58 protein-coding genes, 2 pseudogenes and 1 riboswitch (2 of these 61 cut by a window edge) are annotated in these 57,671 nt (G+C 42.9%); of the genes and pseudogenes, 44 read left to right on the top strand and 16 right to left on the bottom strand.

Annotated features, from left to right (window positions below; translation table 11 throughout):
• Positions 1–251 (bottom strand): annotated as a pseudogene (locus L3V23_RS18090) (IS110 family transposase); it reaches 686 nt to the left of the window's first position.
• 1,433 nt (positions 252–1,684) lie between these two features.
• Here L3V23_RS18090 and L3V23_RS21435 point away from each other — a divergent pair.
• From L3V23_RS21435 to L3V23_RS18065, 3 genes and pseudogenes are all read left to right on the top strand, one after another.
• Positions 1,685–2,606 (top strand): annotated as a pseudogene (locus tag L3V23_RS21435) (hypothetical protein).
• Positions 2,593–3,021: a hypothetical protein gene (locus L3V23_RS18070; protein ID WP_102966515.1), complete on the top strand. Its 429-nt coding sequence runs from the start codon at positions 2,593–2,595 to the stop codon at positions 3,019–3,021. The pseudogene L3V23_RS21435 and the gene L3V23_RS18070 overlap by 14 nt, the downstream one beginning before the upstream one ends.
• Positions 3,022–3,246: 225 nt before the next feature.
• Entirely contained in the window at positions 3,247–3,597 is a 351-nt protein-coding gene (locus tag L3V23_RS18065) for a hypothetical protein (RefSeq protein WP_042482225.1), read from the top strand.
• Positions 3,598–3,814: 217 nt separating this feature from the next.
• Here L3V23_RS18065 and L3V23_RS18060 read toward each other — a convergent pair whose 3' ends face one another.
• Positions 3,815–4,147, bottom strand: a complete 333-nt coding sequence (locus tag L3V23_RS18060; protein WP_102966516.1) for a PBPRA1643 family SWIM/SEC-C metal-binding motif protein — start codon at positions 4,145–4,147, stop codon at positions 3,815–3,817.
• A gap of 133 nt (positions 4,148–4,280) precedes the next feature.
• On the opposite strand from L3V23_RS18060, the gene L3V23_RS18055 reads away from it, so the two are divergent.
• From L3V23_RS18055 to L3V23_RS18000, 12 genes are all read left to right on the top strand, one after another.
• The gene (locus tag L3V23_RS18055; protein ID WP_102966517.1) at positions 4,281–4,571 is read left to right on the top strand and encodes a YkgJ family cysteine cluster protein; all 291 of its coding nucleotides are present in this window, start codon (positions 4,281–4,283) and stop codon (positions 4,569–4,571) included.
• A 219-nt stretch (positions 4,572–4,790) separates the two neighbouring features.
• Positions 4,791–5,309, top strand: coding sequence for a phosphoribosyltransferase family protein (locus tag L3V23_RS18050; RefSeq protein WP_102966518.1), 519 nt, complete (start codon positions 4,791–4,793; stop codon positions 5,307–5,309).
• 102 nt (positions 5,310–5,411) lie between these two features.
• Positions 5,412–5,891, top strand: a complete 480-nt coding sequence (locus L3V23_RS18045; RefSeq protein WP_102966519.1) for a GNAT family N-acetyltransferase — start codon at positions 5,412–5,414, stop codon at positions 5,889–5,891.
• Between the two features lie 106 nt (positions 5,892–5,997).
• Complete coding sequence (locus L3V23_RS18040) at positions 5,998–6,615, top strand: HAD family phosphatase (RefSeq protein ID WP_102966520.1); 618 nt, start codon at positions 5,998–6,000, stop codon at positions 6,613–6,615.
• 189 nt (positions 6,616–6,804) lie between these two features.
• Positions 6,805–7,200 (top strand): GFA family protein, encoded by a 396-nt coding sequence (locus L3V23_RS18035; RefSeq protein ID WP_102966521.1) that lies wholly within the window; start codon positions 6,805–6,807, stop codon positions 7,198–7,200.
• 122 nt (positions 7,201–7,322) lie between these two features.
• On the top strand, positions 7,323–7,682 hold the full coding sequence (locus tag L3V23_RS18030) for a MerR family transcriptional regulator (RefSeq protein WP_102966522.1): 360 nt from the start codon (positions 7,323–7,325) through the stop codon (positions 7,680–7,682).
• A gap of 48 nt (positions 7,683–7,730) precedes the next feature.
• Positions 7,731–8,306: an NAD(P)H-dependent oxidoreductase gene (locus L3V23_RS18025; RefSeq protein ID WP_102966627.1), complete on the top strand. Its 576-nt coding sequence runs from the start codon at positions 7,731–7,733 to the stop codon at positions 8,304–8,306.
• Between the two features lie 234 nt (positions 8,307–8,540).
• Complete coding sequence (locus L3V23_RS18020) at positions 8,541–9,080, top strand: hydrolase (RefSeq protein WP_102966523.1); 540 nt, start codon at positions 8,541–8,543, stop codon at positions 9,078–9,080.
• Positions 9,081–9,166: 86 nt separating this feature from the next.
• On the top strand, positions 9,167–9,682 hold the full coding sequence (locus tag L3V23_RS18015) for a lipocalin family protein (RefSeq protein WP_102966524.1): 516 nt from the start codon (positions 9,167–9,169) through the stop codon (positions 9,680–9,682).
• A 65-nt stretch (positions 9,683–9,747) separates the two neighbouring features.
• Positions 9,748–10,173 carry an N-acetyltransferase gene (locus L3V23_RS18010; protein WP_102966525.1) on the top strand — a complete coding sequence of 142 codons (426 nt, stop codon included), beginning with the start codon at positions 9,748–9,750 and terminating at the stop codon, positions 10,171–10,173.
• A gap of 150 nt (positions 10,174–10,323) precedes the next feature.
• The gene (locus L3V23_RS18005; RefSeq protein WP_102966526.1) at positions 10,324–10,782 is read left to right on the top strand and encodes an exoribonuclease R; all 459 of its coding nucleotides are present in this window, start codon (positions 10,324–10,326) and stop codon (positions 10,780–10,782) included.
• Between the two features lie 38 nt (positions 10,783–10,820).
• The gene (locus L3V23_RS18000; protein ID WP_102966527.1) at positions 10,821–11,621 is read left to right on the top strand and encodes a PhzF family phenazine biosynthesis protein; all 801 of its coding nucleotides are present in this window, start codon (positions 10,821–10,823) and stop codon (positions 11,619–11,621) included.
• A 7-nt stretch (positions 11,622–11,628) separates the two neighbouring features.
• On the opposite strand, the gene L3V23_RS17995 is transcribed toward L3V23_RS18000, so the two are convergent.
• Both L3V23_RS17995 and cobD read right to left on the bottom strand, forming a co-directional pair.
• Complete coding sequence (locus L3V23_RS17995; RefSeq protein ID WP_102966528.1) at positions 11,629–12,492, bottom strand: GHMP kinase; 864 nt, start codon at positions 12,490–12,492, stop codon at positions 11,629–11,631.
• Positions 12,485–13,564, bottom strand: coding sequence for a threonine-phosphate decarboxylase CobD (gene cobD / locus L3V23_RS17990; RefSeq protein ID WP_102966529.1), 1,080 nt, complete (start codon positions 13,562–13,564; stop codon positions 12,485–12,487). Before cobD ends, L3V23_RS17995 begins: the two co-directional genes overlap by 8 nt.
• A gap of 348 nt (positions 13,565–13,912) precedes the next feature.
• A riboswitch (cobalamin riboswitch) is annotated at positions 13,913–14,114 on the top strand.
• A gap of 106 nt (positions 14,115–14,220) precedes the next feature.
• On the opposite strand from cobD, the gene L3V23_RS17985 reads away from it, so the two are divergent.
• The 15 genes from L3V23_RS17985 to L3V23_RS17915 all read left to right on the top strand — a co-directional run bounded on the left by L3V23_RS17985 (position 14,221) and on the right by L3V23_RS17915 (position 33,587).
• Positions 14,221–15,588 (top strand): cobyrinate a,c-diamide synthase, encoded by a 1,368-nt coding sequence (locus L3V23_RS17985; protein ID WP_042482242.1) that lies wholly within the window; start codon positions 14,221–14,223, stop codon positions 15,586–15,588.
• Complete coding sequence (cbiB, locus tag L3V23_RS17980) at positions 15,588–16,538, top strand: adenosylcobinamide-phosphate synthase CbiB (protein WP_102966530.1); 951 nt, start codon at positions 15,588–15,590, stop codon at positions 16,536–16,538. Before L3V23_RS17985 ends, cbiB begins: the two co-directional genes overlap by 1 nt.
• Before the next feature lie 220 nt (positions 16,539–16,758).
• On the top strand, positions 16,759–17,688 hold the full coding sequence (locus tag L3V23_RS17975; protein ID WP_219725635.1) for a homocysteine S-methyltransferase family protein: 930 nt from the start codon (positions 16,759–16,761) through the stop codon (positions 17,686–17,688).
• Between the two features lie 369 nt (positions 17,689–18,057).
• Positions 18,058–18,795 (top strand): EAL domain-containing protein, encoded by a 738-nt coding sequence (locus L3V23_RS17970; protein WP_237292689.1) that lies wholly within the window; start codon positions 18,058–18,060, stop codon positions 18,793–18,795.
• A 311-nt stretch (positions 18,796–19,106) separates the two neighbouring features.
• Positions 19,107–19,823, top strand: a complete 717-nt coding sequence (locus tag L3V23_RS17965) for a GntR family transcriptional regulator (protein ID WP_102966532.1) — start codon at positions 19,107–19,109, stop codon at positions 19,821–19,823.
• Positions 19,824–19,942: 119 nt separating this feature from the next.
• A complete protein-coding gene (gene prpB / locus L3V23_RS17960; protein WP_102966533.1) occupies positions 19,943–20,830 on the top strand; it encodes a methylisocitrate lyase in 888 nt (295 codons plus the stop codon).
• A gap of 233 nt (positions 20,831–21,063) precedes the next feature.
• Complete coding sequence (prpC, locus tag L3V23_RS17955) at positions 21,064–22,203, top strand: 2-methylcitrate synthase (RefSeq protein ID WP_102966534.1); 1,140 nt, start codon at positions 21,064–21,066, stop codon at positions 22,201–22,203.
• 193 nt (positions 22,204–22,396) lie between these two features.
• Positions 22,397–24,976: a Fe/S-dependent 2-methylisocitrate dehydratase AcnD gene (gene acnD, locus L3V23_RS17950; protein WP_102966535.1), complete on the top strand. Its 2,580-nt coding sequence runs from the start codon at positions 22,397–22,399 to the stop codon at positions 24,974–24,976.
• A gap of 10 nt (positions 24,977–24,986) precedes the next feature.
• Positions 24,987–26,171 carry a 2-methylaconitate cis-trans isomerase PrpF gene (gene prpF / locus L3V23_RS17945; RefSeq protein ID WP_102966536.1) on the top strand — a complete coding sequence of 395 codons (1,185 nt, stop codon included), beginning with the start codon at positions 24,987–24,989 and terminating at the stop codon, positions 26,169–26,171.
• A 63-nt stretch (positions 26,172–26,234) separates the two neighbouring features.
• On the top strand, positions 26,235–28,112 hold the full coding sequence (locus tag L3V23_RS17940) for a propionyl-CoA synthetase (protein WP_102966537.1): 1,878 nt from the start codon (positions 26,235–26,237) through the stop codon (positions 28,110–28,112).
• Between the two features lie 285 nt (positions 28,113–28,397).
• Positions 28,398–28,835 carry a MarR family winged helix-turn-helix transcriptional regulator gene (locus L3V23_RS17935; RefSeq protein WP_102954912.1) on the top strand — a complete coding sequence of 146 codons (438 nt, stop codon included), beginning with the start codon at positions 28,398–28,400 and terminating at the stop codon, positions 28,833–28,835.
• 18 nt (positions 28,836–28,853) lie between these two features.
• Positions 28,854–29,924: an HlyD family secretion protein gene (locus tag L3V23_RS17930; protein ID WP_102941993.1), complete on the top strand. Its 1,071-nt coding sequence runs from the start codon at positions 28,854–28,856 to the stop codon at positions 29,922–29,924.
• 13 nt (positions 29,925–29,937) lie between these two features.
• Positions 29,938–31,461, top strand: a complete 1,524-nt coding sequence (locus L3V23_RS17925; RefSeq protein ID WP_102966538.1) for a DHA2 family efflux MFS transporter permease subunit — start codon at positions 29,938–29,940, stop codon at positions 31,459–31,461.
• A 130-nt stretch (positions 31,462–31,591) separates the two neighbouring features.
• Positions 31,592–32,074 carry a GNAT family N-acetyltransferase gene (locus tag L3V23_RS17920; protein WP_102966539.1) on the top strand — a complete coding sequence of 161 codons (483 nt, stop codon included), beginning with the start codon at positions 31,592–31,594 and terminating at the stop codon, positions 32,072–32,074.
• Positions 32,075–32,105: 31 nt separating this feature from the next.
• Entirely contained in the window at positions 32,106–33,587 is a 1,482-nt protein-coding gene (locus L3V23_RS17915) for an NUDIX domain-containing protein (protein ID WP_237292685.1), read from the top strand.
• A 32-nt stretch (positions 33,588–33,619) separates the two neighbouring features.
• On the opposite strand, the gene L3V23_RS17910 is transcribed toward L3V23_RS17915, so the two are convergent.
• Positions 33,620–34,726 (bottom strand): M20/M25/M40 family metallo-hydrolase, encoded by a 1,107-nt coding sequence (locus L3V23_RS17910; protein WP_102966540.1) that lies wholly within the window; start codon positions 34,724–34,726, stop codon positions 33,620–33,622.
• Between the two features lie 240 nt (positions 34,727–34,966).
• On the opposite strand from L3V23_RS17910, the gene L3V23_RS17905 reads away from it, so the two are divergent.
• Both L3V23_RS17905 and L3V23_RS17900 read left to right on the top strand, forming a co-directional pair.
• A complete protein-coding gene (locus tag L3V23_RS17905; protein WP_102954907.1) occupies positions 34,967–35,437 on the top strand; it encodes a Dps family protein in 471 nt (156 codons plus the stop codon).
• Positions 35,438–35,683: 246 nt separating this feature from the next.
• Positions 35,684–36,154, top strand: coding sequence for a YhcH/YjgK/YiaL family protein (locus L3V23_RS17900; RefSeq protein WP_102966541.1), 471 nt, complete (start codon positions 35,684–35,686; stop codon positions 36,152–36,154).
• A gap of 79 nt (positions 36,155–36,233) precedes the next feature.
• Here the strand turns inward: L3V23_RS17900 and L3V23_RS17895 are convergent, their stop codons facing one another.
• From L3V23_RS17895 to L3V23_RS17870, 6 genes are all read right to left on the bottom strand, one after another.
• Positions 36,234–36,941: a glycerophosphodiester phosphodiesterase family protein gene (locus L3V23_RS17895; protein WP_102966542.1), complete on the bottom strand. Its 708-nt coding sequence runs from the start codon at positions 36,939–36,941 to the stop codon at positions 36,234–36,236.
• A 36-nt stretch (positions 36,942–36,977) separates the two neighbouring features.
• Complete coding sequence (locus tag L3V23_RS17890) at positions 36,978–37,736, bottom strand: DeoR/GlpR family DNA-binding transcription regulator (RefSeq protein WP_042482260.1); 759 nt, start codon at positions 37,734–37,736, stop codon at positions 36,978–36,980.
• 8 nt (positions 37,737–37,744) lie between these two features.
• Entirely contained in the window at positions 37,745–38,917 is a 1,173-nt protein-coding gene (gene ugpC / locus L3V23_RS17885) for a sn-glycerol-3-phosphate ABC transporter ATP-binding protein UgpC (protein ID WP_102966543.1), read from the bottom strand.
• Positions 38,901–39,743, bottom strand: a complete 843-nt coding sequence (gene ugpE, locus L3V23_RS17880; RefSeq protein ID WP_042482262.1) for a sn-glycerol-3-phosphate ABC transporter permease UgpE — start codon at positions 39,741–39,743, stop codon at positions 38,901–38,903. Before ugpE ends, ugpC begins: the two co-directional genes overlap by 17 nt.
• A 9-nt stretch (positions 39,744–39,752) precedes the next feature.
• Complete coding sequence (locus L3V23_RS17875; RefSeq protein ID WP_042482263.1) at positions 39,753–40,634, bottom strand: ABC transporter permease subunit; 882 nt, start codon at positions 40,632–40,634, stop codon at positions 39,753–39,755.
• Between the two features lie 65 nt (positions 40,635–40,699).
• Positions 40,700–41,992: an extracellular solute-binding protein gene (locus tag L3V23_RS17870; protein ID WP_102964200.1), complete on the bottom strand. Its 1,293-nt coding sequence runs from the start codon at positions 41,990–41,992 to the stop codon at positions 40,700–40,702.
• Between the two features lie 330 nt (positions 41,993–42,322).
• On the opposite strand from L3V23_RS17870, the gene L3V23_RS17865 reads away from it, so the two are divergent.
• The 9 genes from L3V23_RS17865 (at position 42,323) to L3V23_RS17825 (ending at position 50,177) form a co-directional block, all read left to right on the top strand.
• The gene (locus tag L3V23_RS17865) at positions 42,323–43,276 is read left to right on the top strand and encodes an L-lactate dehydrogenase (RefSeq protein WP_102966544.1); all 954 of its coding nucleotides are present in this window, start codon (positions 42,323–42,325) and stop codon (positions 43,274–43,276) included.
• A gap of 225 nt (positions 43,277–43,501) precedes the next feature.
• Positions 43,502–44,269 (top strand): DUF3450 domain-containing protein, encoded by a 768-nt coding sequence (locus tag L3V23_RS17860; RefSeq protein ID WP_180980330.1) that lies wholly within the window; start codon positions 43,502–43,504, stop codon positions 44,267–44,269.
• 1 nt (position 44,270) lies between these two features.
• Positions 44,271–45,638, top strand: coding sequence for a MotA/TolQ/ExbB proton channel family protein (locus tag L3V23_RS17855; protein ID WP_102966546.1), 1,368 nt, complete (start codon positions 44,271–44,273; stop codon positions 45,636–45,638).
• A gap of 9 nt (positions 45,639–45,647) precedes the next feature.
• Complete coding sequence (locus L3V23_RS17850) at positions 45,648–46,190, top strand: MotA/TolQ/ExbB proton channel family protein (RefSeq protein ID WP_102966547.1); 543 nt, start codon at positions 45,648–45,650, stop codon at positions 46,188–46,190.
• Positions 46,187–46,591, top strand: coding sequence for a biopolymer transporter ExbD (locus L3V23_RS17845; protein WP_042482271.1), 405 nt, complete (start codon positions 46,187–46,189; stop codon positions 46,589–46,591). Before L3V23_RS17850 ends, L3V23_RS17845 begins: the two co-directional genes overlap by 4 nt.
• Positions 46,591–47,211, top strand: a complete 621-nt coding sequence (locus L3V23_RS17840; protein ID WP_102966548.1) for an energy transducer TonB — start codon at positions 46,591–46,593, stop codon at positions 47,209–47,211. The genes L3V23_RS17845 and L3V23_RS17840 overlap by 1 nt, the downstream gene beginning before the upstream one ends.
• Positions 47,211–48,386, top strand: coding sequence for a BTAD domain-containing putative transcriptional regulator (locus L3V23_RS17835; protein WP_180980331.1), 1,176 nt, complete (start codon positions 47,211–47,213; stop codon positions 48,384–48,386). Before L3V23_RS17840 ends, L3V23_RS17835 begins: the two co-directional genes overlap by 1 nt.
• A gap of 86 nt (positions 48,387–48,472) precedes the next feature.
• A complete protein-coding gene (locus tag L3V23_RS17830) occupies positions 48,473–49,243 on the top strand; it encodes a siderophore ferric iron reductase (RefSeq protein WP_237292683.1) in 771 nt (256 codons plus the stop codon).
• A gap of 97 nt (positions 49,244–49,340) precedes the next feature.
• Entirely contained in the window at positions 49,341–50,177 is an 837-nt protein-coding gene (locus L3V23_RS17825; protein WP_102966550.1) for a patatin family protein, read from the top strand.
• 171 nt (positions 50,178–50,348) lie between these two features.
• On the opposite strand, the gene L3V23_RS17820 is transcribed toward L3V23_RS17825, so the two are convergent.
• The gene (locus L3V23_RS17820; RefSeq protein ID WP_102966551.1) at positions 50,349–51,719 is read right to left on the bottom strand and encodes an MATE family efflux transporter; all 1,371 of its coding nucleotides are present in this window, start codon (positions 51,717–51,719) and stop codon (positions 50,349–50,351) included.
• Between the two features lie 110 nt (positions 51,720–51,829).
• On the opposite strand from L3V23_RS17820, the gene L3V23_RS17815 reads away from it, so the two are divergent.
• Positions 51,830–52,438, top strand: coding sequence for a riboflavin synthase (locus L3V23_RS17815; protein WP_042482282.1), 609 nt, complete (start codon positions 51,830–51,832; stop codon positions 52,436–52,438).
• 30 nt (positions 52,439–52,468) lie between these two features.
• Here L3V23_RS17815 and L3V23_RS17810 read toward each other — a convergent pair whose 3' ends face one another.
• The gene (locus L3V23_RS17810) at positions 52,469–52,672 is read right to left on the bottom strand and encodes a CPXCG motif-containing cysteine-rich protein (protein WP_102942012.1); all 204 of its coding nucleotides are present in this window, start codon (positions 52,670–52,672) and stop codon (positions 52,469–52,471) included.
• A gap of 169 nt (positions 52,673–52,841) precedes the next feature.
• Positions 52,842–53,708: a fructosamine kinase family protein gene (locus L3V23_RS17805; protein ID WP_042482286.1), complete on the bottom strand. Its 867-nt coding sequence runs from the start codon at positions 53,706–53,708 to the stop codon at positions 52,842–52,844.
• 386 nt (positions 53,709–54,094) lie between these two features.
• Between L3V23_RS17805 and L3V23_RS17800 the strand changes: the two genes are divergently transcribed.
• Positions 54,095–54,436 carry a DUF3802 family protein gene (locus L3V23_RS17800; RefSeq protein WP_042482288.1) on the top strand — a complete coding sequence of 114 codons (342 nt, stop codon included), beginning with the start codon at positions 54,095–54,097 and terminating at the stop codon, positions 54,434–54,436.
• A gap of 1 nt (position 54,437) precedes the next feature.
• On the opposite strand, the gene L3V23_RS17795 is transcribed toward L3V23_RS17800, so the two are convergent.
• Positions 54,438–54,974 carry an NlpC/P60 family protein gene (locus L3V23_RS17795; protein ID WP_237292681.1) on the bottom strand — a complete coding sequence of 179 codons (537 nt, stop codon included), beginning with the start codon at positions 54,972–54,974 and terminating at the stop codon, positions 54,438–54,440.
• 57 nt (positions 54,975–55,031) lie between these two features.
• On the opposite strand from L3V23_RS17795, the gene L3V23_RS17790 reads away from it, so the two are divergent.
• The gene (locus L3V23_RS17790; RefSeq protein ID WP_102966630.1) at positions 55,032–57,065 is read left to right on the top strand and encodes a methyl-accepting chemotaxis protein; all 2,034 of its coding nucleotides are present in this window, start codon (positions 55,032–55,034) and stop codon (positions 57,063–57,065) included.
• A 15-nt stretch (positions 57,066–57,080) separates the two neighbouring features.
• Here the strand turns inward: L3V23_RS17790 and L3V23_RS17785 are convergent, their stop codons facing one another.
• A protein-coding gene (locus tag L3V23_RS17785; protein WP_042482291.1) for a sterol desaturase family protein crosses the window boundary here: on the bottom strand, positions 57,081–57,671 show its 3' portion. 201 nt of this gene lie beyond the right edge of the window; 591 of the gene's 792 nt are visible here — the last part of the coding sequence; its start codon lies off the right edge, out of view; the stop codon is at positions 57,081–57,083.

Genomic DNA, 57,671 nt, shown 5'->3' with positions numbered 1-57,671 from the left:
CAGCAAAGCGTTTAATGTGAAGTGGATTGGCAATAATATAAGGTAATTTCGCTGGGCATCTCTAGGCGGCCAGTGGCTTCGATAACAACGCGTTTAGGGCAGTGTTTCTTAATGACTTTAATCGCTTCGTTGATCCCCTTGTCAGTGTTCGGTACGTTGAAGTAAATATCGAGAGGGCGGATGTAAATGTCTAATTGTGACTTACCAGTTTCAACGCCGACATTAATGTTTTGAAGTGAGTTTGTATTCATAATAAGCTAACTCATGCTTACAAATGCGGGATCGAGACCCAGAAGACTATTCGAGTGTGGTGCTTGGAGTTCTATCTGGCGTTCGTACTTGTTACCGGTCTCTCGATAGAGGAGCCAACATTTAATCGAACTACCAGATAGAGAACTTTAGTTGCAGCTAAAGTCTGGGGTTCACCTTACCCGATTGGATTACTTATTATCCATACAAGCATTTAAGAGGGATTCACAACGCTTGGCCGTTTTGGTTTAAATCCGCTTTTGTGTTTACGGCACAATGGATTAGGTTAGGTGGTGGCGTTGTTCACCCCTTAAGCTTTAGAATTATGGAATTATGGAATTATGGAATTATGGAATTATGGAATTATGGCCATCAATTTTGCTAACAATATGAAAAAGCCAGTCCCCCAAAAACTCCAATAGCCTAAAGAATTGATCCACATAAAAATTTTAAACTTAACAGACTTTGTTTTCACTCGAGCTTTTATAAATGGATAAGCTAGACAGTAACTGGTAAATCTACTTGATATCGAATATGGCATATTATGATTTAATCTCATATTCCCATTACTGTCATAATATTTATCTAGATCTTTTGCTAATTGCTTATCGATAAAAATAATATGTTTTAAGCTACCTAAAGATATGACGGAAAGAATTATTGCTCCAGGGATGGCCCAAGCAATTAGATAACAACCAGCTATAAAGCAGGAATTATCACTGCTAAATCAAATATTGAATGTTTCATCTATTCAATCGCCAATTCATATAATGAATAAATTCCATCGGAAAACTCTTTTCCAAGAGTTGAACCTAATATTCCCCCCGCAGAGCCCCCTGCTACAAACGCCCCTATAGACGCAACTGCAATTACAGGGGCTGATGCTGTTCCAAGTAGAAGTAAGACACCTCCAACTGCCCAAGTCGCCATTTTCCCACTCACGACGCATATGGCATGATGAGCAAGTGCAAGTAATGGGGTCTTTCCAAAAAGGGCAACGGTAGGGTGTTGTCTTGTCATAAGTTTCGTATATGGGCATGTTTTTTCTCAGACGTTTTAAAATACACGTATCTTAATTCCAAATGTGCACAGGTAAAAATTTGCCCAATAGATACGCATCAGTATGAATTTAGGCTGATTTCATGAGGTTTTAATTAGCTCTCGTATTACAAGAAGTGAAGATGTGTTAAACGCTTGGCGGTTTAGGTTTAACTTAGGTTTAGCGAATCATGCAGAACGTATAAGTTACCCTTACTGTGTTCAGAACCAATACACTAATCGTCATGTTTTCTATCGAAAATTCTTTATATCTTAGAAGGCAATTTGTTGCTCGTGAGCATGTTTTTGCCCACCGTTTTTTCGCGTTATCATGCAGTTGCAGCGAATAGCAAGTGAAGGTATCCCTAAGATGGTTCGAGATATGAGTTCGTATAATATGCGTTGGATAGAGGGAGATACTTTACCCGAATCTCCTAAACGTAAACTTTCTCCCAAAGAGAGATACTTAAAGCAGCTACAAGAGAATCATCGACAATCTGATGAAGCGTGGGCTTATGTTCAAGCAAACGAAGAGCGTTATGCCTTACAAAGAGCAGATGTTATGGCTCGCCGGAATGCTTCACAAATGTTTGATGATTCTCTTCAAGATACGCTTAGATCAGAATGTTCGCTAGAAGAGGAAATGGCGAAGAATCATCAACATGTGCTTATTGTTGACTTAGAAGATGCTCACAAAATTTTGCACAATATATGGTTGGAGTCTGGTCGTGATGTTGTTGCCATTGCCACAAGCATCAATACTTCTAAATCATGGTTTAACCATACAGAACCGATGTTTAATGCCCATTCTATCGCTAAGCGATTTGGGTATTAAAGCAGATTTAGTTGAGAGTAAAGGAAAAACCTTTGTGGCATTTGCTGGTACGGATAAAAACGGCAGAACCCTGAAACATGCTTTTATTAACGGTACTCGTATCAATATGAACGGCAAAAAGTACCCACTGAACTCTTTCAAATCTATGCAAGCAGGATTCAGTCCGAAATCAAAAGCGTCCAACTTTAAAGGTGCAGCCGCATTAACGTTTGTGGTGTCTGCAAGCTTAGCGACATCGGATCTTGTGTTTAAGGATGACTATCACTTGGTTAATTGGTTTGGAAATGTGGGCTCCGACATGTTTAAAGCGTTAGTACAATTTGGGGCTGGAGAGGCTGCGTTGTTTGCTGCTGCATTCTATGGCGCATCAATCCTATCAGGATCAGTCATTGTTGTTTTAGCATACGTTCTTATAGAGGTAGTGTGGGCAGAGTACAAGATATCCGACAAAGTTGTAGGAGGAATTAACAGTGCACTTGAGTAATAAAGTCAGAGTTGTTGGCGCTGCTCTTCTTTTGTTCATCGTCGGTAGTTGGCTATGGATATGCAATTTTCTACTAGGTGATTATCTGGCACTTTTGAACCATGAACCTATAGTCCGTTTGTCTGTAATTACGCTATGGGTTCCTATTGGTGCTATGGGAGTATTATTGACTATGTTGGTCATGTCTCCTAAGGCGCTAATTAGGGGGAAAAAGATAAATGAAGTTTATTCCGCTAAAGCAATACAATTAGCTAACAAGGTTTGTATGTACTTTGCATTGATAGGTATAGCCTTCGCGGTAGGTTGGACGTATCACTCTATCGATTTATTAGAACGATATGGATATGTCTACAGCAGAGATTTAACAAAGATAACGCCAACGGGTATTCATTTAATGTATGTGCGAGCAAATTAAAACGTACAACGTAGAGGCACCAACATCACGAACAGTTTAATTCGGGTTCACAATGGCTGGTGGATTAGCTTTAGTGATTACGGCGCAACGTTTAAGTGTGTTGGTGGCAGTGAACACAAGTTATTAGAGAGTTGTTATCAACTCATTATTATCAGGGTTCAGTAAAGTTCTGTATCTAGGGAAGCAGGGGTTCTATATACTTCCTTATTTCAAAGGAAAGTAAAAATGGAAATGATCATTGTCTCTTCTGAACAACAGAAGCGTCTCATCATGCTCTTTAGTCGTACCATCTCAAAAATGCCAGACAAAGCTCTTCTAAATGATTTGGGTTCGTACCAAGTTAACTCTACAGTTTATCCAGCTTTCAAAGCTGCCTCGGATCTTCGAGTGGAGCGTATAAAATTGCCATTTGGGGATGATAAAAGAGCGTCGCTTGAAGGGGGAGATTTCCTTTATCGGTATTTATCTCGAGGCTATATTTGCCTTGGTGATTTCAAGGGACAACCTAAACCAGACTTAACACAATGGGGTGTTCGCTCAGTTCGTAAACTACCTAAAATTGGATTTGGTTTATAAAATTGGCTGCTAAATAGTTAGCTGCAAAGTTTAAGTGTGGTTTTCGTGTTTACGATGCAAAGATCTGAAAGGTTTTGTTGAGGGACAGTGCTACTTACTCTTTAATGTAGCGTTTTACAAATTTAACTTACGTGCAGAGCCCCGAACTAAGGCAATATTAGGTACCTGATTATAAAAAACCGTCAGAAGACGGTTTTTTAACGTAATTATAAAGAGCTTAAGCACAGCACTTTTTGTACTTTTTTCCGCTTCCGCAAATGCATGGTTCATTGCGGTTTGGTGTTTTGTCAAAGGTAACCGTTTTAGGTTTATTCAATAGCGTATCTAATTCAACCGTGTTCTCCGGTTGCTCCGAGTCCACGATAATATGAGCCACAATAGAGTGCTCAGACAGCAATGTTTCGATCTCTGCTTTACGAGCTAGTGTTGGGACGACAACATTGATTGGAGACTCCTCAGTGCCTGCTTTTACATCACGCTTTACGTTGTAGCCTGAAATAACGTGGTTTTGTCTAGCATCGATTCGACCTTTGAAAAATAGTTTGGACATTTGCAACTCACTGATAGGTTGGTGTGGCGTAATTGGGTCGCGATTATACGGAACTATTACATTTGATAAAGAAGTTCCTACCATATGTATTGGATTACGCTATCATGCGCAATTGACCAAATTGTAGTGATTCATGATTATACCAACAAAAAATCCTTCTTCTTCAGATGTATCTTGCTCAAATTGCAAGGCATGTTGTTGTCGTCTCGAAGTTATGATTATTTCAGATACTGGCGTGCCAGAAGAATTTATCCAACGTGACCAGTATGGGGGGGAGACAATGATGCGACTACATGACGGTTGGTGTTCTGCTTTAGACCGAGATACTTTAATGTGCTCAATTTATGATAATCGTCCTTGGATATGTCGCGAATTCGAAATGGGCTCTGACGAATGCTTGGATGAGCGAGTTAAATTCCTATAAAACATTGATTTAATTAAACATGTTTGTTGCTGGGTTGCTTCCTCGTTACTGAGGAGGTTTCAGAGAATGAACCGTGCAAACTAGTTTAAGAAAGGAGTAGACTGCTTTCCAACACTTAGAATTTTTAGATTACGGTTGAATGTTGTATTTACGACGTAAGGGGTTAGGGTATGTGGCTACGTAGCCTAATACTCTATAAGTCAAAAATAGGAGCAGAGTGTGAAATCTAAGCATGTTGGTGAACTAGTCTTGAGTGAACAACAAATTCGAGATGCTGTTGAAATAGTCGCTGAAAAACTTAACAGACAGTTCTCTGAAGCGGTTGTTATTACAATTGTGCCAGGTGGTATTTTGTTTACTGCTGATTTGGTTCGTAAATTAAAGTTCGACATCAAAATGGACTATATATCTTGCCCACATACTCCCGGAGACAGCAATAATCAATCTGCGATTATATTCCATGAGAATATCCCACTCCTCGGCAAAGATGTCATTATGGTAGACGATGCAATAGAGTCTGGTGGCACAATGAAAAGGTTAGTTTCTTATATTCAAAACAACTATGAAGTGAGATCACTTTCAGTTGCTACGTTGTTTGTTAAGCCAGGTCGTGTCGATATACCAGTGACACAATACTACGCCTATGAAATGACAAATGACGATTTACTTGTTGGGTATGGTTTACCTTGGCAAGACGAATTAAGGAATATTCCTTACATATCGAAATTAGTGAAATAGTCTTCCTATAGAATAACTAGATAGTTAGTTCGGATCCTTAACGTTCTGTAGTTATGGGTCGCGTCAAATGCGCGCTGAACTTATCGCATAAAAGGAACAAATATGGTTGTGCTCAGACAAATGCAGCAAGAAGAGTTTCCGGCTTATTGCCAGTATTTTATCGAGGATTATAGTCAGGAAATAGCTGCGAATTATGGTCATTCTATAGCTCTAGCAACAGAGTTGGCTGAAAAAGAACTGCATCGTTGCTTTCCTGATGGTCTCAAAGGTAGTGAGCATTCATTGTTATGTATTGATGCTGAGGTTAATGGACAGTTGAATCTTGTTGGTTATTTGTGGCATACAATTAATGCTACAGAACAGTCTACCTTTATATATGACTTTTTTGTTTCCTCTGAATACCGTGGCTTGGGCTATGGAACTGAAGCTATCTCAGTTTTGGAAAAACAGTTACAAGAAGTCGGCGTTAATCAAATAAAGCTAAGAGTGGCCTATCAAAATGAACGAGCCCTCCAACTGTATAAAGAAATCGGCTTTGTTATTACTGGCTTTAATATGGCAAAGAACATCGCTACGTTGTAACTGCTACATCTGTTGAATCAGTTTGCTTATCATTTTTCCTCAGTTTTAGTTCGACAAACTGAATCAGTTTTTACCCTTTAATGTGATTTTTTAAAAGGAGTACTAAATGAGTTCTGTTGAGATTAAAAACGTCGTTTTCGACATTGGCAATGTTGTCGTTCGTTGGGCTCCTTTGGAGATTATCAGGCTCACATTTGGAGACAACAACGCTGTTGAAGAGAAAGCGAAGTCAATATTTCAGTCTGAAACTTGGTTTCGTTTGAATAAAGGTCAAATAACAGAAAATGATGCGAAAGCTCAATATAAGGACGCTCTAGGGCTAACTGAGTTAGAGTGTGAGCGCCTGTTTTATTACGTGAAACAAACTCAAATACTCATTCATGGCTCTGTTGACCTAATTAAACGCTGTAAGTCTGCGGGCTTAAATGTTCTAGCGTTAACCGATAATGTTCATGAAATTGTCTCCCACTTAAAAAACACCTACACATTCTGGGATTTGTTCGACGGGGCAATAGTTTCAGCAGATGTAGGATTATTGAAACCTCAGCCAGAAATCTACCAGACTCTGCTTTCTCAATATGAACTAAAAGCGTCGCAAACAGTGTTCATAGATGATATGCCTTATAACGTGAAAGGAGCAGAATCAGTTGGTATAGCAGCAATCCAGTTTGAAAATGTTTCCCAGTGTGGACAAGCTTTAAGATCATTAGGTGTACAGATTTAATGGTATAACAACGTTTGCTACGAGTTTACGGTGGTCAATTTCCGTTTTGTTATTTTTAGGCTTTTCCTTGGCTGGGCAACTTCGTTACTTCTGTTGTGCTTACATATTTAAGTACTGTTGATTTATACAGTTTCATGCTCTACTGTTTGTAGCGTTAAGTCTTTAAACCGCAAACAGGAGAATATGATAATGATTAAAGGAAGCTGCTGCTGTGGAACCGTTCAGTTTGAGCTGAGTGAAAAACCAAGCATGATGGGCACTTGCCATTGTTCCCGCTGTCGTAAAGTTGGAGCCAGTACATTAGTTTTTGTAAATTCTAATTCTTTCAAAATCACTAATGGTAGGGATAAAATCGCGACCTACAAGGCTGTTGAACCATATAAATACAATAGATGTTTTTGTTCTGTTTGTGGGACGTCACTTGGTGAGGTGTTATCTGATGTTAAGTCATTTCCAGTTTCAGCGAACTGTTTCGATGGTGAACTGGATATCGAAAATCAGTTTCATGAATTTACGTCTGAAAAGCCCAAATGGTTAAAAATTGGCGATGATGCGAAACAGTTCTGTGAGCATCCAGAATTCTAGGCTCTTTAGTTCAAAAACTTTGCGCTATACAAGGATTCAACGCTTGGTGTTTAGCGTTGAATTAAATACATTTTGCATAAGCAGCGTCATGCCTGAACTTGACTAAAAATAAGGAATTTCATGTGTTTATCAATGAGGCATCTAAACAAACGGGAGCGACTCAAAGAGCAATAAGATTATATGAATCTCTCGGGTTGTTGAGGGTTTCAAGATCAGGAAAGTATCGGGTTTATACTCAAGAAAATATCAATCTCATAAATATAATTAAAGAGGCTCAAAGTCTTGGTATATCGCTTGCCGAATTGGCTAAATTGAAAGGCAAGCAAGATGATTTTGACTGGAAATTGGTGAGTGATTTTCTGATTCAAAAACAACAAGTGGTAGAACAGAATGTAAAAGAGTTAGAGCTTCAAATTCAACGTATTAAAAGTTATCGAATTTCGATTGATAAGTGTGTTCAAGAGCTTGACTCTGACCTATAGGTAAGAGTCTAAACTGCATTTTTCTATCTATATCGGATGTGCAAGTTTATGAAAAAAGTATTGGTTATCAATGCCAACCCCAAGTCTACTAGCTTATGCAAATCGTTGGCAGAACGATATATCTCTGTTGCGAAAGAACACCACACCGTTGAACAAATTAATATCGGTGATTTGAATTTTGAAATAAGTTTAGACGAGGGATATGACAGAGTTACTGCCTTGGAACCCGATCTATTGGAATTTCAGCAGAAGATCCAGTGGTCAGAACATGTTGTTATCATCAGCCCTGTATGGTGGGGAACGATCCCTGCAAAATTTAAAGGTGTAATTGATAGAACCTTTTTACCGGGTTTCTCATTCAAATATGTAGAAGGAAAATCATATCCGGAAAAGTTGCTGAAAGGACGTACTTCAGAACTCATTATTACACTCGATAGTCCACCTCTTTGGTATAAGTACGTAAAAGGGAATGCAATATATAAACAGCTAAAGCACTCTATTTTGGACTTCTCTGGTATTAAAAATATATCTGCAACTTACTTTGGACCCGTTATCCATTCTAAGAGCGATCATAGGAAAGATTGGTTGAATAAAGTTGCCAAGTTAGCGCGCAATATAAGTTGAATGATGTACTAGCTCAGTTTCCTTTTAATCGGGAATGTTTAGCCAGCCATAAAGTGAATGAATTAGTGCCAATAAACGTTTTGTTAAAGCGAGGGTTCCTCATTTAGAGTTTGGCTAATACCATGGTGTTTGTGAATAATCACCATGGTACAGTTATTTCACTTTGTTATTGAGTTGTGCGTGTTTGATTATCAGTAGGGCACTAAAAGTAATTAGTTTGGCTAAGGAGTGTACATGCTTAATAAGGAAAATACTGGGCTTATTATCGTAGATGTTCAGGGTAAACTGGCCAGATTAGTGTCCAATAGTGACGCGGTGATATCAAATTGCGCAAAATTAATTAAAGGTGCTCAAGCTCTTCGTTTGCCGATCGTTTGGTTAGAACAAAACCCAAACAAACTGGGTCAGACAGTTGAAGAGTTGAAAACTCTACTGAATGATCGCAACCCCATAGCTAAATTTACTTTTGATGCCTGTCGAGAGCCCAATTTTGTAGAAGCTATTAAAACATCCGGTAAAACCTCGTGGTTGATTTGTGGGATTGAGGCGCATATATGCGTCTATCAAACGGCTATCCATCTCAAAAAAATGGGTTTTGAAGTGAGTTTAGTCTCTGATTGTGTTTCTTCTCGTGACCAATCGAACAAAGATCTTGCGATACAAAAATTAGCTGGTTCAGGTGTCGATATTACTGGGTTAGAAATGTGTCTCTACGAGTTAGTTGAAGATTGCCGCGCACCAGAGTTTAGAGAGATCCTTAACTTAATTAAGTAGATAATTACTATCAAATGGTTGTGCGTAACCTTAACCTCTTGGTTGTATTGATGCTTGTAAGTGATACCTAGATTTTGGAGACTCCAATGAAAAAAATTTTGCTCATCATTAGCTCGTTAATTTTAGGTGGCTGTTTGGGAATGCCGCAAACAGTAAAGCCTGTTACTGACTTTGAACTTCAAAACTACCTTGGCAAATGGTATGAAATAGCACGTTTAGATCACTCTTTCGAAGAAGGATTAAGTCAAGTAACTGCTGAGTATTCTCTTCGTGATGATGGCGGAGTGTCTGTGCTAAACAGAGGCTATTCGGCAATCGATGATGAATGGAAAGAAGCAGAAGGGAAAGCTTACTTTGTAAATAGCGAATCAGAAGGCTACCTCAAAGTTTCCTTCTTCGGTCCTTTTTACGGCTCTTATGTGGTATTTGCTTTAGAACGAGACAATTACGACTATGCATTTATCTCTGGCCCGAATACCGACTACCTTTGGTTGTTGGCGAGAACGCCAACCGTAGAACCTGAAGTTATGACTAGTTTTGTCCAAATGGCGAAAGAGCGTGGTTTTGATACAGATAAGCTAATTTTTGTTGAGCAGGAATAAAACCTATTTGACTGAAATGCTATGCAAAGAGCTGTCTTAATATGCCGATGAAATAGAGATTAAAAATGATTAGAAAATACAGTGGTAACGACCTAGATTCCGTCATTGAAATTTGGCTCGCGGCTTCGATTAAAGCTCATAGCTTTGTACCGGAAGATTTTTGGCGCTCGCAAATAGGCAATATGCGTGAGATCTACATTCCTGCTTCGGAAACTTACGTTTACGAACTTGACTCTGAAGTCGTTGGTTTTTATGCATTGTATGAGAACAACCTAGCTGCAATCTTTGTCAAACCAGAACTGCAAGGTAAAGGTATTGGTAAGCGGCTAATCAATCACGCTAAAACTTTACGTCAAACAATAGACCTCAATGTGTACAAAGAAAACCAAGCGAGCTATGACTTTTATCGATCGCAAGGTTTCAAAGTGGTGAGCGAGCAAACCGATCCTCATACTGGACATCAAGAATTCACCATGAGTTTTAATGTGTAAGCGGTAAATGACTTTAAGCTGTGAATTTCCTCTCTTTGCTGAGCTTGATTTGATGTGTTATTAAACGGGCTACAGCTGCAAAAAGGGTGGTAAACCTAACGCTAAAGATTAGAATACGCGCTCAGAATAACTATCCGCCAGAAGACCACTATGATTCGTGACTACACCTTTGACTGCCTTGTAACTATGCCTCGCCATGAATTGGAAGAATTCAGCGTCAGAATGATCAGCAAAATGGTTCCTGAAGACGTAATGAATGAAATCTTTACGTTTGAACAAGAAGAAGTTGATAGTGAAGAACGCATGATGTCAGCGCGTTTAGATGCAATGCTGCGTATGACAGCCATTGCGCTAAGTGAAATTCAGCAAGCTTTTGATGATTCAGAAAATGCTAAACAGAACAGTGAAAGAATGACTCGCTTAGTTCTTTGGCACTTCTACGCAATATCGTTCAATTTGGAGCAAGCGATCACGCTTGAAACACACTGTGAACTGGTTGAACAGCTACTCACTAAAGCGCCCGTCGATGCATTTGGTTGGGTCAATGCGCTTACAGAGCTGTTACACACTTATGCGGATATCAACGCAAAGCAAAATCCTCAAGATTAGATTAATTATCAAAGCCATTGGAAAATAAGGAAATATCCGTGGAGCTATACGTATATCAAGTCGACTCATTCACTTCTGAAGTTTTCAAGGGAAATCCTGCAGGGGTGTGTATTACTGATACCGCACTCGAAGAATCGACAATGTTCGCTATTGCGGCTGAAATGGCGGTCTCAGAGACCGCATTTTTGGCGACAGACACAATGCAGTTGCGCTGGTTTACTCCTGAGGTTGAAGTAAAGCTTTGTGGTCACGGCACCCTAGCGGTTGCCTATGTTTTGCAAGAGCAGGGGCTGTATCAAGTTGGTGACTGTATTGAGTTTAACACTCTATCTGGTGTTTTAATGGCTGAGCTGGGAACTGAAGATATTCATCTCTCATTTCCTGCTCCTGAATTAGAGATGGATGTGGAAATTGACCAGCAACTCATTGAACGTTTAGGTATATCAACGTCTCAGATTGTTGACTACGGCAGCTTCGATTCTAAACAGTTAATCGTTGTTAATGACGAAGCACTCTTACATCAACTTAACCCCGATTTTAGTGGCTTAGTTAACCTCAAAGGTCGAGGTGTTGTTGTTACCGCAAAATCTATAGGTGATTTAGATTTCGTATCGCGATACTTTGCTCCTTGGGTAGGCGTTAACGAAGATCCCGTCACTGGTTCGGCACACTGTGCATTGAGTGTTTATTGGTCAAAAGTTCTCAATAAAACAAAGCTGAAAGCTTACCAAGCATCACATAGAGGTGGTTTTGTTGACGTAGAACAGATCGACGCCAAAACAGTAAAGCTTTCAGGAAAGGCGGTGACGGTATTACAAGGTCAGATGCGGGTTAGATAAAGCTCGTTTAGCGAACACCACCATCAACCATCTTACATTGATGAAAATATGGGTAAGAATCTCTTATTTCCAGATGTTCCATATCGAAAATAACGTGTTCAATGTCGTGCTTTTTCGCATCAAAAAGCAGCCCAACCACACTGCCACTATGAGCAACATTTAACCCGTATAGGTCGTGTTTTTCGATGATGTTGAGTAGTTGTTCAAAGCGAGGTTTAGGCAAAATGATCTGGCTTTCGATGGCGCTTACGGTTGCTGCTTTGCCAAGTAGACTTGGATTGTGACACCTAATGGCATCTGCCAGATCTGTATTCGCCGTATCTAATTTCAATGAAGAATTCATCAATGAATGACGGTGATCCACTTTGTGGTAAGCCGCAGTATCTAGCTGTATTGGGCTTTCCAATACCAACACATTAAGATTTGTCATCGAACCGTATTGTGCCGCCACAACTCCTTGGTTGTGATCAAATAAGGTTAGGGCGTTGAACATGGTGCTGTCGGTAGGTTCGAGTTGAGCGCAAAGGGAAGCAAGGTGTTCTGCTGTGTAGTCACGCTGAAAGTAGCGATAGGTCGCTGCCACCGTTGCCGCTGTATCGGCGGTACTGCTAGCCATACCTTTAGCAACAGGAATTGTGGATTGAAAATCGATCTTTAATTGTTGAGATTCATCGCTTGGGATATTGAGCTGCTTTAGAGTTAACTCCAAAGCTTTGCGCATCATCGGTCTTTGATTACTAAGTGAAGCCAAGCCAGAGCTGACTTCGACGGTACTAAACCAATCAATAGGGCAAGACACCAACTTTTCACCGCCGGAAATCCATCCTTGAATCAACTCTCCGCACGAAGCTGGGCAGCTCGCTTCAGCCATGATTAAACACCTTTTTGAGGGCTGACACTAATCGTTCGTTATCTGGTCTGGATTTAATCGCCACTCGGTAGAAGCTCTTATCTAAACCAATGTAGTTAGCGCAGCTACGAATCAAAATGCTGTGTTTCATTAGCTGTGCTTGCAGCGTCGACTGACTATCTGAGTGTTTAAAAAAGATGTAATTCGCCGAAGATTTGTAGGGTTTGATTTGCTCAAACTGTTGCAATTCACCCAATAGATAACTTTGCTCTTTGGCAAGCCAGTCGTAGGTTGCTTGGTGATAGGTGATGAAATCAAATAGTACTTCTCCTGCCAATGCAGCAAGAGCATTTATTGTCCACGGTTCTCTTTGTTCTCGAATCAGTTGTAAAAGCTTTGCGTCGGAAGAGAGCATGTATCCCAAACGTAAACCGGGCAAGGCATAAAACTTGGTCAGTGAACGCAAAATGTAAAGATTGGAGTGACAGGGCAGATATCTACAAAGACTCTTAGTCTCGGGCATAAAGTCGAGAAACGATTCATCGACAAAGAGCTTGATGCCCATGACGTCACAGCGATTTAAGATTTCAATCAGCAAATCCGGATCGGGTTGCAGCCCTGTCGGATTATTAGGTGTACATAAGAAAAGGCAATCAAGATCCGGTGAAAGAGCGGTGAGAATACGTTTAGTAACGCGAAATTCTTCCTCTTCACGCAGCAAGTAGTTGGTGATTTTGCAACCAACGCGTGTGAGTGCGCGGCGATACTCGCCAAAACTTGGTTCCACAAGTAGTGCTTTCTTGGGTTTTACGTATTGAGCCCAAAGGAAGATCAGCTCAGTTGCGCCATTGCCAGCAATTACATGGCTTTGTGAACATTGATGGTGACGAGCCAACTGACGATGCAGCAGGTGGTAATCAATATCGGGATATTGCTCTAAGCGCGATAAGTTTTCTACAAGTAGATGCTTTAATCCTCCGGGCATACCCAGAGGATTGATGTTTGCACTGAAATCAATGACATCGCTTGGAGCTAGACCAAATTGATTTGCCATTTGTAGGACATTACCGCCGTGTTGTCCACTTATCGCCATATTAGTTGCCTTTAAGCTATATCGAGTTGAATTTGTGTTAGCTCGTTAATTTAACGACATGGGCTTAAACAAAAGTGTTGCATGTTTCTGTACAACGCCGCCAATCTCAATTAATGCTGGCGCAAATTAACATATTTGAAAATTCCGCAATAGCAATAAATTACCATTTGTATGTTTTCATCGACTCTGTAAGATGCTGTTTTAAATACTTGTTTAGGTTAGCATCACAAGTTATTACCTTGAAGATGACAGTTTTGTAAACATTCATTGTCATGGTAGCCTGATTTTACTTACAACAAGCCTATAGTGAAATTTAACAACAGGATATGTAGTAGTTTTAGTTATCGAAACAAAACATTTCAATTTGGTTATGCCCTAGAACGGGTATATATCCCTCATGGGATTACGGAAGTGAGGTGAGAATCCTCCGCAGCCCCCGCTGCTGTAATGCTGACGATTTGGTTACACCACTGTTTTATCGTTTAAAACGGGAAGGGACCAATAAGGTTGACGCTAAGCCAGAATACGAATCAAGTTGAACTCAATCAATAACTCCTTCGGTGGGAAGAGAGTGAGAGAAGCAGGTTCCTGACACCAAGATCCTACGACTTTTCAACCGCCTACCGTCCATTCAGAAACGTAATTGAAAGTGGACTATGAAAGCATTACTTATAGCGGGTACAAACAGCGGAAGCGGTAAAACAACATTCACATTAGGTTTATTAAGAGCCTTATGTCGTCGTGATCTTAAGGTTCAGCCTTTTAAAGTGGGCCCAGATTACATTGATACCGCGTGGCACACCAAAGTTGCCAAAGTTCCATCGCATAATTTAGATTCCTTCATGCTCGATGAGGAGACTGTAAACGCTTTATTCCATCAACAAACACAAAATGCGGATATCGCTGTGATTGAAGGTGTCATGGGATTATTCGATGGCTATGGTACAGATCCATACTATTGTAGTAGCGCGGGTACAGCTCGAGCTCTATCTTGCCCTGTTATTTTGGTTGTTGACGGCAAAGCTATGTCGACATCGGCCGCAGCTATTGTTATGGGGTTCCAACAGTTTGGTAAAGAGATCAACATTGCAGGGGTTGTCTTCAACAACGTTAATTCCGATGGTCACTACCAACTTCTAAAACAGGCTGTAGAAACCTATTGTCATATTCCTGCGTTTGGCCGGTTACCTAAGCTACCCAATGTTGAACTTCCTTCTCGTCACTTAGGTTTGATGACCGCACAAGAATCACAAAATATGGATTCTCAATGGGATGAGCTGGCCGATGCTATTGAGCAGTATGTCGATGTTGATGGATTGCTTAGTGTTGCTCGTTCTGAACTTCATCAAGGTTCTTCTCACACGGTTTATCAAACGATTGAAGGTAAGGGAAAAGGGCTGACCGTCGCAGTGGCGATGGACAAAGCATTTAACTTCTATTACCAAGCTAACCTCGATTTGTTAGCCAGCAGTGGAGCTGAAATCCTATTTTTTAGCCCTCTGGCCGACTCTAAGCTACCTGAATGTGATTTAGTATATATCGGCGGTGGCTATCCAGAGTTATACGCTGAGGAGTTGTCGAAAAATACCTCGATGCTGCAATCGATTTTTGCAGCTCATCAAGCCAATTTGCCAATTTATGCTGAATGTGGTGGTTTGATGTATCTGGGTAGTTCGCTGTCTGACAGTGAAGAAAAAACCTACCCCATGGTTGGGATTTTATCTGGTCAAAGCATCATGACGAACAAACTGAGTCGCTTCGGATATTGCAATGCTAAAGCAGACATAGATACTTTGTTATGTGTTTCTGGCAATGAGTTACGCGGTCACGAGTTTCATTATTCTGATTTTTATACGGATATGGAACCGGCATTTACGCTTACTAAAGTTCATGAAGGTGAAGTGGTTGCAACGTGGCGGGGAGGCTATCAAGTTGGCAATACCTTGGCTATGTACTTGCATGTTCACTTTGCACAGTCACCAGAAATGTTACTTGAGTGGTTTGCAAGAGCGCGGAGCTTGTGATGGCGTTGAGCATTTATATCACCGCGTTCTTTATCGACCTGCTAATCGGTGACCCCCAAAGTTGGCCACATCCTGTTCGGTTAATTGGTATGGCCATTTCCAATGTCGAGAAACGACTTCGCCACATATTCAAAAGTAAAGTGTGGCTTTACTTTGCAGGCGGGATTTTATGGATATCAATTGTGGTTACTGCCGGATTGGTTACCTGGGCGATAATTCATTTTTGTTATGGCATCCATTGGCTACTCGGCACGGGGGTAGAGGTATGGCTTGCATTCACAGTACTCGCGACAGGCTGCTTAAAAGATGCAGCTCAAGATGTGCTTGCCCCACTGCGTACTCATGATCTTCCACAAGCTAGACTCAAACTTTCCTACATAGTAGGGCGTGATACCAGTCAACTGGACGAAAAACAGATCACCAGAGCAACAGTTGAGACCGTGGCTGAAAACACCGTAGATGGAGTCATTGCGCCACTATTTTATCTATTTATCGGTGGCGTTCCACTTGCGATGGTCTATAAAGCGGTCAATACGCTCGATTCTATGGTTGGTTACAAAAACGAACGATACAGAGAGTTGGGCTTCGTATCGGCTCGAATGGACGATTTAGCAAACTTCATTCCCGCTCGTCTCTCATGGCTGTTGTTTTCCTTATCAGCTGGCTTGTTAGGGGGCAATGGCAAATCTGCGTTCACAATCGGTTGGCGTGACAGGTACCAACATAAAAGTCCAAACAGTGCATGGTCTGAAGCAACTGTTGCAGGAGCGCTAGGCGTGCAACTTGGTGGCCCAAGCAGCTACTTTGGACGGTTAGTCGAAAAACCTTGGATTGGAGATAGCATTAGGGAGATAGAGCCTGAAGATATTGTTCAATCTATTCGTTTAATGTACTTAACGTCGACCTTAGCTCTGGTTCTATTTTCTGTTGCTTATTTCATTCTAATTTAGGGATAACCATTGACTCTTTCCACTGCCACAACGAAATCAATCGACGAATTTTGATATCAATAATGAATTCTCCTCTAATCCGCCAAATTGTTTCGTTGCCACGCTTAGTATTGGTCTAGCAAGTGTTCCTTTAAACCTGCAAAAGAGATTGATTCGCCGAACAAGACATATTAGTCTGCAGACGTCTATACATCTAAATAAAGAATATAAGGGAGTTTGTATGTCAGGTCAGCAGTTGGTTACCATATTAGATGGCGGTATGGGCAGAGAATTGAAGCGCCGTGGTGCGCCGTTTCGTCAACCAGAGTGGTCAGCATTGGCTATGATGGAAGCGCCAGAAGTTGTGGGCGAAGTTCACCGTTCATTCATTCAAAATGGTGCACAGGTTATTACTACCAACAGTTATGCACTTGTGCCTTTCCACATCGGACAAGAGTGTTTCGATTCTCAAGCTGAGGTGCTAGCAGACAGAGCAGGCAAGGTAGCCAGAGACGCGGTCATTGCTGAAGGTAAGCAGACGTTAGTTGCGGGTTCTATTCCTCCACTGTTTGGCTCTTATCGTGCAGATCTCTATCAACCTGAAAATGCAGAAAAGATTGCGTCGCCACTTATCAAAGGGCTCGATGCTCATATTGATGTATGGCTAGCGGAAACTCAGAGTCTGATTGCAGAATCCACTACGATTTATCAGAAGGTAAGGGCGCTGGGCACTGGGAATAAACCGTTTTGGGTGTCTTTTACTCTAGATGACAGTGAGAAAACGGAAGTACCAAAGCTTCGTTCTGGTGAGACGGTTAAGCAAGCGGTTGAAGCGATGGCTGCACTGAATGTGAACTCGATTTTGTTCAATTGCAGCCAACCTGAAATTATGGAAGACGCTTTGATTGTTGCAAGAACGACGTTGGAATCGCTTGATGCCGAAGGAATTCAACTTGGCGTTTATGCCAACGCATTTCCCCCAACAACAAAAGATGCAACAGCAAATGATGGTTTAGATGAACTCCGTGATGATCTCAATCTAACCGTGTACGCAGAAATTGCAGACAAATGGCACAAACAGGGAGCAAGTTTGATTGGCGGCTGCTGTGGCATAGGTCCGGAACATATCAACGAATTGAGCAAACATTTTGCCGCTTACCTACGTTCATAAAGACTGAGTGGACAAAAGAAACTTCAAATTAAGAGCAGTAAATTAAATAAACAATTTATTCGCTACTAATATCAGTTGTTTATAAGGGAGAGTTAACCTGCTTAGCTCTTCCTTACTTCTGTATCATCATAAAGTCCTCTCTAACAGCTCTTAATAAGTGTGATCGAAAGGCCACATATCCCGCTTTATTCAGAGACTTGGTATTTAATCCTTGTTCAATAGGTAATGAATACAAATTGTGCCCTTTGCTAAGCGAACATCTAATAGGTTTTGCTTAAATGTCTTCTAAGAGCTAACTTCAATATAAATAACGTCTTAAAACTAAAAGATATGATGGATAAAACAGTTAAACCTGCGGATCACAATAAAATGTCATGCAAACAATGTTTAGAGAGTAAAGATCTTGGTTTTGATTTTACGATGGCGTTTCAGCCATTAATTCAATACTCGACCAAAACGGTATTTGGTTATGAAGCTCTAGTCAGGGGAACACAAAATGAATCGGCTTTCTCTGTCATTGAGAAGGTGAATGATGAAAACAGATATCGGTTTGATCAACTTTGTCGAGTTAAAGCAATTGCTTTAGCGTCAAAGCTTAATATTGATTCTGTGTTGAGTATTAACTTCCTGCCAAATGCTGTGTATCGACCTGAACTTTGTATTCGTACTACGTTAGAAGCCGCGAAGGAGTATAACTTTCCAATCGAAAACATCATGTTTGAATTTACGGAAGTAGAGAAAGTTAAAGATAATGAACACATAAAACACATTGTTGAGTGTTACAAAAACTTGGGTTTCAGAACGGCGATAGATGATTTTGGTTCGGGGTACTCAGGGTTAAATCTTCTGGCGGGTTTTCAAACAGACATCGCTAAACTGGATATGGAGTTAATTCGAAACATAGATAAAGACCCTGTTAAACAAGTGATCATAAAACACTGTTTAGCTATGTTCGCAGAATTGAATATTACGCCACTTGCTGAGGGTATCGAGACCAAGGAAGAGATGATTTTCTTGAGAGATGCCGGTATCGATTTAATGCAAGGGTACTATTTTGCCAAACCCGGATTCGAATCCCTTCCTAGTGTCGATTTTACTCTTCTTTAATCCTGTTCTGTATCAAGCCTTGTTCTCATACAAAAGGTTTGTTCACTGATTTATTGTCGACACATTTTGTTTTCTATTGATAGTGTCGACAACTCACTTTCTCCCCATAAAAGTAAATATTTCACTTAATCATTTAAATACAGATGTTTATGGTGTTTTTCTGTCTTTTATAAACAATCGTTAATGTTATACCTTAGTCTAAGTTGTCGACAATTGGCTTGATTGTCGACAATCTGATCGGCTAAAGTAACTTCATTCCTTGATGAGCGTGTAAGTAGTAGAGCGCTGAACAAGCAAAATGAAGAGATAACATGAATAGTGAATTAAAAAAGCCAGCCAACAGCGACAAAGAAAATACCAAGTCAGAAAACCTGACTGAGTATTTGATTGAAGCGATTGTAGAAGGTCAGATTGCTCCCGGTAGCAAAATCTCTGAACCTGAGCTCGCAAAGCGTTTTGAAGTAAGCCGTGGGCCTTTGCGTGAAGCCTTAATGCGCATCGAAGGTTTAGGCTTAATCGAGCGCATCCCGCATGTTGGAGCGCGCGTTATTCAATTCTCATCAGAAAAACTGGTTGAGCTGTATGCGGTGCGTGAAGCATTGGAAGGTATGGCAGCTCGCCTTGCTGCACGCAATATCACCGAAATCGAAATTGCAGGCTTAGAAACACTATTGTCGACACATTCGGCACATATTGATCAAGTAGACGGTGCCTCTTACTTCCACCAACAAGGTGATTTTGACTTTCACTATCGCATCATTAAGGCAAGCCGCAATAGTCAGCTCGTATCTCTACTGTGTGATGAGCTTTATCACTTGCTGCGCATGTATCGATATCAGTCGCCTCGTGCACAGTCTCGTCCTGTTGAAGCGTTGGACGAACACAAATTTATCCTGCAAGCGATTCGTAACAGAGATGAAGAGCTGGCAGAAATGCTGATGCGTCGCCACATATCAAGAAGCCGACGTTTAATAGAACAACAAATTTTGTACTCAAACGACTTGGATTCGCAGGTAGGCGACAAGTGAGCGAGTCTCCATGAGCATAGGTTGCTATGCGATTGGGGCGAGTGAATGCAGTCGCTAACTCTAAAAGAGAAAGTGCTGCGGATTCAAGTAGGAAGAGTAACTAGATTAAGGAGAATCAAATGTTGAGCCCAGGAGCAAAGTTTCGACTTGCAGTTAAAACCAGTAACCCGTTGCAAATTGTCGGCACTATAAACCCATATTGCGCCATGATGGCGAAAAAATTAGGTCACCAAGCGATATATCTTTCCGGTGGCGGCATTGCTAATGCGTCATACGGATTACCGGATCTTGGCATCACCACACTCAATGACGTGTTGGTCGATGTTGACCGCATTACCAACGCGTGTGATTTGCCACTTCTCGTCGATATCGATACCGGCTTTGGTGGTGCTTTCAATATTGGTCGCACTATTAAAGCAATGGAAAAAGCAGGTGCTGCTGCGGTTCATATGGAAGATCAAGTGGCGCAAAAACGTTGTGGTCACCGTCCGAATAAAGCCATTGTCAGTTTGGAAGAGATGGCAGATCGCGTAAAAGCAGCGGTTGATGCTCGCTATAACCCTGAATTTGTCATCATGGCTCGCACTGATGCGCTTGCGGTTGAAGGTATGGATAGTGCCATTGAACGTGCCATCGCTTGTGTTGAAGCCGGTGCAGATATGATCTTCCCAGAAGCTATGACGGAACTTCAACAATATGAGCGTTTCTCAACAGCTCTGCATTCTGCAACGGGCAAGCATGTGCCAATTCTTGCCAACATTACTGAGTTTGGCCAGACGCCTTTGTACAACTGCGAAGAGTTGGCGAAATCAAAAGTCGATATGGTGCTTTATCCACTGAGTGCATTCCGTGCAATGAACAAAGCAGCTGAGATGGTGTATAGCCACATTCTGGAAAATGGTAATCAGGAAGCCTTACTCGATAGCATGCAGACCCGTAAAGAGCTGTATGAATATCTGAACTACCACAGTTACGAAGGCAAGCTAGACCAACTGTTTAGCAAGTAGACGTCATTAAAAATTAATCCCTATTAATTACACAACAGTAATAGGGAAGCCCGAGAAAACTGAAATAGTGTTTAGACAAGGCTTTTAAATAAGCAAAGAAATATAGAAAACGTACAGCTTACGTTTTCGTTAATAATCCAATAACGTGAAACTGCTGAGCAAAAGCACCCATGAGGTGGACCCAAGGAGGTCGGCTTTTACAGCCCAAAGCAAAGCGACAAAAGGAGTCCAACATGCCTCATTCCCCTAAAGGAGAGCTAGGCGGAGCTGGCCTACGTGGTCAAAGTGCTGGAAGCACCGCTTTATGTACGGTTGGTAAAACAGGTACAGGTCTAACTTACCGTGGTTACGACATCACAGATTTAGCCAACAATGCGCAGTTTGAAGAAGTTGCTCACTTACTGTTAGTCGGGCATCTGCCGAACCAAACTGAATTAGACCAATACAAAACCCGTCTGATTGGCTTACGTGGTTTACCACAACCTCTAAAAGATGCACTTGAATTAATTCCAGCAGACGCTCATCCAATGGATGTAATGCGTACTGGTTGTTCAATGCTTGGTAACTTAGAAACTGAACAAGATTTCTCACAACAAGTTGCCGCTACAGAACGTATGTTAGCCTTGTTCCCAGCCATCATCTGCTATTGGTACAGATTCAGCCATGACGGCGTACGCATTGATACCGAAGATCGCAGCGAAGATTCGATTGGCGGTTATTTCTTAAAAATGTTGACTGATAAAGCGCCAAGCGATTTGTTCAAACAGGTAATGCATACCTCGCTTATCGTTTATGCAGAGCACGAGTTTAATGCTTCAACCTTTGCTGCACGTGTTTGTGCTTCAACATTATCTGACTTGCATTCGTGTGTGACTGCCGCAATCGGTACGTTACGTGGACCACTGCATGGTGGTGCAAACGAAGCAGCGATGGAAATGATTGAGAACTGGCAAACTCCCGATGAAGCAGAACAAAACATTCTGCGCATGCTGGCCAACAAAGACAAAATTATGGGCTTTGGTCATGCCATCTATCGTGAAAGCGACCCGCGTAACGCGCTGATCAAACGTTGGTCAAAAGAGCTTTCTGAATTCGTTGGTGACAAACAACTTTACGCCGTTTCAGAACGTGTTGAAGCCGTAATGAAACGTGAAAAAGACTTGTTCTGTAACGCGGATTTCTTCCACGCATCGGCTTATCACTTTATGGGCATTCCAACCAAGCTATTTACGCCGATATTTGTGATGAGTCGTTTAACGGGTTGGGCAGCACACGTGTATGAGCAACGCGCGAACAACCGAATTATTCGTCCAAGCGCAGATTACACAGGCCCAGAGCATCAAGAGTGGGTTCCAATCGAAAAACGCAGTTAACAGTATAAAAGGCGCTACGTAAAAATGTGGTGCCTAAATTTATAGATCATAATGAGTCACTCCTAACTATTTGGATTTGTAGGTAGGCAGCAAGTGAGCGAGATCCATGAGCATAGGTTAGCTATGTGATTGGGCGAGTGAACGCGGAACACCCCTACAAATTTAAATAGGACGGAGTGAGAAGGAAGAAGCGATGAACAATACCTATAAAAAAACGCTTCCGGGAAGCCAGATTAGTTATTTTGACACTCGTGAAGCCGTTAATCAGATATCTCCAAATGCTTACGAAAAGCTGCCTTATACTTCGCGCGTGCTAGCGGAAAACTTAGTACGCCGATGCGATCCTGAATCATTAGTCGATTCACTGAAACAGATTATTGAACGCAAACGCGATATGGACTTCCCTTGGTATCCAGCACGAGTTGTGTGCCACGATATCTTAGGACAAACAGCTTTAGTTGACCTTGCTGGACTGCGCGATGCGATTGCAGAGCAGGGCGGTGACCCAGCCAAAGTTAACCCAGTGGTTGAAACTCAACTGATCGTTGATCACTCTCTTGCTGTTGAACACGCTGGGTTCGATCCAGAAGCCTTTGATAAAAACCGAGCGATAGAAGAGCGTCGTAACGAAGACAGATTCCACTTTATCGAATGGTGTAAAACCGCATTTGAGAATGTCAGTGTTATCCCTGCGGGTAACGGCATCATGCACCAGATTAACCTCGAAAAAATGTCGCCAGTAATTCAAGTCAAAGATGGCGTCGCATTTCCTGATACCTGTGTGGGTACTGACAGTCATACGCCACACGTGGATTCATTGGGCGTGATTGCCATTGGTGTTGGTGGGTTAGAAGCTGAAACCGTGATGCTCGGTCGTCCTTCAATGATGCGCTTACCGGACATCGTAGGTGTGAAACTGACAGGTAAGCGTAAACCGGGCATTACCGCTACGGACATCGTGCTGGCTATTACTGAATTTCTGCGTAATGAAAAAGTGGTCTCGTGCTACTTAGAATTTTTCGGTGAAGGAGCCAAAGATCTCACCATCGGTGATCGTGCAACTATCTCTAACATGACACCAGAATACGGTGCGAGCGCGGGTATGTTCTACATCGATGAGCAGACCATCAACTACCTAAAACTGACTGGTCGTGATGCTGAGCAGGTTGCTTTGGTCGAGCAATACGCAAAAGAAACCGGCTTATGGGCTGATAGTCTTGAAAATGCAGAATATGAACGCGTTTTGGAGTTCGATTTATCCAGTGTAGAACGCAACTTAGCAGGTCCTTCCAACCCACATCGTCGTCTACCTACTTCTCAACTGGCCGCTCGCGGTATTGCTGGTAAGTGGGAAGAAAAAGAAGGTGAAATGCCGGACGGCGCAGTGATCATCGCTGCAATTACCTCTTGTACCAACACCAGTAACCCTCGCAACGTGGTTGCTGCCGGTTTGCTGGCGAAAAAAGCCAATCAGCTCGGGCTGGTTCGCAAACCTTGGGTGAAAACTTCGTTTGCACCAGGTTCAAAAGTAGCAAAGCTTTACTTAGAAGAAGCGGGTTTGCTCCCTGAACTGGAACAGCTTGGGTTTGGTATCGTTGGTTACGCCTGTACGACTTGTAACGGTATGAGCGGCGCGTTAGATCCAGTGATTCAGCAAGAGATCATTGACCGTGACTTATACGCTACTGCGGTATTGTCTGGTAACCGTAACTTCGATGGTCGTATCCATCCTTATGCAAAACAAGCATTCCTAGCTTCGCCACCGCTTGTGGTTGCTTATGCTTTAGCTGGCACCATTCGTTTTGATATTGAACGCGATGTGTTAGGACATGACGTTAACGGTAACCCAATCTATCTCAATGACGTTTGGCCAAGTGATGAAGAGATTGACCAAGTCGTTGGTCAACACGTTAAACCAGAGCAGTTTAATCAAGTCTACATTCAGATGTTTAAACTGGATGACGCACAAAAGAGCAGCAGCCCACTGTATGACTGGCGTCCGATGAGCACATATATACGTCGACCTCCATATTGGGAAGGCGCGCTAGCAGGTGAGAGAACTCTAAAAGGTATGCGTCCATTAGCGGTATTGGGTGACAACATTACTACTGACCACTTATCGCCTTCGAATGCGATCTTGGCATCCAGTGCGGCAGGGGAATACCTGACGAAGATGAATGTACCGGAAGAGGATTTTAACTCTTACGCGACACACCGTGGTGATCACTTAACCGCGCAACGTGCAACCTTTGCTAACCCGAAACTGTTTAACGAAATGGTGAAGGAAAATGGCGAAGTGGTGCAGGGCTCACTGGCTCGAATTGAACCAGATGGTAAGGTCACTCGCATGTGGGAAGCGATAGAAACCTACATGGAGCGTAAACAACCGCTGATTATTGTCGCTGGTGCTGATTATGGGCAAGGTTCTTCACGAGATTGGGCTGCCAAAGGTGTTCGTCTTGCGGGCGTTGAAGCGATTGTCGCAGAGGGCTTTGAGCGCATTCATCGTACTAACTTAGTCGGTATGGGCGTACTACCGCTTCAGTTTAAAGACGGTGCGAATCGCAACACTTTAGCCTTGGATGGCACTGAACTTTACGATGTGGTGGGTGAGATTAAACCGGGTGTGGATTTGGCATTGGTTATTACCCGCAGTAACGGTGAAAAACTGGATGTGGCGGTAACTTGTCGTTTAGATACCGCCGATGAAGTGAACGTGTATAACGCAGGCGGTGTATTACAGCGTTTTGCGCAAGATTTCCTAGCGCAGTAGGAGGTAGAGAATGGCTTCTCAAATCAAAGTTCCTGCTACCTACATGCGTGGGGGAACCAGTAAAGGCGTATTTTTTAAGCTTGATGACTTGCCAAAAGCCGCGCAAGTCGCAGGTGAAGCGCGCGACAAACTTCTGATGCGTGTTATCGGTAGCCCAGATCCATATGGTAAACAAATTGATGGTATGGGCGGCGCTACATCAAGCACAAGTAAGACGGTAATTGTGTCGAAAAGCGAACGTGCTGACCATGATGTCGATTATCTGTTCGGTCAGGTGTCTATCGATAGTCCGTTTGTCGATTGGAGTGGTAATTGCGGCAACTTGTCTGCAGCTATTGGGCCGTTCGCGATTCATGCCGGTCTCATTCCTGAATCGCGGATTCCTGATAACGGCATTGTCGAAGTGCGCGTGTGGCAGGTGAATATCAGCAAAACTATCGTCGTTCATGTACCAATCGTTAATGGAATGGTTCAGGAAACGGGGGATTTTGAACTGGACGGAGTGACTTTCCCAGCCGCTGAAATTCAGGTCGATTTTATGGACCCAGCGGACGGTGAAGGTTCGATGTTCCCAACGGGCAATTTGGTGGATGATCTAGTTGTGCCTGATATCGGTACACTCAATGTCACCATGATCAACGCTGGAATACCGACGATTTTTGTTGATGCTTCTGCCATCGGCTATCAGGGTACTGAGCTGCAAGATGACATCAATAACGACGTTAACGCGTTGGCTATGTTTGAAAAAATTCGTGCTTATGGCGCGTTAAAAATGGGTTTAATTCAAAATTTAGAAGAGGCGAAAACTCGCCAGCATACGCCCAAAGTGGCGTTTGTTGCGAAGCCGAAAACGTATCAATCGTCGAGTGGTAAAACCGTTCTAGAGTCAGATGTTGATGTACTGGTTAGAGCGCTCTCTATGGGTAAATTGCACCACGCAATGATGGGGACAGCTGCCGTCTCCATCGCTGCGGCGGCTTGCGTGCCCGGCACCTTAGTCAATTTGGCTGCAGGTGGTGGAGAAAAACAATCTGTTACTTTTGGTCACCCGTCCGGAACATTAAAGGTAGGGGCAAAAGCCAGTGCGACAGAACAAAACGGCTGGAAAGTAGAAAAAGCCGTAATGAGTCGCAGCGCACGAGTGTTAATGGAAGGCTGGGTAAGAGTTCCCGCTGAAACCATCGAAACTCGTTAAGCCAGAACATTATTCCAAGTTGTCTTTGGCGATAAAACTTGGGGTATAAAAAGGAGAAGCACAATGTCTGCATATTTGAAGGAATATCTATGGGCAAAAGAGCAACCAGAATCGTTCTGGCATGCGCAAGCCCAGAAAATCGATTGGTTTGAATTTCCGCAAACTATTTTAAAGAAAGACGAAAACGGCATCGAACGCTGGTATCCCGATGGTTTGCTCAATACATCTTGGCTTGCATTGGATTACCACTGCGAGCAAGGCCGAGGCGACCAAACCGCACTCATTTATGATTCGCCTGTAACAGGTAAGAAACAGCGTTATAGCTATTTCGCATTGCGTGACACTGTAGCGCGTATCGCTGGCATGCTGGCTGACCAGGGGGTCACAAAAGGCGATCGAGTGATTATCTATATGCCGATGATCCCGGAAGCAGCCATGGCGATGTTGGCTTGTGCGCGTCTTGGAGCCATTCACTCTGTGGTATTCGGTGGTTTTGCACCCAATGAGCTTGCTGTTCGTATTGAAGATGCAGAACCGAAAGTGATCATGACCGCTTCGTGCGGTATTGAAATCAATAAGGTCATTCCATACAAGCCTATGGTCGATAAAGCGATCATGGATAGCCGCTGGAAACCCGAAAAAGTGGTGGTATTCCAACGTCCTGAATGCTTAGCCGATCTTGACAACGAACGCGATTTAGATTGGAGTGCACAGTACGAGAAAGCGCTGCCGCATGCCTGCGTACCTGTGTTGGCGACAGATCCGCTCTACATTCTTTACACCTCAGGTACAACGGGCAAGCCTAAAGGAGTGGTTCGTGATAACGGTGGACACGCCGTTGCCATGAAGTACTCAATGAGCTGCATTTACGATATGCCGCAAGACGGCGTATTTTGGGCTGCATCAGATGTCGGCTGGGTGGTAGGGCATTCCTATATTGTGTATGCGCCGCTTATTCATGGTTGCACAACGATTTTATACGAAGGTAAACCTGTAAGAACACCTGATCCGGGCGCTTTTTGGCGTGTTTGTCAGGAATACAAAGTGACGGCTTTGTTCTCTGCGCCAACCGCTTTCCGTGCCATTAAGAAAGAAGACCCAAATGGCGAGCTTTTAGAGAAGTACAATCTGAATCATCTGAAAACCATATTTATGGCTGGAGAGCGATTAGATCCTCCAACGCTAGAATGGGTACAAGAGAAAACCAACAAACCCGTTATTGATCACTGGTGGCAAACCGAAACAGGCTGGGCTATTGCAGGCAACCCGACAGGTATTGAATTAATGCCTGTGAAAGCAGGCTCTGCGACTAAGACAATTCCGGGCTATCAAGTTGAAATCTTGAACGAAGTGGGAGAGGTTCTTCCTCCCAATCAACAGGGTTTTGTAGCACTGAAAAGACCGTTACCACCAAGTTGTTTGACCACAGTTTGGCGTAACCATGATCGATTCGAAACGGGGTATTTGGCTCAGTTCCCTGATTACTATGTTTCTGGCGATGGTGGTTATCTGGATGAAGACGGATATCTGTTCATTATGGGACGAATCGATGATGTGATTAACGTTGCCGGACATCGACTCTCGACTGGCGAGATGGAAGAGATTGTTGGTGCTCACCCAGCGGTAGCTGAATGTGCGGTTGTCGGTGTGCATGACGAACTCAAAGGCCAGCTTCCATTAGGTTTGGTAGTGTTGAAAGACGGTGTGAAAGTTGATCTCGAATCGCTGGAATCTGAACTGGTCAATAGTGTTCGTAGCCATATCGGTGCCGTCGCATGCTTTAAACATGCCTTGGTCGTGGAGCGTTTGCCGAAGACACGTTCAGGAAAGATATTGCGCCGTATTATCCGTCAGATCGCCGACGGAGAAAGTTACACTGTCCCTTCTACCATTGATGACCCAAGTAGTTTGAATGAGTTAGAGAAAATTCTGCACGTTTAATCTGCTGTTGTTGGTACATATTTTCTACTTCTATGTTCATGGCGAACATTTGTGCTCCGATATCGGGGCACTTTTTTTGCCCTTGATTTTCCACCTTTCTCTCCTCGGGCTCGATCTTAAAAAATTTACACTTTGAAACATTTGTAAAAACAGAGAGTTACTGGTGCATGCATAAATTCTATGAATCTATAGGCTTTACATATAATAAGTAATGCTTACTATATGTAATAACTTGTTACATGTACAATCCTGTAAACCTCAAAAACATCCAACATAGGTAATGTTATGACAACTCCATCGATAGGGTATTTGCTTTGGGATGTGACGCGCATCGTACGAAAACGCTACGAATCTGCGTCGAGTTCTACATGCTTAACGCTCGCTCAAGCAAAAGCTTTGTCGCATATCGCTTGTCGCCAAGGTGTTAAACAGGTCGATTTGGCGGAAGTGTTAGACATCAAGCCTATGACGTTAGTCAGAGTGATCGACTCACTGGTCGAGGAAGGTTTTGTTGAAAGACGTCCTGACCCTACAGACAGACGTGCTCATCTCATTTATTTGCTGCCAGCAGCGGATGAGCAACTTAAAAAAGTGAAAAGTGTCGCCAATGGTATCTGGGCAGAAGCGCTGGACGGTCTTTCAGAACAAGAAATCGAGCAGTTTGTTAAAACGCTCAATCATATACATAGCAATCTTTCTTTAGAAAACAAACCAAAGTCTTAATTTTCAGGAACACCTCGTATGTCTAATTCCAAACCAGAGCATGAAAAACCGGTTTCAACATTAGTGCCTAAATCGCGTCGTAAAACCAAGCGTGCCGTTATGCTCTTTCTCGTCCCATTACTGGCAGTGGCTGGCGGTGTCGCCATTTATCTGCATGGCGGTAGATATGTTGAAACAGAAAACGCTTATGTGAAAGCGGACAAAACGTCGATCACTTCTGAAGTATCTGGTCGTATTGTTGATGTGCCAGTGGAAGAGAACCAGTTAGTGAAAGCAGGGGACTTGCTGCTTCAAATTGACCCGACGTCATACAAAATTGCCGTCGAACAAGCTCGCGCCAATTTGAATGATGTAAAGACCACGCTAACGACTTTGAAAGCAGAATATCAAAGCAAACTGGCTAACATTGAAGTATCAAAAAGCCAGCACGAATACCTGAAGAAAGAAGAAAAGCGTCAGCTTGATTTGCTCAAGAAAAAGTACACCTCTCAATCTCAATATGATTCAGCTCGTCAAAATACGCTGCTGGTTGAGCTTGAAGTGAACGCGCTTAAAAAAGGGCTAAAGCAGGTTGAAGAAAGTTTGGGCGGTGATGTAAACGCACCGATCGAACTTCACCCTAAGTACCGTGCAGCGGTAGCGGCGTTAGATAAAGCGGAAAACGATCTTGCGCACGTAAACCTTTATGCGCCTGCTGATGGTGTGGTGACAAAAGTTGTGGAGAAAGGTCAGTACATTTCGCCAGGAAGCTTAGCAATGATGTTGGTGTCGGATTCAGACATCTGGATTGAAGCAAACTTTACCGAAACTGAATTAACACACGTGAAAACCGGCCAAGATGTTGAAGTGAAAGTGGACTACGCACCGGGCTTTACTTGGAAAGGTAAAGTGGAAAGCTTAAGCCCTGCAACCGGTGCTGAGTTCTCGGTTATTCCGGCACAAAACGCAACGGGTAACTGGGTGAAGATCGCGCAACGTTTACCAATCCGCATTCGTTTAGAGCAAGAAGAAGGTGCGCCTAAACTGCGTGCGGGTTTAAGTGCCGTAGTCACTGTCGACACTCACCATCAACGTCACCTGTCACTGTAAGTGGAGTTAGACGATGAATAGTCACGTCGAAGCCGTGCCGGAAGAAGAGCCAGCCAGTAAGCGCGCATTTATCACACTTTCTGTGATGCTTGCGACCATTATGCAGGCACTTGATACCACGATTGCCAACGTTGCTCTGCCTCATATGAAAGGCACCATGAGTGCAACACAGGATCAGATCTCTTGGGTTCTGACTTCTTACATTGTCGCATCAGCCATTGCTATGCCGTTAACTGGTTTTGTGGCAGCGCGTATTGGTCGTAAGCGCTTGTTTTTGTTCTCAGTGGTGGGCTTTACCTTTGCTTCTGTGCTTTGTGGTGCTGCGCAATCGCTGGAACAAATCATTCTGTTCCGTCTGTTACAGGGCATTTTCGGCGCTAGTTTAGTTCCGCTATCACAGTCAGTATTGCTTGATACCTACCCGACAGAACAACACGGTTCCGCTATGGCGATGTGGGGTGTGGGGGTTATGGTTGGCCCAATCTTAGGGCCATCATTAGGTGGTTGGTTAACGGAGTATTACAACTGGCGTTGGGTATTCTACATCAACGTACCGTTTGGCATTATGGCGTGGTTGGGTATCGCAGCTTATGTAAAAGAGACCAAACTCGATCCTGACCGCCGTTTTGACCTGTTTGGTTTTGCACTTTTAGGTATTGCGATAGGCAGCTTGCAGATGTTCTTGGACAGGGGAGAATCACTCAACTGGTTCTCAAGTCTGGAAGTGATCATCGAAGCTTCTTTGGCTGTTCTGACCTTCTACATGTTTGCCGTACATATGTTTACCCATAGAGCGCCGTTTCTTGATCCTATGATGTTCAAAGATCGAAACTACGTGGTTGGCTTGCTGTTCGGCTTTATGATTGGGGTGATTTTGCTGGCAACGATGGCTCTGCTACCGCCGTTTTTACAAAACTTAATGGGTTATCCGGTATTGGATGTCGGTTTATTACTGACACCTCGTGGTTTCGGTACGATGACCGGGATGATGATTGTCGGGCGCTTATCCGGAAAAGTGGATCTGCGATATCTCGTAACCATTGGTTTGTTACTGATGATTGTTTCACTGTGGCAAATGACCAAGTTCTCGGTAGACGTTACGCGCTGGGAAATTATCTGGACAGGTACCGTTCAGGGGCTGGGTTTGGGTTTGGTGTTTGTGCCGCTGTCGACATTAACCTTTTCGACTTTAGCACCTCGCTACCGCAATGAAGGTACGGCGTTATACAGCTTGGTTCGAAACATCGGCAGTAGTATCGGTATATCTTTGGTGACAACCTACTTGTCGCATCGAGTGCAAATTAACCATGCGGTTTACGCCGAACACATCAACCACTTCAATCCAGCGTTGCAAGATGCGGTTCAGAAGGGTGTTTATGATCTATCAACCACCGCAGGGTTGGTGAACTTGAACAACATGGTGACTAAGCAAGCGTCTATCTTTGGTTATTTGCAAGATTTTCGCTTTATGATGTACGTGTGCATCTTCATGCTGCCTTTGTTGGTCTTGTTGCGCAGGCCGGGAGCCAGTAAATAACGTCTAGTAACAGAAACGTCCTTAGTTGGACGTTTTTCTTTTTTAGTTTCAAATAACCGCAGTTAGAAGTGCTCTTTTGAACGTTATCTTATAAAATCCGAATAAGCTTATTTTTTAACGGCATACAAACATGTCCAACCTTTCGATTGTTGCTGCTCGCGCAGATGATTTAGAAGTGCTCAATGATTTGATGTATGAGTTGCATCATGAACACCATTCCGCTTGTCCTGAGCATTTTAAAACTGCTGAAGACATCGAACAGGAAAAAAGCATTGCTCGTTATCTCGATTCACCGGAATGCCTGGTTTATGTCGCCAAGCAGAATGATTCGATCATCGGCTTTATCACTGGCCATTTTTGCGAACTAATTTCTACAGTTAGCAAACCAGTGCCAATGGGCAGTATCGATGAACTGTATGTTTTACCGGAGTTTCGCAAGCAAGGTGTCGCAACCTTGCTCTATAAGAAGCTTGAAATAACCTTGATAGATTATGGTGTTGAACAAGTATTCGTAGAGGTTTGGGCATTTAATCAAAATGCTCATCGATTCTATGAAGATTCGGGGTTTGAGCCTCATATCGCATGGCTGAGAAAATCGGTTAAGCACCGCTAATATAACCAATAAATAACGTAGAGTGAGTTTAGTGTTTCAACGTCGGTTGCTAGAAGTTTTTGCCGCTTTGTGGCTTTTATACCTGTTACCTGCTTATGCTCAAGAGCAGGGGAATATTGCTGCGCCAAATACTGCTGCGCCAAATATGGTGAATCCGTATAAAGGCGCTTTGTGTCTGATTAAGGCGGACGACAAGATTGTTCTGGTCAAAGAAATCATCACCAAACAACTGTCGATTCCCGGTGGCACCATTAAACCCGGTGAGCCACCACAACTCGCTGCCCAAAGAGAAACTTGGGAAGAAACCGGAATTGTTGTTACGGTTGATGAAGAGCTAGGCCATACCGATAAAGCCATTTTCTTCGATTGCGTCAGCTCATCAGAAATCATTGCTTATCAACACCAAAACTCAATGGGAGGGTATGAATTACCTGTCTGGTTTGCTCCCGACTATGGTGTTGAAGTGTCGAGTGCAATGCTGATAGATCCGCTCTATGTGGATGCAGAGCAATATCGATATCCCAAAGAGTGGAATTCAACCATAGAGATGTTTCAACGGGCTACCGATCAGCCAATGAGAATTGTTGCCGATCTGATTCAGGCAGCACCAAGCTTCCATCAATCCGAATTGAAATGGATTCAAGCGTTTCAGCTCTGGGTAAGTAAATTGCCACAGCAGTGGGGCAGCTTTATCCATAATATGCTGTATAGCGGAAATCTATTCGCTTCACCTATTTGTGGCATTATTCTCTTTCCTTTGCTCTATTGGCGTTGCGGCAAATCGGTTTGCTACAAGGTAAGTTTCGCTATCAGTATTACTTCCTTGATGTGTCTGTTTGCTCAGCAAGGTTTTACGCTTCCTCGACCACATGTTTATCTCCCGTCACTACAGCTTGTAGCAAGTTACGGAAACGGTTTTCCAAGTTTACCCGTAGCAGTGTGGAGCAGTATTGGTATCTTACTGATGACAGAAAAAGAGAAGCTAGGTGGTCATTGGTTTGGCGTAGCTTACTGGCTTTCTGCCGTTTGGTTGATTCTGTCAAAGTTCTATTCAGGAAGTGCATTTCTAACCGACATGGCCGTGGGGGTGTTTCTCGGTCTGTTAATTACTTGGAATATCATTCGTTTCGACATCAAGAGAACCGAGAAAGCTCGCACCATTATGGGCTCGCGCCGCGTTTGGTGGGGGATCAGTTTGGTTGCTGCAATTTTTGCTTACTACTGGCAGCTTCCTGTTTTCTCCGCTTGGTTAGTGGTATTGATCGTTATGGCGCTTGTTACGACTACCCTGAAGAATCAAAGAGAGCATCTGACTTTGTTTCAAGGTTTACTGTTTACGCTGATATTGGCTGCTGTGTATATGGTGATCTCTTACCTTGCAGCTCAGGTCTCTTCGAGTGGCATTTTGTCTCTGGTGGTCGAAATTTCGCGATATCCGACCATGATTATCGTATTTGTTGCGATGATTAAACTTACCTCATCGGCTACGACAGAGACTAAAAAGCCCAGTTAAACTGGGCTCTTGCTTATAATTGGCAGTAAGAATTAACGCGTCAGATAGGTTTTGATGAACTCGCTGATCTTGATGAGATCCGCAACCGCGATGAACTCTTCGGTAGTGTGTACTTTTGACATACCCGTTGACAGGTTAACTGTAGTTAAACCTTTTACATTGAAGTTATTCGCGTCACTGCCGCCACCCGTACTCTTGGTTCTAGGCTCAATATCCATAGATTCGAACACTTGCTTGATAGCCGCGATGTGTGGGTGACTATCATCCATAACAAAGGCGTTGTAAGAGCGCTGAGAATCGATCTCTACCGTTGCACCGTGCTTTTCAGCTACAGCTTCAAAGGTATCCACCATATGTTTTACCTGAGCGGCCAGTTTTTCGTTATTGAGAGAACGCGCTTCAGCAACGATGGTGAGTTCAGGCATTACGATATTGGTTGCCAAACCGCCGTTTACCATACCGATGTTAGCCGTGGTTTCTTCATCAATACGCAATAAGTTCATTTGCGTAATGGCATCCGCTGCAACGGAAATTGCGCTGATACCTTCTTCTGGCGCTAATCCTGCGTGTGCAGGTTTACCGTGAACAGTTACTTTTAGTTTTTGTTGGCCAGGTGCCGCTGTAATAATGGTGCCAATTGGGCCGCCAGTATCAAGAACAATCGCTTTGTCCGACTGAATGTAGTTCATATCAAAGTGTTTAGAACCCATTAAGCCGCCTTCTTCATGAACGGTAAAAGCGATTTCAATAGTTTGATGCGCGGCATTTTCTTCTTTCAGAGTTTTAACAGCTTCAAGAATTGCAGCGATACCAGATTTGTCGTCACCACCCAAAATAGTGTTACCCGCAGAGCGGATAATGCCATCTTCAATGACAGGTTGAATTCCATTTCCCGGACTTACCGTATCCATATGGCATGAGAAAACTGTGCTGCCAACAAGCGAACCTTCTAGACGAGCATAGATGTTGTAGCCGTTTGAAACACTCTCAGGAACAGGAAGTTTGTGCACTTCGAATCCAAGGTCTTCAAGTTGAGCTGACAGGATATCGGCAAATACCTTCTCTTTTCCTGACTCACTATCGATTTGGATGATTTCTAGAAAGTGTTCAATAAGACGCTGATCGTTAATAACAGGCATAACATAATCTCTAAGGAAAACAGGAGATGTACCATGCCTCTCGACGCTTCGCTTAACCCTGAGTTAAATCAAGAAATGTTCGAAAAGTAATGTTGTTATCGATAGCGGGTGAGAAAATGAGAGCCTAATTCAATAGGATATTCCTATTGAATTAATGGATTCATACGATTTCTATTTAACATCACCAACGCTTATTATTCTCTCAACGAAGCAAAGAATATCAACATAAGAGGTGATGTTATGAAAAAGAATCTTATTGGTCTCGATAAAGAACAGAGCCTAGAACTCGCGGAAGCATTGAATAATTTATTGGCTAACTATCAGGTGTTTTACATGAACACTCGTGGTTACCACTGGAATATTAAAGGTAAAAAGTTCTTTGAATTACATGCAAAATTTGAAGAAATCTATACTGATCTACAACTGAAGATTGATGAAATCGCAGAACGTATCCTGACTCTTGAAGTTCAGCCACTACATAGCTTTAGCCAATATGTAGAGCGTTCAAAAATTAGCGAACACACCAATGCTACTGATGGCGATAGCACCATGAAAGGGTTAGTGGAAGGTTTCAGCCTACTGATTGGACAGCAACGCAAGGTATTGAGTTACGCGTCAGAAGTGGGTGATGAAGGTACTGCTGCATTAATGAGTGACTATATCCGCGAGCAAGAAAAGCTGATCTGGATGTTAAGTGCATGGCTTGATTAATACTTGTTTGCTCTGCCGATAATCTTTCGAACGCCAATCATTTGTTGATTGGCGTTTTTGCGTTTGCCCCTAAGTTATATCGTGTAATGCCTTGGAAATTGACCTTGTGATTGACCTACATCAGAATAGCGGCAAATAATCGTTGGCTTTTAATTTAAATTAAAACATTGTTTCAATTATCACGTTTTATCTTGGTGGATAGCGGTAAACTGCGTGCAGTTGTAACACTTATATAGGATCATTGTCGTGTTTGTAGGTAAAACGTCACACCTTGAGTTTGCTGGCTTCTTAGCGCCAGAACTTAAAAAAATCATTGCATCAGTATTGGATCGTCTAGAGACTCCGCTTGAAAATGGCCGTCATGAAATTGATGGCTCCAATGTATTCTTCATGCTGGTGGATGACCACACTCAGCTTTTAGAACAACGAAAATCTGAATGCCATAGCCGTTATTTAGATGTGCAAATTCTGCTTGAAGGTAAAGAGTCGTTTGGTTACAGCCTAACGCCATTTAAAGGTTTGGATGAAGATTTCCTTGCTGAAAAAGATCTCGCATTCAGTGAGCAATTAGAGGAAGAACACTTTGCATCACTTACTGCTGGTAAGTTTATTGTTTTCTACCCAGGTCAGCCTCATCGTCCGTTGGTAGCGACGGATAACAAACCGATGCCAGTGCGTAAAGCGATCATCAAAGTAGATAAGTCGCTGTTCTCGTAATTATCCAGCAACTTTAAATTAATAGAACGCCCGCAATCGCGGGCGTTTTTGCAAGCTAATAATCATTTAACGATTTCAGTTAAATGAAGCGACTTGGCCAGTCAGAGAATATAGCATCGACTTTGTCGAGATGTGGGAAGCGTTCTGCTTCATTAACTGTATAGCACCAAATTTGGTAGTGGTGTTGTTTCAAATACTGAATGTGTTTTTCAGTGATCCACTTGTAGTTCAGGTTACAGCTAAAGGCACTCACTTCATCAAGCAGCGCTTTGTCTTTTGTCGATAAACGCTCACTCAATACACCCAATTTATAGCCAGAGCAGTGCTGATGTAATTCGCGGATGATATCGTGGCTAAAGCTTGACAACACGATCTGCTCTTTAGCGATAGGGTGCTGATCCAATTGCTGTTTGAGTTGAGAAACCACACTGGTGACATCGTGTTTATCGACTTTGACTTCGAGATTCAAACCTAACTGGTGCTGCTGAGCCAGTTCAAGTAACTCATCCAGCGTCATTATGCTTTCACCTGCAAATTGCTCAGAGAACCACATGCCAAAATCGAAACTTTTGAGCTCTGCAAGGGTATAAACATCCACACGACCTTTACCATTACTACAACGATTAATGGTGTGATCATGACAAACGATAAGTATGTTGTCCTTGGTGGGTTGAATATCAACTTCGACCCACGATAAACCCATATCGATAGCCGCTTGAACACTCACACGAGTATTTTCCGGATAGGTGCCTGCAACACCTCTGTGACCGACAACGATCAGAGACATACAAATTCCTTTATTGAAAGCGAGAGCTGAACAGTTTTACGCAACCACCAGTTCGACTTGATGAGAGTGGCATAACGTCATAAATTCATTGGTGGCTTCATCGGCAAACAGTCGCTTCATTTCTGATAGTTCACCACTAACAACGGGAGCATAGCGCCCAAATTTCGTTTTGTCTGCAACTAACCAACATTGCTGACTTTGTTCGATAATCGCACGTGTAAGCCCTGACTCTTCTGGCGTAAAATCCAGTAACTGTCCTTTATCGTTGAAGCCTCCGACACCGAAAATTCCAATTTTAATATTGAATTGTCGGTAAAAGCGGGTAGTGGTTTCACCCACGGTATCTTCATCGGAAGGGCGAACAGCGCCGCCGGCCAGATAGACAGCAATATTCGGATTGCGGCTTAAGGTTAACGCCGCATTGATATTGTTGGTTACAACAGTTAGCCCCGGATGATCAAGCAGAGCCTGTGCAACGTATTTGGGCGTCGTTCCAATACCAAGAAAAATACTGGTGCCCTCGGGTAGCTCTTTTACTACTCGTTGTGCGATTTTTTGCTTAGCAGAGAGGTTGATCAACTCGCGATTGGTGAATGACAGATTGTCATTTGGACTGGGTAGCGAAATGCCACCGTGAACTCGTCGAACCATACCTTTGTCGCTCAAGTCATTCATATCTTTACGAATCGTCTGAACGGATACATCAAAGCGCTGTGACAATAGGTCGCTAGACAACACGCCGTGAGCGTGTTGCAAGTACTCCAAAATCTGTTTTTGTCTGGTAGATAAACTCACATCAATCCTTACGCAATAGCTCGTTTAGCAAGAGAGACAGGGCAGAGACGTTTGCCTTGCTCATCAAACAGATGAAGATTGGTGCGAGAGACCGAAATACTCAGCGGCGCGTTGTTATCCAGATTCATTTCAGGCGTCACGGCAATAAAACTGTCGTCGCTATCTATGCTGTTTAAGCTGCCATGAACCAGTTGGTTTGGTCCTAAAGGCTCAACAACATGAATGGATAATTCCAGTGTAATTGCATCACTACTTGAATTTGAATGCGTAATCTCCGCATGTTCAGGGCGAACGCCCAGCGTGAGATTTTCCATACTGAGACCTTCATATTCAGGCAGGAAGAACTGCTTACCAGCGACATGCAACTGACCATGAACTAAGCATGCGGGCATAAAGTTCATTGCTGGGCTACCAATAAAGCTCGCAACAAAAGTACTCGCTGGTTTGTGATACACCTCGGCAGGGGTACCAACTTGTTCAATTTCACCCAGTTTAAGAACTACGATGCGATCGGCCAGTGTCATTGCTTCCACTTGGTCATGGGTAACATACACGCTGGTTACACCCAGTTCTCTTTGCAGCTTTTTGATCTCCAGTCGCATGTGCGCGCGAAGAGCAGCATCAAGGTTCGATAAAGGTTCATCAAATAGAAACAGTTGAGGATCACGAACGATCGCGCGTCCCATGGCAACACGCTGACGCTGCCCGCCAGACAGTTTTGCTGGTTTGCGGTCAAGGTATTCTTCTATTTTGAGTGTTTTAGCAACTTTTTGAATCTTTTGCTCTATGGTGCTTTTATCAACGCCACGATTCTTCAAACCATAGGCTAAGTTATTGTATACACTCATGTGCGGATAAAGCGCGTAGTTCTGGAATACCATTGCAATATCGCGTTTTGCTGGTTTTTCTGTATCCACGCGGCGCCCAGCCAAATGTATTTCACCGCTGCTAATGCTTTCTAAACCGGCAATTGAACGTAAGATCGAAGACTTACCACAGCCAGACGGCCCCACGAGTACCAAAAACTCGCCTTCGTTAATGGAAAGGTCTACGCCTTTCACTGCTTGATGGCCATTTTCGTATGTTTTTACTAATTGTTTGATATCTAACATTACGTTGTCCTGCTTAATGCTCGCAGAGCTATGTACGAGATGCATTGAGTTATTATTTTTCACTTTCAATTAATCCTTTAACGAACCAACGTTGGAATATCACTACAACCAATACAGGCGGCAGCATAGCGAGGATGACCATAGCAAAGGCATAGTCGTATCTGGGGCTATTGGTTTCATTGATGTTATTAAGAATCTGTTTGATGCCCATAACGATGGTGTTGTACTGCTCATCTGTGGTCATCATGATTGGCCACAAGTATTGGTTCCAACCCACAACAAACATGATGATGAAGATGGCGGTCATCATGGTTTTCGATAGCGGAAACAAGATATCGATAAAAAATCGAATTGGGCCTGCGTTATCTAATTGCGCCGCTTCCAGCAGTTCATCAGGAATGGTTTTAAAAAACTGACGAAAGAAGAAAGTCGCCGTGGCAGAAGCAATTAAAGGCAGGATTAATCCTGAATAACTGTTGAGCATGCCTAAGCTCGACACGACCTCATAAGAGGGAATGATCCGAACTTCAAGCGGTAGTAGCAGAGTGACAAAGATCAGCCAAAACCACGCACTTGCATAAGGCAGGCGGAAATAGACCAGAGCATAAGCCGCCATCATTGAAATGATGATCTTACCGATAGCAAAACCAAGCCCCATGATGACGGAGTTGAAGATCATGGTTTTTGCTGTGACATCACCAGTAAAACCAAGGCTTTTGTTCCACGCTTCGCTATATACAGCTGACAGGTTGTTGCCGATATCCCATTGCAGGCCTTGGCTCACCAGCACGTTAGGCTCATGGGTTGAACTGGCAAAAATCAACCATAACGGCACCAGCATAAATAGAGCGCCAAGAATCAATATCAAATGATCGGAGAGAGAATTACTTTTCATTGGGTTCCCTTAGTAATGCACGCGCTTTTCAACAAAACGGAACTGTATAAAGGTCAATGCCAATACCAGTAATAAAAGCACCACAGATTGTGCTGAGCTGCCGCCTAAATCTGCGCCAACAAATCCGTCACGGTAGACTTTGTAAACCAGCGAAGTCGTTGAGCCTCCGGGGCCGCCATCTGTCAAAGTGTCAATAACGCCAAAGGTGTCGAAGAATGCGTAGGTGAGGTTAATCACCAGCAGGAAAAATCCAGTTGGAGCGAGAAGCGGGAAGGTAATGGTCCAGAAGCGTTTGCTGTCACTGACGCAATCCAGTGTTGCAGCCTCTTTTACGGCGTACGAAATCGATTGAAGACCTGCGAGAAAGTAAACAAAGTTTACCGCAACCTGCTTCCACACCGAAACCAAAATGAGCGCAATGGTGGCATCAAGCGGATCGGTTTGTACGCTGAATTTCCAACCCAGATGTTCTAAGAAATCAGTAAGAACGCCTATGTGTGGATTAAATAAGAAACCACCGATGATGCCAGCGATGGCGGGCGCAACCGCATACACCCATGTGAGCGTGACTTTGTATGCGCTTTGTCCATGAATAATGTTGTCGGCTTTAACAGCTAGTAAGAGCGCAATCGCTAGTGACAAGAACGAGACTAGGATTGAAAAGATGAGAGTGAATCCGAGAGATTCTAAATAGTCTGAAGACTGAAAAAGAATTTGGTAATTTTCAAACCAGACAAACGTTGAAGACATGCCCCATGGGTCTTCAAGCATGAAAGAGAGATAAACGGCTTTTGCTGCTGGATAAACGAAAAAAATAGCAATAATTGCGATTTGCGGAGCAAGCAAAAAGTAGGGCATTGGAGAGTGAAAAAATTGTTGTCGACGTTCCACAAGCTTTGTCCAATTGATAAAAAGAAATGCCCACTGAACATTACATTCAGTGGGCTGGTACAGAGTTATTTCACTGTGCGTGCAAAACGATCCAGCAGTTTGTCACTTTCGTCTTCCACTTTGTCCAGACTCGCCTGAACAGTTGAACGACCTGCGAAAATGTTGTCGAATTCACGGTGCATCACTTCACGAATCTGTGGGTAGAAACCTAGACGATAGCCCTTGTTCCATTCACCTGAGGCTAAGCTCAATTGTTTAACGCCCACTTCTGCATCTGGCTGTTCATTGTAGTAACCAGATTGTTTAGTCAGTTCGTAAGCAGCATTGGTAACAGGCACATATCCTGTTGTTTTGTGCCAGTACATCTGTACTTCAGGCTTAGTCAGGTAAGCAAAGAAGTTCGCAACAGCTTTGTCTTGTTCTTTAGAGTGACCACTCATGGCAAATAGCGCTGCGCCACCAATGAAGGTATGAACGCCTTTGTCATTGAGTTTTTCCCAGTAAGGAAGGTAAGTGGTGCCCAGCTCAAACTTGACGCGACTACGTAGGCCGCCGAATGAACCTGAAGAACCCATCCACATAGCCACTTCTTGACGTTCGAATGGTGTTTGGTTTGCATCCCAGTCACTGCCGTAATACTTGAAGTAACCTTTGTCCGACCACTCTTTAAGTTTGCTGAAATGCATCACCATGTCTTTGGTGTTGAACATGATTTTTGAAGACAGATCTTTATAGCCATTTTCTTTATCAGCTAGAGGCAGGTTATGACGAGACTTAAAGTTCTCGAACATAATCCAAGGCGTGTGTGATTCCGAAAATGCGACATAGCCTTTTGCTTTTAGTTTTTCAGCTAATGCTTCTAGCTGCTCATAAGTCTTAGGCGCCTCAGCACCCACTTTCGCTAAGATATCTTTGTTGTAATAAAGAACAGGTGTTGAGCTGTTAAATGGCATGCCAACCATTTTGCCGTTTTGGTCCGCATAGAAATTGCGAACACCCGCTAAGTAGTCTTGTGCAGAGAATGGGAAACCGGCATCAATCATTATGTCCTGAACAGGTTTCGCTACGCCCGGAGCGTTCATAATCGTTGCAGCGCCGGCATCAAACACTTGAAGAATGTTTGGAGATTGGCCAGCACGAAACGAAGCAATACCCGCGGTTAATGTTTCTGTGTAAGAACCTTTAAAAACAGGCGTGATTTTGTATTCGGTTTGCGAAGCGTTAAAGTCCGAAGCGATTTTGTTTACTGTTTCGCCCAGTTGTCCGCCCATTGCGTGCCACCACGTAATTTCAGTCGCTGCAAATGAAGTTCCTGAAACTGTTGCCGAAAGCAACCCTGCTACCCATAGCTTATTCATTGACTTTATTCCTTGTTAAGTTTCGAACGATACTGTTTGTGTTTCGTTTGATGCTATGGTGGCGAAGAAATGTTTCACGTAGGTGGACGAAAAATGTCACTAAGGTTAAAGATTTATGGATCAGGTGACTTAAATCACATTAATAAAGGACAGAACCGCTGCACCAATCTGGATCGTAATGATTGATTAATGAACTATAAAAGAGCGATATTGCAGCCAATAACGCCATAATATAGCTATATTGCAAAATATAATTGGAATGAATGTTGCTAATACTAGTAAAATCTACAATCCTAAATTTGATCTTGTTAAGTTGTTCAAGGAACGAATATGAAAATTGGTGTTATTGGTGCTGGTGCTGTTGGAGTAGGTATCTGTAACTACTTATTAACCTTAGGTAGTGTGAGTGAGCTGACTATTCTTGACCGCGATGTGAAACGAGCAGAAGGCGAAGCTTTCGATTTCAGACACACAGCGGCGCTAACTTTCTCTAAAAATACCCGTATTACGCCGACCGATGATTACATGGAGTTGATTGGTGCTGATATCGTGGTCATTACCGCAGGTGCGCAAATTCAACAAGGCCAGACACGTATGGACTTGGCTGAAATCAACGCAAAGATTGGTGTCGATATTGCGAAGAAAATCGAGCGTGTTGCACCTAAAGCAATACTTATTGTGGTGACTAATCCTTGTGACATTGTCACACATAGTATTGTGGCTAACACGGGTTACAGTCCTTCGCGCGTCATTTCTGCAGGTTGTGTTATTGATACAGCTCGTTTGATGGCTATTGTGGCTCACCGTGTCAACTTAGACCCTAAAAACGTGTTTGGTTACGTGCTAGGCGAACATGGCAGTGAGTGTTTTACACCTAAGAGTTTGATCAGCATTGCTGGGCAGCCTGCTGACTACTACTGTGATTCAAACAATATTCCTCGAATTGACGCTGATGAGCTATTGGAATCGGTAAAGCAAGCGGGGTTTGAAATCTTCAAACGTAAAAACAATACCGTTCATGGTATAGCTGCGAGCGTGTTCCGCATTATTCAGGCAATCATGATCAACGAACACTCAGTACTGCCAGTCGGGACACTGTTACGTGGTGAATACGGCTACAAAGATGTTGTTCTGAGCTTACCTGCTGTCATCGGTAAGAATGGGGTAGAGAAGATTCTCATCCATCCATTTACAGAAGAAGAAAAGCAGCGTCTGGACGAAATCGCTGCAAACTTACGTAATCAAATGATTCATGTGGCTAAACTTACTGGATTAAGCTACTAAAATTTGCAGATATAAAAAGGTGGTTAATGCCACCTTTTTTCATTCTTAACCCCATAACTCATCTCTATTCTCTTTAAACACTTTCCATCGGTGCAAATTCAGCACATATTGTCTGTAGCCATAAAGGTTGTAAGTAAAAAATAACTGATAATTGAAATTACAGTTGATAATGAGAGCCTTTATCATTACCATCCCAATACAACAACGCGCTATCTGATTAACATGATGAATTTTCTAAAATCCAGTTTTATCCTTATTTCTGCATCAATAGCTTTGCCCATTCACGCCAATACGCTTGATGACGCAAAAGCGATTCAAAATAAAACCAACGCAGCTTCTGCCGCGAGTCAAAAGAAAATCGATAAGAGCTCAGATTCTGCAATCGAATTGCAGGCTGAAATTGAACAGCTAAGCGAGCAAGTAAAAAACTTAGAAGTGTATCGAAATCACTTGCAGGCTCTGGTGGATAACCAGAAACAAGAAATGGTGAGTCTGGATAAACAAATTGAAGAGATCAAAGATACTCGTCAGGGCATAGTGCCTCTTATGTACCAGATGATTGATGGTTTGCAGACTATTCTTGAGCAAGACAAACCTATCCGTTTACAAGCGCGTACTGATCGTCTTGAACAGTTAAAGTCTCTTATGCCAAGAGCAGATGTCAGCGATGCTGAAAAATTCAGAAGAATTCTCGAAGCCTACCAAATCGAAATGGATTACGGCCGTAAACTTGGTTCTTATCAAGGCCAAATTAGCTTAAATGACAATGAGTCAGTCGATACCGATATTCTCTATCTTGGTAGAGTGGCTTTAATTGCCCGTAATCCAAATGCAACCCAATACTGGACTTGGAATCAAGCGCAGAAGCAATGGCAACCGCTTGAAAGCAGTTATAAATCAGACCTTGATACAGCTTATAGTTTAGCGGCGAAACAAATAGCGCCAACGCTGATTACTCTGCCTGTGTCACTTGTTAATGCGGAGGCAAACTAATATGAACAACAAATTTGCTCCGTTACTCTGTGCTGCGTTATTGATTGGTGCTAATGCATCTGCAGTTGCTGCGACGGATATTGTTAGCCAAGCGAAAACAGAAAATACCGTTCAACGTAATCACGATGCTAAACGTGAAGCGGAATTTAAACTTACTGAACAACAACTGAAGGATAAAAAAGTTCAGTTAATGGCGAAGCGAAACAATCTGCAAAGCCAAGCTGACAAACTTTCTGCCGAGTTTTCTAAAAATGAAGATTCACTGGCACGTTTAGAAGAAAAACTGCGTCTAGAGACGGGTAGTCTCGGCGAAATTTTTGGTGTTGTTCGCCAAAACGCAAAAGAAATCCAAGGGGATCTTTCCCAATCAGTGACAGGTGTTGATCGCCAAACCAATGCTGGCGTGATTGAAGATATCGTTGCTGCTAAATCTTTGCCTTCGATGACACAACTGACGGGTTTGTGGCAAGCGATGCAAGAGCAGATCACAGCAAGTGGAGAAACTTCTACCACAAACGTAACGCTGATTGATGGTGAAGGTCGCAAACAAACGGTTCAAGCTACTCGTCTCGGAGCTTTTGGACTGGTTTCAGAGCAAGGTTATTTGCAGTGGAATAATGGTCGCAAAGATGCTGTCGCGTATTCGGTTCAGCCTGAAAATGCACCAACACTAAACTCGTTAAAAGCTTTAGAAAACGGCAATGTTTCTTCTGTTGTTATGGATCCGTCACACGGTATTCTGCTGGAGCAGTTAGCCTTGACGCCTACGCTTGAACAGCGCGTTGAAGCGGGTGGTGTGGTCGGAAAAATTATAATTGTGCTATTGGCTATCGGTTTAGTGATTGCTTTATATCGTGGTGGTTCACTGGCTATTGCTCGTCAAAAGATTTCCGCACAGCTTAAAAATCCACAGCAGCCAGGCAACAATCCGCTCGGTCGAGTTCTTTCTGTTCACGACAAAGAAAAGCATCGCAGCGTAGAAGCTTTAGAACTGCGTCTTTTAGAAGCTGTCGTTGATGAACAAACAGGTTTAGAAAAAGGTTTGTCAATGCTCAAACTGCTAGCAGCACTTGCGCCTATGCTTGGCCTGCTTGGTACCGTAACGGGTATGATAGAAACCTTCCAAGTGATCACTCAGTTCGGTAACGGCGATCCTAAAGTGATGGCGGGCGGTATTTCGATGGCGTTGGTGACGACTGTTTTAGGTCTTGTTGCTGCTATGCCGCTGTTACTTGCCCACAATATTTTAAGTACTCAGGCAGAGAACATTCGCAATATTTTGGAAAAACAGGGTATTGGTTTAGTGGCAGAGCAAGCTGAACATGAAAGCAGCGAAACCGGTTCTGCGAAGATGGTCAATGCGGCGTAAGGGTTGAAAATGCAAGCTGACTGGTTAATGCCACTCAATGACCTGTTTTTACCACTGACTGAGTTTATGGCTCAGGGTGGAGCAGTATTGTGGTGGTTGGCTGCGGTTGTTGCGGTGTATTGGTTGTTGGTTATCGAGCGTATTCTTTTTCTGGTGTTTACTTTTCCTAAGCAACGTAAACAGTGGATTGAGCAATGGCATCAACGTAGTGAGCATCACTCATGGCATGCTCACGCCATTAAGCAAGGTTGGATTGGGCAAGCACACATCGCATTAACTCAGAATCTCAACGTCATTAAAGTGATGGTTTCTATCTGCCCAATGCTGGGTTTACTAGGCACAGTGACGGGGATGATCTCAGTCTTTGATGTGATGGCAACTCAGGGCAGCAGCGATCCAAAATTAATGGCGTCAGGTATTTCACTGGCCACATTACCGACTATGGCTGGTATGGTTGCTGCGTTAGCAGGTATGTTTGTTCATGCTCGTCTAGTGAAAACCTGTCGTTTGTTAGAAATGAAATTAGAAAAATCTTTAAGGAGTCAACGATGAGACTCGGTCGACGTCAATCTCAGCAAGAAGAGGCTCAAATAGACCTCACTTCGATGTTGGATATCGTATTTATCATGTTGATTTTCTTCATCGTGACAAGTTCATTTGTTCGTGAATCAGGCGTGGAAGTTAATCGTCCTACGGCTTCAAATGTCGTCAGTCAAAAAGATGCGGGTATTTTCGTAGCGATTACCTCTGCGAACGACATTTTTATTGATAAACGACAAGTGGATGTAGAAAGAGTGCAGGCGACACTAGAGCACCTGTTGCTGGAACAACCTGAAGCTTCGTTGGTTATTCAGGCTGACGAACATGCGTATAACGGAACTGTCGTGCAAGTGATGGATGCAGCCAAAGGTGCAGGGGTTAAAAGTATTGCACTTGCCGCGGAGAAACGTTAATGCTGCGTTTATTGTTCGCTATGCCGATAGCTGTACTTATCTCTCTCAGCTTGTTCGCATTTATGGCTTGGATGGTTGATAACGGCAATCAAGGTGCACCAAAAGCGAGCCAGCCTCTTAGCTTCAACATGGTGATGTTAGAGCAAGAAAACCAAGTGCAACGCAGACAACGAAGTGTTCCAGAACAACCAGAATTACCAGAGCCACCGCCTGAATCACCGGTTTCTAAAAAACAGACTGCTGTAGCAAACAGTTCTCAGCTTTCGAGTGTTCCATCACTAGGTTTAGATACAGCGATCAATGGTATTGCTATCAATGCACCAACCTTTGGTGATATTGGTGCGAATCAACAAGCGATGCCGCTACATCGTGTCGAGCCGACATACCCAGCCCGCGCTTTACAAAGGGGGATTGAAGGGTACGTGGTGATGAGTTTTACCATTGATGAAACAGGGCAACCAACAGATATCGAAGTTCTGGAAGCTGAACCTAAGCGAGTGTTTGAGCGTGAAGCGATACGTGCGCTAAGAAACTGGAAGTATCAGCCTAAACTGGTAGATGGCAAAGCGGTTACTCAACCCGGACAATCTGTGAAATTGGAGTTTAAGTTAGCCAAATGATGAAACGAATGATCATCTGTCTATTACTGATAAGTTCCGCATCTTGGAGTGTTGCGGCGGAACTGAGTCAGTATGCAGCAAATAAAGCACTGAAAGCTAATCAGTTGGCGCAAGAGAACAAATTGCCTCAGGCGATTGAAACGCTGAGAACAGCCGATGTTTCCCGAGCTTATGACAAGGCTTACTTTTCTCGAATGCTTGGCGTTTTCTATTGGCAGAATGAACAGCTCAAACCGGCCATCACTGCTTTGGAACAAGCGGTTGTTAGTGGCGAACTCAAAGATGACCAAGGTTGGTTAACAGAGCGTATGTTAGCAGACCTGCTTCTGATGAATCAGCAGTATAAGCAAGCATTGCCTCATTACTATCAGTTAAGCAAAAACATACCAACGACCCAGAACGCCAGCGAACTATGGTTGCGAATTGCTCAAGTTCATTACCAGATGGAGCTGTGGCAAAAAACACTGACTGCAATCTCTGAATATGACAAATTCAAACAATCGGATAGCGTGACTCCACTTTCTGTTAAGTTGGGAGCACAGCTTCAGCTTGAGCGCTGGGAGCAAGCTATTCCAACCCTTAAGAAGCTGATTAATCTGGAGCCACAACGTAGTAACTGGTGGTTGCAACTGGTTAACTTGGAGCTGCGAACCGGCAAGAAAAAAGATGCATTGAGCAGTTTAGGTTTAGCTCAATTGCAAAAAATCGAATTGAGTGATGCGGATTTACGTTTATTAGCTCAGCTTTATGCGCATAACGGTATTCCTGAGCGTGCAGGGCTTGTATTAGAGCTCTTGAAAGAAGCGCAGACGAATGTGGATTTAATCACTGAGCGTGCTTATTACTGGCAACAAGCAAAAGAGTGGGATAAAGCAATCGATGCTTGGGCATTAGCTTCTAAATTCGATGCGAAATACCACTGGAATATTGCTCAGATACTTCTGCAACAAGCCCGCTATGATGATGCATTATCTGAGTTGGATAATGTCAAAGAGAAGGGCAAACAAGCTCAAGTTGCTTTAGCCCGAACCAAGGCTCTGTATAAACTTAACCAACTCGAACCAGCATTGATTGAAGCGAAGAAAGCCAACAATCTTGAGCCATCAGAAGAAGCAAAAAGCTGGATAAAGTATTTAACGCAGCTACGCAAAGTAAAAGACAACCAAACTTCTTAAGAGATGGCCTATTTATAGGCTATTTTCTTGTAATGATAATGGTTTGCAACTGGTAATGATAATAGATATTATTTGATAAATTCTTAATGCTACAGCTATTATCAATGGGTTTATCCACTCTACATTTCGAAAAATTATTCCTTCATGCCAGACAGATAACGCCATACTTGGATGGCTGTCTTGAAGAGACAACCACATTCAATGAGCCGCCTCCTTCTTTAAGTCCTGAGTCGATTGAACGGCTTTACAATGAAATCGCCGAGCGGAATCCAGAAGCTGGTCAACCGTATTGGTTAACTCGCACATGGGATTTGCTTTGCTGGCAGCCTGTTTTCGTTTCTTTCGTCGCGATTTATGCACAGCGAGCACTACCTGACGTTTCAACCATTTCTCAAAACAAACAGAACTGTTTTATCGCAGGGTTTAGTTTTAGAGACCATGAATGGACACATGCCCGTCGAGCAACACTGATTAAAAAAGCGGGGCAGCAATTATCTCACCTGTTTGAAACTTATAGGGATGCGATCAATCAATGGGGAAGAATTCGTCCGGGGTTCACGCATCATCTACTCGCTGATCATCTCCTTAATTGTTTAGTACGTTTACAAGAAATCAGACCAAGCTACTCAAACAACACCATCCTTAGACATGCGCAACTTTGGCTAGAGGCTTTCGATTTGCCACAAAAGCATATCAGTAACCTCAAAATTGATAGCACCACCAACAAATTAAAACTGGTCAGAACCAGTTGTTGTCTGGTCTATAAATGTGAAGGGCGGTCACTATGCGCAAACTGCCCACGTCTCGAAGCAAACAAATTGACGAATCTGATTACAGCTAAAGAAGTTACTGCTTAATCGGTTATATCTATCCAATTGATAAATCAAACCCATTTGCGAGCTTAACCACTAAGATTTATCTTTATACGGTTAGAACAATAATAAGGGTTTAATAATGGCAGAACAGAAAGCGTTAGTAGTAGAAGGTGGGGCGATGCGTGGCATATTTGCTAGCGGCGTACTTGATTCGTTTATGGAACTAAACCACCGCCCATATAATTTTGTAATGGGTGTTTCTGCTGGTGCTTCTAATCTTGTCAGCTATTTGTCTAATCAACCGTTACGCAGTTACCAAGTGATTACGCAACTTGCTACCAGTAGCGAATTCTATAATCCGCGCCGCTTTTTAAAAGGTGGTGATTTGGTCGATGTTCGCTGGTTGCTTGATGAAGCGAATAAACGTTATCCCATTAATGAAGAAGCGCTTTTTTCTTCAGTACCATTTTATGCTGCCGCGACAAATATCCAAACAGGTAAGCCGGACTACTATCAAGTAAAACCAGAAAATTTTGTTACGGCAATAGAGGCGACTTCGGCGTTACCTCTCGTATATAAGAAAACACCTTGTTTTGATGGGCAATGCTATACCGATGGTGGTGTCTCAGATTCCATTCCAGTTAAAGAAGCTTATCGTCGAGGAGCCAGAGATATTACCGTCGTACTTTCACACCCAGAAAGTTACGAAATGCCGAAAGTAAAAAGCAAATGGATGATGAAAAAACTCTTTGCCCGCTATCCGGAAGTGGCGAAAGCCGTCACTGCGCGAGCTGAAAAATATAATGGTTCGCTTGAATTTATTCGTAATCCACCGAAAGACGCTCACATACGGGTGATTGCACCACCAGAGCATTTTGCAGTTAAACGCCTAACCATGAACAAGGCATTGTTGGATCATGGATACAGCATGGGATTGATTGCAGGTCGTATGCATGTTCACGGTTTGAAAGAGTAGGAGCACATTATGAGCTTTATAGAGAAAATCGTCGTGTTTGTGTGTGAAATCGACACGTATCAGAGCGTAATAGCAGGGTTAGAAGATACCTATTTAGAAAGTGAAAACGACTAAACCGCATATGAAAAAGGTCAGCAATTGCTGACCTTTAATCTATTGTTGTAAAGCAAATTACTTAGACGCAAAATCCAGTTGAATTTGCTCATCCTGTTTTTGTATCCACAATAATCTGAAACTCAGCATTATGGCAGCAGAACTTAAACCCACAATAAAGCCTATCCAGAAACCTTTGGCACCCATTGGTTCAACAATCCAGTCTGTCATTGCCAGTGCATATCCGGTCGGTAAACCAAGCAACCAGTACGCTATAAACGTTCGCACAAAAATAGCATTCATGTCTTTATAACCACGCAGAGAACCTGCAGCGATAACCTGAATTGCGTCGGTACATTGATAAATAGACGCAAAGATCAGCAATTGCATCGTCAAGTTAATCACTTCTCTGTTATCGGTATAGAGATACGCGATTTGTTCGCGGAAAATCACCGTCAGGGCAGCGGTCAATAATGCCGTTGCTACACCGAAAAATAGTCCCACATGCGACGCGACAGCGGCACCTTTAACATCTTCTTCACCCAGAGTATGTCCTACTCGAATTGATACTGCCGCACCAATACTCATAGGTAACATAAAAATCAACGAAGAGAAGTTAATGGCTACCTGGTGTGAAGCAACAACCAATGAACCTAAAGGAGCTAAGGCAACAGCTACAACAGCGAAGAGTGTGACCTCAAAAAAAATAGAAGCTGCAACAGGTAATCCAAGTTTGAATAAGCGCCATTGTGGCTTGAATTCTGGCTTATGGAAGCGTTCGAACAACTTGATGTGCGCAAGACGGTTCGATGTCGCTACATAGAACAACAACATCAGGAACATCAGCCAATACACAATCAGCGTTGCTACGCCACAACCAACGCCGCCAAGAGCCGGTGCGCCTAACTTACCATATACGAAGATCCAGTTGAGCGGGATGTTGATCAATAGGCCAAAGAAACCAATCACCATCGCGGGCTTAGTCAGAGACATACCCTCAGCAAAACTGCGCAATACCTGAAACAGCAAGAATGCAGGTACGGCAAAGATCATCGCAGTGATATAGCCAATGGTTTTTTGCGCCATTAAGGTTTCAACGTCCATCACTTCCAAAATGGCACCAGCTTGAAGAAGCACTATGATGGTTGGAATCGAAACGATTAGAGCTAAAAATCCACCCTGATGTATAACAGATGCGATTTTATGCTGTCTTCCAGACCCATTTAACTGGGCCACGACAGGCACTAATGCCATCAAAAGGCCAATACCAAATAGAATGGTCGGCATCCAAATGCTCGAAGCAACCGATACTGCCGCTAAGTCGGTAGCGCTTACGCCACCAGCCATAACGGTATCGACGAAACTCATACCTGTTTGAGCAATGGAAGCAATGAGAACTGGCGTTGATAACTTTACTAATTTTTTTATTTCATTTTTATAATGTTGCACAAACTTCTCCGAACGGAATATTTACTGCTTAATTAATCGGCGGGTCGTACTGGTGGGAATGATAAAGAAATGTCACACTGATCACCACGAAAAACTGTCGGAAATACTAAATGTTTACTGGGATTGTGCAAGGCATGGCGAAAGTCGTGGCTATTGATAAAAAAGACAAATTTCAAACCCATGTTATTGAGCTAGAACCCTTATTAAATCAAGGGATATCGATTGGTGCTTCTATCGCTCACAACGGATGCTGTTTAACCGTCACTCATATCGATGAAAATCGTGTTTCATTCGATTTAATGCAAGAAACGCTTAAGCTAACCAATTTAGGGGAGCTTGAAATCGGCTCGATGGTCAACATCGAAAGAGCAGCAAAATTTGGTGATGAAATTGGCGGCCATACGATGTCTGGTCACATTATGGATACCGCTACTATTAAAGACGTGATTGAAACACCAAACAATAAGACGATTTGGTTCGAGTTATCACCTCGATATATGAAGTATGTTTTGCCGAAAGGATTTATTGGCTTAGATGGTTGCTCGCTGACAATTGGGGAAGTCAGAGAGAATCGTTTTAATGTTCACCTCATTCCTGAAACGTTACAGAGAACGCTCTTTGGTCAACGCGTGGTGGGTGACAAAGTGAATGTTGAACTTGATCCACAAACTCAAGCGATTGTAGATACCGTTGAACGAGTGCTGGCTGCCAAACAATAGGTTATTTGCCAGATCAAAAATCAAAGGCGGTTAGAAGATTTGTTCGTCATCCGCATCGACTTGAAGTTCTACTGTGTCTAACTGTTCGTTGACCATCAAATTCATGTGAATCGGATTACAGCAAGCAGGGCAGTCATCATAAAACTCTTGGCTGCCATTTGAGGAATCCAAAGTCACAGGAACATGGTGCCCACAATGGGGGCATAGAATCGATTTTTGTATAAAGTTTTTCATTTTGATTCTCGCTCTTTTTCTTTTGTTCTCATTTTAATAGTAAGACGAGAAGTTGATTCTGAACGAGAAATAAGTGCAATTTTAGACCTTGTCACAAAGAAAAAAGAGCTAAAGTCTATTAGCTCTTTTCTTGTTTATTTTTAACAACATAGAAGTCTAATCAATAAGTTTAGAAAGACAGAATTTTCTTAACTAGATACTCCGCTTCATCTAAGTAATGACCACCAAAATGATTGTAGTGATTCAGTATGTGATAGAGATTATAGATGTCTTTTCGTTCGACGTAGCCAAAGTCTAAGGGCAGCACTTCTTCATAGGCTTGATAGAACTCTGGTTGGAAGCCATTAAACAGCTCGGTCATGGCAATGTCACATTCTCTGTCACCCCAATAAGTTGCAGGGTCATAACAGATAGGACCAATTGGCGAATTTGCGACATTCTCGTTCCACAAATTACCATGCAACAAAGCTGGTCGGGGAGTGTGGTTTGCGAGTCTTTGCTTAATCACGTCAACGAATTCGTCTATGTTGACCAAATGCACACCTTTTTCATGCATCAGTTGAAGTTGCCAGCCAATTCTTTGTTCCGCAAAAAACTGACACCATTTTTTTGTCCAATTGTTTGGTTGAACAATACAGCCCAAGTAATTATCAATGTCGAAACCGTATTCTTTCTGGTCACCCCATTGATGTAACTTAGCCAGCTCAAGTCCGAACTTAAAACTGTTCGTCGCGTCATCAAGAGGTTTGGTAACGAGATAGTTCAGGATAATAAATGAGTGATCTTTGGTACTGCCGGTAAGGACATGTTCAGGAACATGAATACTGCTGCTCTCTCGCAAAACTCGGAGGTTTTCAGCTTCAGCTTCAAAGTTGGGTAAAAAATTGCGGTCATTAAGCTTCACAAAATACCGCTCTTTACCGTCGGTAATCATATAACTTTCACTAATGTCACCGCCTTGTAGTTTTGTTTTCTCTACAAGATCGAATTGAAACATTAAAGTATCTGAGAGTTGCTGGGTGATAGCTTGCCACATAGTTTGAACTCCACGACCGTCTTTTAGTCCATATTAGTTTAGAACAATCGATGTGACTTTACTGAACCGTAAAGCAAATAATTTCATTAACTTAGTTTTGTTAGACAGTTAATCCGCATATTTGTGAACTTACTCATAAAACGTTTCACGAACGATATTGCCTTTTGATTGAATAGAAAGTCACAATGAGTTTAACAAATGATTTAGTCGCTAACTGAGAGTATAAAGTCTATAGCTTTCTTGCACTAAGTTAGACTTTTATCAATGAATCGTTTGAAATTTTATCAAGCAAACATATCAAATGTGTGAAATTTTCCTCACATGGCTTAGTATTATTGAAGGTACAGTGAGTTACTGGTGACGAAGCAGTAAAGCGGAGAATTAAAGTGGTTGTAGAAACCGATGGTTATTTAGCGCTAATAGAACATCTTGCGTTCAACATGGATGTATTCACCCGTGGCGGTGACACCGGTAAAGAAAGCGTAGAAGATGTCGTTACTGATATGGTAGCGAGTAACATAATGGCTGTTTTCGAACAGAATCCTGAACTTCATTCAAGTGTACGCTTTCAACTTCTTAAAGAAGCGGATTCTGTAGTGGAGGATTTAGGAGAGGTGTTAGCTGGCGTATGGGCAAAACCCGCAACGAACGATCAAATCATTTTTCTGGATGAATACATAGCACTGGTTAAAAATTTATTTGATACCGCGGTAGCGACTTACGATTAAATCAATCAGTCAAGCTATCCACTCTTCTGAATTGCCAAAATTTGGATGCCCAATAGGGGTTATCAAGACGAGATATGATGACCCCTTGCGAAGTGGATGCATGCATAAATCTAAGATTCCCCAAATAGACCCCAACATGATTCGTTGTTTTTGACGTTTTAAAGAAAACAAGGTCACCGTATTTGGCTGCCTTATAACCGATATTTTCGCCAATTTTACTTTGTGATGTGGTAGTTCTAGGCAATGGAAGCTGCCATGCGTCACGATAGGCTATCTGCACAAATGCAGAGCAATCAATTCCATTTTTATTATTCCCACCTAAACGGTATGGCACGCCTTGCCACTGGTTATAGACGCTAAAAAAAGACGCTTCTCGCTCGGTAACTTTTTCTATTCCAATATTTGAACCCAACAACTCTTTATCTTGAGTTGTTGAATATTTCGAACTCTGATTCTGAGCACATCCAGTGACTAAAGAAACCATAAAAACCCAATACATAGGGCGTCTAATTATTGGTTTATGAAATAAATGTGTCATAAAAATTACCTAATATACCCATCGTTATATTTGAACTGGTACTGGACTGCCTTTGAAATGAATAATTCTGCCAAGCACCGAATAACGTTTTCACTTATTCAAACACTTTCCTTTATTTTTATCACCATAACCATACTTGTCATAGTGCTTTCTGTCACGAGTGTTCGTGGTATCGACAAAATAGGTTATCAATTTAGCCACTTATCAGAGCGAGCATTACCGTTATCAACTAACAATGCAGCGTTAACTCAAAATATCCTTGAGCAAGCGAAATATATTGGTTACAGCACCAGAGTAAAAACAGTCGATGAATTAAATAATATCCGTGCTGAATTATTGACGCTGGATCAAAATGCGGATCTTCGTCTAGAAGAGATGAAAGGAATTACTCAGGAGTTCGGTACGCTTATTGCTCCAACCGTTCATCAGCAACTAACAAGTAATATTGACGAGTTTTCTAAATTTTCTGCTGCAATTATACAGTCACAACAAACTCAGCTTGAGCAAACTGCCAAGATCGCCGAGCAGGCAACAGGATTCCGATATGGATTAAGTTCAATTGGGCCTGAAATGAACCGTATCGCGTCTTTCTTAGCAATAGATAATCCTGAGTCAATGGATGCCGCGAACCGCTTTGTTGCTGCTTCAGGAGTGATGGAGAGTACCTTCCTGCTCTTTATGGTTCAAGAAGACATGGAACTGGCGCAAAAAGAGTATAAAGAGCTGAAAACTCGTATTTCTGGTTTAGAGCTGGCGTTTGATGATTTCAAAGAGTGGCATCCTGATATCAGTGAGTTTGCAAGCCTGACTGCGCCTTACCAAATGGTTCTTGAAGGGTTCAAAACTGGCGGCATTCTGGATCAAATCATGGTTCGTTTGGAAACCGCACAAACACAAAACGCTGATTTTACGCAAGCTGCCTTGATGGCAGATACCATTGCGGCACAGCTTTCGGAACTGTCAGATATCACAACCAGCATTATTCAAACCAAAGAAACAGAAGTGCAAAATACCATCAGTGAAATAACACTGGCGTTACTTGTCGGCGGTGGTGTATTGGTTGCTATTGTTGTGCTCTCTTGGCTTGGTTTACGAGTTTGGGTAAACAAAGGAATGCGTAACATTACGAATCATCTTACGTATATGACAGAGCATGATTTTAGCCACACCGCTCAGTTGGTGGGGCCTATGGAATTCCATGATATTTCAGGCAAGCTCAATCAAGTTATCCTATCTACTAACGAGTCACTGACAACAGTCACTTCCAACTGTGAATCGCTCTATCAGACGGCGCAGTTTAGCCATGATGCTGCGGAGCATTCGAATCAAGGGTTAACTATTCAAAACGAAGCTTTGTTAAGTATGGTAACAACCATCAACCAGTTAGAAGCGTCTATTCGAGAAATCGCAGGGGTAACTAATGATTCCTATACAGATTCCGTGACCGCGGCAGAGCATTCTTCCCAAGGTGTGAAAGCGGTAGAGCAGAATCGTTATAGATTGGAAGCATTAGAAGATTCTCTGAATACCAATGAATCTGCGATGTCTGAATTAGACACCAGCGTTTCACGAATTAGTGAGTTGGTGGACCTCATCACCGGTATTGCAGAAAGTACAAACTTGCTGGCGTTAAACGCGGCCATTGAAGCCGCCCGAGCGGGCGATCACGGCCGTGGCTTTGCTGTAGTTGCAGATGAAGTACGTAAACTGGCAAAAGACACAACACAGCAAACTGGTAGTATTCGCGATATGATGAGCCAGCTTGAAGCTTCTGCAGCAAAATCACGTCAAGCAGTGATAGATTCTAGAAATGAAATGGTGTCGGCGCTTCAATCAAGCGAAGAAGTAAAACTGACCTTTGCGGATATCGAAAGTGCTGTAAACCATATCAGAGCGAGAATAGAGCAAATTTCAGTTGCCACTGAAGAACAAGAGCGTGCGACAGCGGATGTCAGTCGTTCAATCGTACAGATTTCTGATCAGGCAACACAAACAAAGCAGCAGATAGAGTCTATGGTTGATAGCTCACAACAAGTGGCAAACATCGCTGGGCAACAAAAAGCGATGCTTGATAAATATGCTCTGAGCTAATCAACTCGTCATTCTCTATTTCTCTCTAAATGGTTGGGTAAGCATTTTATCCAGCCATTGTTCTCTAGAACGCTTGAACATCGGTAAGCCAATTCTCATTTCATCATGACCCAAATAAGGCTGGGCGATGTAAGTACCAAACAAGCGATCCCAAATAGATAAGAAAAAGCCAAAATTGGAGTGGGTTTCGCGCTCAATTACCGAGTGGTGAACTCGATGCATATCCGGTGTCACAATCAGTTTGCGTAGCCATGAATCCAGTTTTAACGGCAGTCTCGCGTTGCTGTGATTGAACATAGCGCTGGCGTTTAGCACAATTTCAAATGTAACCACCGCCCAAACCGGCGCACCAATTAAGGTGACGGCTCCGATTTTGATCCACATGGAAATCAATATTTCGATAGGGTGGAATCGTGCACCAGTCGTCACGTCAATATCCTGATCAGCATGATGCATGCGATGGAGTCGCCATAGAAAAGGGATGCTGTGGAACATGATGTGTTGCCAATAAATCACGCCATCAAGTAATACAACGGAAAAGATAAGCGCCCAGGTTGGAGAAACATTCAGCCAGTTCATAAGACCAAATGAGTGAGCTTCTGCCCA

The sequence above is a fragment of the Vibrio sp. A1-b2 genome (genome assembly GCF_021726015.1).
GTDB classification, from domain to species: Bacteria; Pseudomonadota; Gammaproteobacteria; order Enterobacterales; family Vibrionaceae; genus Vibrio; species Vibrio diazotrophicus.
The sequence above is the reverse complement of the archived record's forward strand: the minus strand, read 5'-3'. Positions and strand labels throughout refer to the sequence as shown.

Bases quoted from the DNA above. Each gene is read 5' to 3' on its own strand.
- L3V23_RS17790 (WP_102966630.1), top strand. From the start codon at position 55,032: ATGAATAATTCTGCCAAGCACCGAATAACGTTTTCACTTATTCAAACA.
- L3V23_RS17910 (WP_102966540.1), bottom strand. From the start codon at position 34,726: ATGCCTGTTATTAACGATCAGCGTCTTATTGAACACTTTCTAGAAATC.
- L3V23_RS17805 (WP_042482286.1), bottom strand. From the start codon at position 53,708: ATGTGGCAAGCTATCACCCAGCAACTCTCAGATACTTTAATGTTTCAA.
- L3V23_RS17970 (WP_237292689.1), top strand. From the start codon at position 18,058: ATGTCATGCAAACAATGTTTAGAGAGTAAAGATCTTGGTTTTGATTTT.
- L3V23_RS17795 (WP_237292681.1), bottom strand. From the start codon at position 54,974: ATGACACATTTATTTCATAAACCAATAATTAGACGCCCTATGTATTGG.
- L3V23_RS18035 (WP_102966521.1), top strand. From the start codon at position 6,805: ATGATTAAAGGAAGCTGCTGCTGTGGAACCGTTCAGTTTGAGCTGAGT.
- L3V23_RS17905 (WP_102954907.1), top strand. From the start codon at position 34,967: ATGAAAAAGAATCTTATTGGTCTCGATAAAGAACAGAGCCTAGAACTC.
- L3V23_RS17940 (WP_102966537.1), top strand. From the start codon at position 26,235: ATGTCTGCATATTTGAAGGAATATCTATGGGCAAAAGAGCAACCAGAA.
- L3V23_RS17810 (WP_102942012.1), bottom strand. From the start codon at position 52,672: ATGAAAAACTTTATACAAAAATCGATTCTATGCCCCCATTGTGGGCAC.
- L3V23_RS18005 (WP_102966526.1), top strand. From the start codon at position 10,324: ATGATTCGTGACTACACCTTTGACTGCCTTGTAACTATGCCTCGCCAT.
- L3V23_RS17860 (WP_180980330.1), top strand. From the start codon at position 43,502: ATGAATTTTCTAAAATCCAGTTTTATCCTTATTTCTGCATCAATAGCT.
- L3V23_RS17930 (WP_102941993.1), top strand. From the start codon at position 28,854: ATGTCTAATTCCAAACCAGAGCATGAAAAACCGGTTTCAACATTAGTG.
- L3V23_RS17840 (WP_102966548.1), top strand. From the start codon at position 46,591: ATGCTGCGTTTATTGTTCGCTATGCCGATAGCTGTACTTATCTCTCTC.
- L3V23_RS17870 (WP_102964200.1), bottom strand. From the start codon at position 41,992: ATGAATAAGCTATGGGTAGCAGGGTTGCTTTCGGCAACAGTTTCAGGA.
- L3V23_RS17830 (WP_237292683.1), top strand. From the start codon at position 48,473: ATGCTACAGCTATTATCAATGGGTTTATCCACTCTACATTTCGAAAAA.
- L3V23_RS17855 (WP_102966546.1), top strand. From the start codon at position 44,271: ATGAACAACAAATTTGCTCCGTTACTCTGTGCTGCGTTATTGATTGGT.
- ugpE (WP_042482262.1), bottom strand. From the start codon at position 39,743: ATGAAAAGTAATTCTCTCTCCGATCATTTGATATTGATTCTTGGCGCT.
- L3V23_RS17850 (WP_102966547.1), top strand. From the start codon at position 45,648: ATGCAAGCTGACTGGTTAATGCCACTCAATGACCTGTTTTTACCACTG.
- L3V23_RS17975 (WP_219725635.1), top strand. From the start codon at position 16,759: ATGTCAGGTCAGCAGTTGGTTACCATATTAGATGGCGGTATGGGCAGA.
- L3V23_RS17865 (WP_102966544.1), top strand. From the start codon at position 42,323: ATGAAAATTGGTGTTATTGGTGCTGGTGCTGTTGGAGTAGGTATCTGT.
- L3V23_RS18020 (WP_102966523.1), top strand. From the start codon at position 8,541: ATGCTTAATAAGGAAAATACTGGGCTTATTATCGTAGATGTTCAGGGT.
- L3V23_RS17985 (WP_042482242.1), top strand. From the start codon at position 14,221: ATGAAAGCATTACTTATAGCGGGTACAAACAGCGGAAGCGGTAAAACA.
- acnD (WP_102966535.1), top strand. From the start codon at position 22,397: ATGAACAATACCTATAAAAAAACGCTTCCGGGAAGCCAGATTAGTTAT.
- L3V23_RS17825 (WP_102966550.1), top strand. From the start codon at position 49,341: ATGGCAGAACAGAAAGCGTTAGTAGTAGAAGGTGGGGCGATGCGTGGC.
- L3V23_RS18060 (WP_102966516.1), bottom strand. From the start codon at position 4,147: ATGTCCAAACTATTTTTCAAAGGTCGAATCGATGCTAGACAAAACCAC.
- L3V23_RS17845 (WP_042482271.1), top strand. From the start codon at position 46,187: ATGAGACTCGGTCGACGTCAATCTCAGCAAGAAGAGGCTCAAATAGAC.
- L3V23_RS17935 (WP_102954912.1), top strand. From the start codon at position 28,398: ATGACAACTCCATCGATAGGGTATTTGCTTTGGGATGTGACGCGCATC.
- prpC (WP_102966534.1), top strand. From the start codon at position 21,064: ATGCCTCATTCCCCTAAAGGAGAGCTAGGCGGAGCTGGCCTACGTGGT.
- L3V23_RS17925 (WP_102966538.1), top strand. From the start codon at position 29,938: ATGAATAGTCACGTCGAAGCCGTGCCGGAAGAAGAGCCAGCCAGTAAG.
- cbiB (WP_102966530.1), top strand. From the start codon at position 15,588: ATGGCGTTGAGCATTTATATCACCGCGTTCTTTATCGACCTGCTAATC.
- L3V23_RS17965 (WP_102966532.1), top strand. From the start codon at position 19,107: ATGAATAGTGAATTAAAAAAGCCAGCCAACAGCGACAAAGAAAATACC.
- prpB (WP_102966533.1), top strand. From the start codon at position 19,943: ATGTTGAGCCCAGGAGCAAAGTTTCGACTTGCAGTTAAAACCAGTAAC.
- L3V23_RS17815 (WP_042482282.1), top strand. From the start codon at position 51,830: ATGTTTACTGGGATTGTGCAAGGCATGGCGAAAGTCGTGGCTATTGAT.
- L3V23_RS17835 (WP_180980331.1), top strand. From the start codon at position 47,211: ATGAAACGAATGATCATCTGTCTATTACTGATAAGTTCCGCATCTTGG.
- L3V23_RS18040 (WP_102966520.1), top strand. From the start codon at position 5,998: ATGAGTTCTGTTGAGATTAAAAACGTCGTTTTCGACATTGGCAATGTT.
- L3V23_RS17895 (WP_102966542.1), bottom strand. From the start codon at position 36,941: ATGTCTCTGATCGTTGTCGGTCACAGAGGTGTTGCAGGCACCTATCCG.
- L3V23_RS18010 (WP_102966525.1), top strand. From the start codon at position 9,748: ATGATTAGAAAATACAGTGGTAACGACCTAGATTCCGTCATTGAAATT.
- cobD (WP_102966529.1), bottom strand. From the start codon at position 13,564: ATGGCGATAAGTGGACAACACGGCGGTAATGTCCTACAAATGGCAAAT.
- L3V23_RS17995 (WP_102966528.1), bottom strand. From the start codon at position 12,492: ATGGCTGAAGCGAGCTGCCCAGCTTCGTGCGGAGAGTTGATTCAAGGA.
- L3V23_RS18055 (WP_102966517.1), top strand. From the start codon at position 4,281: ATGATTATACCAACAAAAAATCCTTCTTCTTCAGATGTATCTTGCTCA.
- L3V23_RS18015 (WP_102966524.1), top strand. From the start codon at position 9,167: ATGAAAAAAATTTTGCTCATCATTAGCTCGTTAATTTTAGGTGGCTGT.
- L3V23_RS18025 (WP_102966627.1), top strand. From the start codon at position 7,731: ATGAAAAAAGTATTGGTTATCAATGCCAACCCCAAGTCTACTAGCTTA.
- L3V23_RS18065 (WP_042482225.1), top strand. From the start codon at position 3,247: ATGGAAATGATCATTGTCTCTTCTGAACAACAGAAGCGTCTCATCATG.
- L3V23_RS18045 (WP_102966519.1), top strand. From the start codon at position 5,412: ATGGTTGTGCTCAGACAAATGCAGCAAGAAGAGTTTCCGGCTTATTGC.
- prpF (WP_102966536.1), top strand. From the start codon at position 24,987: ATGGCTTCTCAAATCAAAGTTCCTGCTACCTACATGCGTGGGGGAACC.
- L3V23_RS17920 (WP_102966539.1), top strand. From the start codon at position 31,592: ATGTCCAACCTTTCGATTGTTGCTGCTCGCGCAGATGATTTAGAAGTG.